Origin of the sequence: Plantactinospora sp. CA-294935, assembly GCF_050936445.1 — a bacterium.
Taxonomy (GTDB): domain Bacteria; phylum Actinomycetota; class Actinomycetes; order Mycobacteriales; family Micromonosporaceae; genus Plantactinospora.
Map to the genome: position 1 here is coordinate 3808066 of NZ_JBNJMU010000001.1, position 56603 is coordinate 3864668.

At 73.8% G+C, this 56603-nt stretch carries 50 protein-coding genes and 1 pseudogene (2 of these 51 only partly in view); 21 read left to right on the forward strand and 30 right to left on the reverse strand.

The window, feature by feature from the left end; genetic code table 11:
• A protein-coding gene (locus ACQEVC_RS17115) for a PH domain-containing protein (RefSeq protein ID WP_432878401.1) crosses the window boundary here: on the reverse strand, nucleotides 1–1161 show its 5' portion. The gene continues 549 nt to the left of window position 1, outside the view; only the first 1161 of its 1710 coding nucleotides appear in the window; its start codon is at nucleotides 1159–1161; the stop codon falls past the left edge of the window.
• Nucleotides 1158–1835 carry a PH domain-containing protein gene (locus ACQEVC_RS17120; protein WP_432878404.1) on the reverse strand — a complete coding sequence of 226 codons (678 nt, stop codon included), beginning with the start codon at nucleotides 1833–1835 and terminating at the stop codon, nucleotides 1158–1160. The genes ACQEVC_RS17115 and ACQEVC_RS17120 overlap by 4 nt, the downstream gene beginning before the upstream one ends.
• 242 nt (nucleotides 1836–2077) lie before the next feature.
• Here ACQEVC_RS17120 and ACQEVC_RS17125 point away from each other — a divergent pair, with 242 nt between their 5' ends.
• From ACQEVC_RS17125 to ACQEVC_RS17165, 9 genes are all read left to right on the forward strand, one after another.
• Nucleotides 2078–3319 (forward strand): sensor histidine kinase, encoded by a 1242-nt coding sequence (locus ACQEVC_RS17125; RefSeq protein WP_432878407.1) that lies wholly within the window; start codon nucleotides 2078–2080, stop codon nucleotides 3317–3319.
• Nucleotides 3316–4077 carry a response regulator gene (locus ACQEVC_RS17130; protein ID WP_432878410.1) on the forward strand — a complete coding sequence of 254 codons (762 nt, stop codon included), beginning with the start codon at nucleotides 3316–3318 and terminating at the stop codon, nucleotides 4075–4077. The genes ACQEVC_RS17125 and ACQEVC_RS17130 overlap by 4 nt, the downstream gene beginning before the upstream one ends.
• A gap of 41 nt (nucleotides 4078–4118) precedes the next feature.
• Nucleotides 4119–4790 carry a HEAT repeat domain-containing protein gene (locus ACQEVC_RS17135; RefSeq protein WP_432878412.1) on the forward strand — a complete coding sequence of 224 codons (672 nt, stop codon included), beginning with the start codon at nucleotides 4119–4121 and terminating at the stop codon, nucleotides 4788–4790.
• Nucleotides 4791–4879: 89 nt separating this feature from the next.
• Nucleotides 4880–5833, forward strand: a complete 954-nt coding sequence (locus ACQEVC_RS17140) for an SMP-30/gluconolactonase/LRE family protein (protein ID WP_432878415.1) — start codon at nucleotides 4880–4882, stop codon at nucleotides 5831–5833.
• 253 nt (nucleotides 5834–6086) lie between these two features.
• Nucleotides 6087–7394 carry an ABC transporter substrate-binding protein gene (locus ACQEVC_RS17145; protein ID WP_432878418.1) on the forward strand — a complete coding sequence of 436 codons (1308 nt, stop codon included), beginning with the start codon at nucleotides 6087–6089 and terminating at the stop codon, nucleotides 7392–7394.
• A complete protein-coding gene (locus ACQEVC_RS17150; protein WP_432878420.1) occupies nucleotides 7387–8340 on the forward strand; it encodes a carbohydrate ABC transporter permease in 954 nt (317 codons plus the stop codon). Before ACQEVC_RS17145 ends, ACQEVC_RS17150 begins: the two co-directional genes overlap by 8 nt.
• Nucleotides 8330–9172 carry a carbohydrate ABC transporter permease gene (locus ACQEVC_RS17155; protein WP_432878423.1) on the forward strand — a complete coding sequence of 281 codons (843 nt, stop codon included), beginning with the start codon at nucleotides 8330–8332 and terminating at the stop codon, nucleotides 9170–9172. The genes ACQEVC_RS17150 and ACQEVC_RS17155 overlap by 11 nt, the downstream gene beginning before the upstream one ends.
• Nucleotides 9173–9702: 530 nt before the next feature.
• Nucleotides 9703–11802: an elongation factor G gene (fusA, locus tag ACQEVC_RS17160; RefSeq protein WP_432878426.1), complete on the forward strand. Its 2100-nt coding sequence runs from the start codon at nucleotides 9703–9705 to the stop codon at nucleotides 11800–11802.
• 367 nt (nucleotides 11803–12169) lie between these two features.
• Nucleotides 12170–13030, forward strand: a complete 861-nt coding sequence (locus ACQEVC_RS17165) for a phosphatidylinositol-specific phospholipase C/glycerophosphodiester phosphodiesterase family protein (RefSeq protein WP_432891474.1) — start codon at nucleotides 12170–12172, stop codon at nucleotides 13028–13030.
• A gap of 128 nt (nucleotides 13031–13158) precedes the next feature.
• Here the strand turns inward: ACQEVC_RS17165 and ACQEVC_RS17170 are convergent, their stop codons facing one another.
• From ACQEVC_RS17170 to ACQEVC_RS17195, 6 genes and pseudogenes are all read right to left on the reverse strand, one after another.
• Nucleotides 13159–14412: a phosphodiester glycosidase family protein gene (locus ACQEVC_RS17170; RefSeq protein ID WP_432878429.1), complete on the reverse strand. Its 1254-nt coding sequence runs from the start codon at nucleotides 14410–14412 to the stop codon at nucleotides 13159–13161.
• Between the two features lie 227 nt (nucleotides 14413–14639).
• A pseudogene (locus ACQEVC_RS17175) lies at nucleotides 14640–15056 on the reverse strand (ATP-binding protein); the annotation flags it as partial.
• Nucleotides 15057–15198: 142 nt separating this feature from the next.
• Nucleotides 15199–16479, reverse strand: coding sequence for a hypothetical protein (locus tag ACQEVC_RS17180; protein WP_432878432.1), 1281 nt, complete (start codon nucleotides 16477–16479; stop codon nucleotides 15199–15201).
• A gap of 27 nt (nucleotides 16480–16506) precedes the next feature.
• Nucleotides 16507–18144 carry a S8 family peptidase gene (locus ACQEVC_RS17185; protein ID WP_432878434.1) on the reverse strand — a complete coding sequence of 546 codons (1638 nt, stop codon included), beginning with the start codon at nucleotides 18142–18144 and terminating at the stop codon, nucleotides 16507–16509.
• Nucleotides 18145–18428: 284 nt separating this feature from the next.
• Complete coding sequence (locus ACQEVC_RS17190) at nucleotides 18429–19151, reverse strand: hypothetical protein (RefSeq protein ID WP_432878437.1); 723 nt, start codon at nucleotides 19149–19151, stop codon at nucleotides 18429–18431.
• Nucleotides 19144–20124 (reverse strand): acetylxylan esterase, encoded by a 981-nt coding sequence (locus ACQEVC_RS17195; RefSeq protein WP_432878440.1) that lies wholly within the window; start codon nucleotides 20122–20124, stop codon nucleotides 19144–19146. The genes ACQEVC_RS17190 and ACQEVC_RS17195 overlap by 8 nt, the downstream gene beginning before the upstream one ends.
• A 319-nt stretch (nucleotides 20125–20443) precedes the next feature.
• Here ACQEVC_RS17195 and ACQEVC_RS17200 point away from each other — a divergent pair, with 319 nt between their 5' ends.
• Genes ACQEVC_RS17200 through ACQEVC_RS17220 form a run of 5 tightly spaced genes read left to right on the forward strand, consistent with a single transcriptional unit; the run spans nucleotide 20444 to nucleotide 22710 of the window.
• Nucleotides 20444–20863 (forward strand): YbaB/EbfC family nucleoid-associated protein, encoded by a 420-nt coding sequence (locus ACQEVC_RS17200; protein ID WP_432878443.1) that lies wholly within the window; start codon nucleotides 20444–20446, stop codon nucleotides 20861–20863.
• Nucleotides 20860–21195 (forward strand): hypothetical protein, encoded by a 336-nt coding sequence (locus ACQEVC_RS17205; RefSeq protein WP_318395020.1) that lies wholly within the window; start codon nucleotides 20860–20862, stop codon nucleotides 21193–21195. The genes ACQEVC_RS17200 and ACQEVC_RS17205 overlap by 4 nt, the downstream gene beginning before the upstream one ends.
• Nucleotides 21196–21205: 10 nt before the next feature.
• Nucleotides 21206–21688: a hypothetical protein gene (locus ACQEVC_RS17210; RefSeq protein ID WP_318395021.1), complete on the forward strand. Its 483-nt coding sequence runs from the start codon at nucleotides 21206–21208 to the stop codon at nucleotides 21686–21688.
• Nucleotides 21681–22127, forward strand: a complete 447-nt coding sequence (locus ACQEVC_RS17215; RefSeq protein WP_432878447.1) for an HNH/ENDO VII family nuclease — start codon at nucleotides 21681–21683, stop codon at nucleotides 22125–22127. Before ACQEVC_RS17210 ends, ACQEVC_RS17215 begins: the two co-directional genes overlap by 8 nt.
• A gap of 1 nt (nucleotide 22128) precedes the next feature.
• Nucleotides 22129–22710: a suppressor of fused domain protein gene (locus tag ACQEVC_RS17220; RefSeq protein WP_432878451.1), complete on the forward strand. Its 582-nt coding sequence runs from the start codon at nucleotides 22129–22131 to the stop codon at nucleotides 22708–22710.
• A gap of 197 nt (nucleotides 22711–22907) precedes the next feature.
• Here ACQEVC_RS17220 and ACQEVC_RS17225 read toward each other — a convergent pair whose 3' ends face one another.
• Entirely contained in the window at nucleotides 22908–23615 is a 708-nt protein-coding gene (locus ACQEVC_RS17225; RefSeq protein WP_432878454.1) for a GTP cyclohydrolase II, read from the reverse strand.
• 227 nt (nucleotides 23616–23842) lie between these two features.
• On the opposite strand from ACQEVC_RS17225, the gene ACQEVC_RS17230 reads away from it, so the two are divergent.
• The gene (locus ACQEVC_RS17230) at nucleotides 23843–24535 is read left to right on the forward strand and encodes a RibD family protein (protein WP_318395024.1); all 693 of its coding nucleotides are present in this window, start codon (nucleotides 23843–23845) and stop codon (nucleotides 24533–24535) included.
• 95 nt (nucleotides 24536–24630) lie between these two features.
• Here the strand turns inward: ACQEVC_RS17230 and ACQEVC_RS17235 are convergent, their stop codons facing one another.
• The 5 genes from ACQEVC_RS17235 to ACQEVC_RS17255 form a co-directional block, all read right to left on the reverse strand.
• Nucleotides 24631–25791 carry a lysylphosphatidylglycerol synthase transmembrane domain-containing protein gene (locus ACQEVC_RS17235; RefSeq protein ID WP_432891477.1) on the reverse strand — a complete coding sequence of 387 codons (1161 nt, stop codon included), beginning with the start codon at nucleotides 25789–25791 and terminating at the stop codon, nucleotides 24631–24633.
• Nucleotides 25792–25966: 175 nt separating this feature from the next.
• Nucleotides 25967–26827 carry a methyltransferase domain-containing protein gene (locus tag ACQEVC_RS17240; protein WP_432878456.1) on the reverse strand — a complete coding sequence of 287 codons (861 nt, stop codon included), beginning with the start codon at nucleotides 26825–26827 and terminating at the stop codon, nucleotides 25967–25969.
• Entirely contained in the window at nucleotides 26820–28007 is a 1188-nt protein-coding gene (locus ACQEVC_RS17245; RefSeq protein WP_432891480.1) for a glycosyltransferase family 4 protein, read from the reverse strand. The genes ACQEVC_RS17240 and ACQEVC_RS17245 overlap by 8 nt, the downstream gene beginning before the upstream one ends.
• Nucleotides 28008–28045: 38 nt before the next feature.
• Nucleotides 28046–28444 carry a 6-pyruvoyl trahydropterin synthase family protein gene (locus ACQEVC_RS17250; RefSeq protein ID WP_432878459.1) on the reverse strand — a complete coding sequence of 133 codons (399 nt, stop codon included), beginning with the start codon at nucleotides 28442–28444 and terminating at the stop codon, nucleotides 28046–28048.
• 44 nt (nucleotides 28445–28488) lie between these two features.
• Nucleotides 28489–29481: a zinc-dependent alcohol dehydrogenase gene (locus tag ACQEVC_RS17255; protein ID WP_432878462.1), complete on the reverse strand. Its 993-nt coding sequence runs from the start codon at nucleotides 29479–29481 to the stop codon at nucleotides 28489–28491.
• Nucleotides 29482–29594: 113 nt separating this feature from the next.
• Here ACQEVC_RS17255 and ACQEVC_RS17260 point away from each other — a divergent pair, with 113 nt between their 5' ends.
• Nucleotides 29595–30425, forward strand: a complete 831-nt coding sequence (locus ACQEVC_RS17260) for a CDP-alcohol phosphatidyltransferase family protein (protein ID WP_432878465.1) — start codon at nucleotides 29595–29597, stop codon at nucleotides 30423–30425.
• A 241-nt stretch (nucleotides 30426–30666) separates the two neighbouring features.
• Here the strand turns inward: ACQEVC_RS17260 and ACQEVC_RS17265 are convergent, their stop codons facing one another.
• Nucleotides 30667–31455, reverse strand: coding sequence for a hypothetical protein (locus ACQEVC_RS17265; protein WP_432878468.1), 789 nt, complete (start codon nucleotides 31453–31455; stop codon nucleotides 30667–30669).
• A gap of 93 nt (nucleotides 31456–31548) precedes the next feature.
• Entirely contained in the window at nucleotides 31549–33723 is a 2175-nt protein-coding gene (locus ACQEVC_RS17270) for an Hsp70 family protein (RefSeq protein WP_432878471.1), read from the reverse strand.
• Between the two features lie 192 nt (nucleotides 33724–33915).
• Between ACQEVC_RS17270 and ACQEVC_RS17275 the strand changes: the two genes are divergently transcribed.
• Complete coding sequence (locus tag ACQEVC_RS17275) at nucleotides 33916–34236, forward strand: VOC family protein (protein WP_432878473.1); 321 nt, start codon at nucleotides 33916–33918, stop codon at nucleotides 34234–34236.
• 161 nt (nucleotides 34237–34397) lie between these two features.
• On the opposite strand, the gene ACQEVC_RS17280 is transcribed toward ACQEVC_RS17275, so the two are convergent.
• Together ACQEVC_RS17280 and ACQEVC_RS17285 are read right to left on the reverse strand one after the other, a co-directional pair.
• Nucleotides 34398–34958 (reverse strand): N-acetyltransferase family protein, encoded by a 561-nt coding sequence (locus ACQEVC_RS17280; RefSeq protein WP_432878476.1) that lies wholly within the window; start codon nucleotides 34956–34958, stop codon nucleotides 34398–34400.
• A gap of 215 nt (nucleotides 34959–35173) precedes the next feature.
• Nucleotides 35174–38194, reverse strand: coding sequence for a BTAD domain-containing putative transcriptional regulator (locus ACQEVC_RS17285; protein ID WP_432878478.1), 3021 nt, complete (start codon nucleotides 38192–38194; stop codon nucleotides 35174–35176).
• A gap of 730 nt (nucleotides 38195–38924) precedes the next feature.
• On the opposite strand from ACQEVC_RS17285, the gene ACQEVC_RS17290 reads away from it, so the two are divergent.
• Nucleotides 38925–40106 carry an alanine racemase gene (locus tag ACQEVC_RS17290; RefSeq protein ID WP_432878481.1) on the forward strand — a complete coding sequence of 394 codons (1182 nt, stop codon included), beginning with the start codon at nucleotides 38925–38927 and terminating at the stop codon, nucleotides 40104–40106.
• A 206-nt stretch (nucleotides 40107–40312) separates the two neighbouring features.
• Here the strand turns inward: ACQEVC_RS17290 and ACQEVC_RS17295 are convergent, their stop codons facing one another.
• A complete protein-coding gene (locus ACQEVC_RS17295) occupies nucleotides 40313–40885 on the reverse strand; it encodes a hypothetical protein (RefSeq protein WP_432878483.1) in 573 nt (190 codons plus the stop codon).
• Between the two features lie 331 nt (nucleotides 40886–41216).
• Here ACQEVC_RS17295 and ACQEVC_RS17300 point away from each other — a divergent pair, with 331 nt between their 5' ends.
• On the forward strand, nucleotides 41217–42122 hold the full coding sequence (locus tag ACQEVC_RS17300) for a hypothetical protein (RefSeq protein WP_432878486.1): 906 nt from the start codon (nucleotides 41217–41219) through the stop codon (nucleotides 42120–42122).
• Between the two features lie 223 nt (nucleotides 42123–42345).
• Here the strand turns inward: ACQEVC_RS17300 and ACQEVC_RS17305 are convergent, their stop codons facing one another.
• The 9 genes from ACQEVC_RS17305 to ACQEVC_RS17345 all read right to left on the reverse strand — a co-directional run bounded on the left by ACQEVC_RS17305 (nucleotide 42346) and on the right by ACQEVC_RS17345 (nucleotide 53172).
• Nucleotides 42346–45294 (reverse strand): AfsR/SARP family transcriptional regulator, encoded by a 2949-nt coding sequence (locus tag ACQEVC_RS17305; protein ID WP_432878489.1) that lies wholly within the window; start codon nucleotides 45292–45294, stop codon nucleotides 42346–42348.
• Nucleotides 45295–45552: 258 nt separating this feature from the next.
• Nucleotides 45553–46749 (reverse strand): YcaO-like family protein, encoded by a 1197-nt coding sequence (locus tag ACQEVC_RS17310; protein ID WP_432878492.1) that lies wholly within the window; start codon nucleotides 46747–46749, stop codon nucleotides 45553–45555.
• Between the two features lie 12 nt (nucleotides 46750–46761).
• Nucleotides 46762–47973, reverse strand: a complete 1212-nt coding sequence (locus ACQEVC_RS17315; protein WP_432878494.1) for a nitroreductase family protein — start codon at nucleotides 47971–47973, stop codon at nucleotides 46762–46764.
• The gene (locus ACQEVC_RS17320; protein WP_432878497.1) at nucleotides 47970–50162 is read right to left on the reverse strand and encodes a hypothetical protein; all 2193 of its coding nucleotides are present in this window, start codon (nucleotides 50160–50162) and stop codon (nucleotides 47970–47972) included. Before ACQEVC_RS17320 ends, ACQEVC_RS17315 begins: the two co-directional genes overlap by 4 nt.
• Nucleotides 50159–50401, reverse strand: coding sequence for a hypothetical protein (locus tag ACQEVC_RS17325; protein WP_432878499.1), 243 nt, complete (start codon nucleotides 50399–50401; stop codon nucleotides 50159–50161). The genes ACQEVC_RS17320 and ACQEVC_RS17325 overlap by 4 nt, the downstream gene beginning before the upstream one ends.
• A gap of 6 nt (nucleotides 50402–50407) precedes the next feature.
• Nucleotides 50408–50893 (reverse strand): hypothetical protein, encoded by a 486-nt coding sequence (locus ACQEVC_RS17330; RefSeq protein WP_432878502.1) that lies wholly within the window; start codon nucleotides 50891–50893, stop codon nucleotides 50408–50410.
• A 39-nt stretch (nucleotides 50894–50932) separates the two neighbouring features.
• Nucleotides 50933–51574, reverse strand: a complete 642-nt coding sequence (locus tag ACQEVC_RS17335) for a hypothetical protein (protein WP_432878505.1) — start codon at nucleotides 51572–51574, stop codon at nucleotides 50933–50935.
• 118 nt (nucleotides 51575–51692) lie between these two features.
• Nucleotides 51693–52598: a glycosyltransferase gene (locus ACQEVC_RS17340; RefSeq protein ID WP_432878508.1), complete on the reverse strand. Its 906-nt coding sequence runs from the start codon at nucleotides 52596–52598 to the stop codon at nucleotides 51693–51695.
• A 100-nt stretch (nucleotides 52599–52698) separates the two neighbouring features.
• Nucleotides 52699–53172, reverse strand: coding sequence for an Lrp/AsnC family transcriptional regulator (locus ACQEVC_RS17345; protein WP_432878510.1), 474 nt, complete (start codon nucleotides 53170–53172; stop codon nucleotides 52699–52701).
• A gap of 112 nt (nucleotides 53173–53284) precedes the next feature.
• On the opposite strand from ACQEVC_RS17345, the gene ACQEVC_RS17350 reads away from it, so the two are divergent.
• Both ACQEVC_RS17350 and ACQEVC_RS17355 read left to right on the forward strand, forming a co-directional pair.
• Nucleotides 53285–54913 carry an amino acid permease gene (locus ACQEVC_RS17350; protein WP_432878513.1) on the forward strand — a complete coding sequence of 543 codons (1629 nt, stop codon included), beginning with the start codon at nucleotides 53285–53287 and terminating at the stop codon, nucleotides 54911–54913.
• Nucleotides 54906–55457 carry a GNAT family N-acetyltransferase gene (locus tag ACQEVC_RS17355; protein WP_432878516.1) on the forward strand — a complete coding sequence of 184 codons (552 nt, stop codon included), beginning with the start codon at nucleotides 54906–54908 and terminating at the stop codon, nucleotides 55455–55457. Before ACQEVC_RS17350 ends, ACQEVC_RS17355 begins: the two co-directional genes overlap by 8 nt.
• 66 nt (nucleotides 55458–55523) lie before the next feature.
• Here the strand turns inward: ACQEVC_RS17355 and ACQEVC_RS17360 are convergent, their stop codons facing one another.
• Together ACQEVC_RS17360 and ACQEVC_RS17365 are read right to left on the reverse strand one after the other, a co-directional pair.
• Nucleotides 55524–56054, reverse strand: a complete 531-nt coding sequence (locus tag ACQEVC_RS17360) for an RDD family protein (RefSeq protein WP_432878519.1) — start codon at nucleotides 56052–56054, stop codon at nucleotides 55524–55526.
• Between the two features lie 289 nt (nucleotides 56055–56343).
• Nucleotides 56344–56603 carry the 3' portion of a BTAD domain-containing putative transcriptional regulator gene (locus ACQEVC_RS17365; RefSeq protein ID WP_432878521.1) on the reverse strand. It continues 2977 nt past the right edge of the window, so only the last 260 of its 3237 coding nucleotides appear in the window; its start codon lies off the right edge, out of view; the stop codon is at nucleotides 56344–56346.

The window sequence follows — 56603 nt, forward strand, 5'->3', positions numbered from 1 at the left end:
CCCGGCATCGAGGTCGAGCATCCGGGCGGCCACCGACCGCGCCACGCCGACCGGGCCGCGCGGCAGGATCGTGGTGGCCGGCGTCATGCTCCAGATCGAGAGCCCCGTCGAGATCACGTTGGTGTCCGCCATCCCCATCCACCGCCAGAGCAGCGGCTCGGAGATCTCGACTCCACGCAGCCGGCTGACGTCCCGGTTCACCTCCCGGGTCCGGAACAGCCCCTGCGACGTACGCAGCACGGCGCCGGTCGGCGTGTCGAGGCGTACCAGCCGGAAGGACCAGTTCTCGGCCACGAACGCGACCGCCATGCCCAGCGCCCCGAGCGCGCCGACGCCGACGAACGCGATCGCACCGGTACGCCACGGGCCGAGGGCCCGCCAGTCGAGCAGCCCGGCGACGAATCCTGCCCCGTCGAACCCGAACGACTGCGCCAGCCAGTAGCCGCCCCAGAGCAGCCCGGCCGCCGTGACCAGCGCCCACACACTGAACACGTTGTAGCAGATCCACGACCAGCGGATCCGGGCGAAGACCCGCTCACCGGGCGCCTCGACGACGACACCATCCTCACCACCACCGGACGCTACCTCCGCCGAGCCACCGGCCAGCAGCTCCCGGCGGAGTTCCTCGGCGGCCGTCCGGGTGACGGCGTCGAGCTGCAACGCCTCGTACCCGGCCGCGCCCGGCTGGCCGACCCCAACCGTCAGCACCCGCAGCCCGGCGAGCCGGTGCCGCAGCCGCGCGGTCGTACTGACGGTGCGGATCCGCTCGCGCCGCAGCGCGCGATTCCGCCGGACCAGCAGGCCGGTGCGAAGTTCCACCAGCTCCTCGGTGAGCCGGTACCGGGTCTTGGCCCAGCGCAGCGTGTCCCGGGCCGCGCCGACAACCCCACCCACGGCCACCGCGAGCACCGGGACCAGCGTCGAGGCGTGCGGCTCGTCGGTGACGAGCAGAGCCAACCCGGCGGGTACGAGCGACAGCAGCGCATACAGCCCGTCGACCCAGATGATCCGGGCGTCGAGCCGCCGCCACGGGATCTCCGCCGCCGGGGTCGTGTCGCCCGCCGAAGCCGTCTCGGACGGTGGAGCCGTCTCGGCCGTCTCGGACGGTGGAGCCGTCTCGGCCGTCTCGGACGGTGGAGCCGTCTCGGGAGCCGGGCTCATGTCGCGTCCCCTGCCGTCTGCCGGACGATCTCGGTGAGCCGTCCGGCGGTCCGCGCGGCGAGGTCCGCATCGAGTCCCACCAGTACGACCGGGCCGCTCGCCGAGGCCGTCGTCACGGTCACCGTGGCCAGTCCGAAGAGCTGTTCCAGTGGTCCCCGGACCGTGTCGACGGTCTGGATCCGGGAGATCGGGGCGGCCCGCCACTCCCGGACGAACCACCCCGACACCGCGTACACGGCCTCCGGAGTGACCTCCCAACCGTGTACGGCGTACCGCCAGGACGGCACCACAACCAGGTACGCCAGCCAGGCCGGTACCAGCACCAGCAGGATCGGGCCGAGCCAGCTCCGCGCGGCGGCGGGCAGCACGGCGTACCCGATGGACAGGAGCGTGACCAGCGGCGCGACGCCGAGGATCACCCGGGTGCTCCACCAGCCGACGGCCCGGCGGTCGACCCGGTGCCGCAGCGGGCGCAACCCCATCGGCCCGGCCACCCCCCCCGGGCCTGGCTCGGCGGGCTCCACCGGACACGGCGGTGCTGCGGTCGAGGCGGTCGGGCTGGTCGGTGCGGTCGGACCGGCCGGGCCGGCGGTGGTCGGGTCGTCCGGGTCGTCTGCCGGGTCCGGGTCCGGGGCGGCCGGCGGTCGGTCGGTACGCGGTTGTTGCTGTCCCATCCCCAGACGTTGCGGTACGGGCCCGGCCGGGCGCCGCTGCCGGTCGGCCATCGGTTCTGGTCGGCTGGCCAGGGCTGTTGGCCGGTCGACCAGACCGGCGGCGGGCCGACCGTTTGTAGTCTCGGCACATGGAGCTGGCCCGACGCCTTCGGTGGCCCGGTCGGGGCCGGACCGCCGCGCCATCCGGGACCGCCTACGCCGTCCCCGGTGATAAGACGCGGCGCACCGTCCGGGACTGGGTCGTGGATGTCGTGCTGTTCGGCCTGGCGGTGCTTGCCTGGGCGTGGACCTGGCGCAGCGCACCGCTGCACTACGTCGACGCGATCCCCGGCTGGATGGTCACGATCGACCCCTGGGTCGGTGCCGTCGGCTGCCTGGCCCTGTGGTGGCGGCGGCGCTTTCCGATCCTCCTCGGCGTCGCGATGGTGCTGGTACTGGCGCTGGCGTCGACCGGGCTGGGCGCGGCCCTGGTCGCGGTGCTCACCGTCGCGGTGCACCGCAACTGGCTGCCGGCGACCCTGGTCACCGTGCTGCACCTGGTGCCCTCGCTGTTGTTCGGCTACGAGAATCCGCCGCCCGGCGTCACCCGGTGGGCGTACCTCACGCTGATCCTGCTGATGTACCTGGTCCCGCTCGGCTGGGGGATCGCGGTCCGGGCCCGTCGGGAACTCATCGCCAACCTGCGTCGCGAGGTCGACCGGGCGCGCGACGAACACCGGCAACGGCTGGCCGGGGCGCGCCGGGCGGAGCGGGAGCGGATCGCCCGGGAGATGCACGACGTACTGGCGCACCGGATCTCGCTGATCTCGGTGCACGCGGGCGCGTTGGCGTACCGGACTACCCAGGCCGACGCAGGGGCGGGTGCCCCGCTCAAGCCGGGAGAGGTCGGCGGGGCGATCGAGGTCATCCGGGACAACGCCCGGCAGGCCCTGGTCGAGCTGGGCGACGTGCTCGCCGTACTGCGGCCGGAGCGGGGTGACCGCAACGACGTCGAGCAGCCGGACCCGGAAGCCGGCACGGCCGAACAGTCGGCGCCGCACCGGTCGGCGCCGCAGCCGAGGCTGGCCGACATCTTCCGGCTGGTCCAGGAGGCACAGGCGGCCGGTCAGCGGGTGGCGTTCGAGATGGTGTGCGCGCCCGGTGCCGCCGAGTCACTCCGGCCGGCGGTGCAGCGTACGGTCTACCGCACCGTCCAGGAAGGACTGACCAACGCCCGGAAACACGCCGGCCAGACCGAGGTGACGGTACGGGTCGAGGTCGATCCCGGCAGCGGTGTCGTCGCCACGATCAGCAATCCGCTGCCGCCTGCGGATGCTCGCCGACGGCTGGCCGATTCCTCCCCGCGTTCGGCCGCCGACCTGCCCGGGGCGGGTGCCGGGCTGACCGGGCTCGCCGAGCGGCTGGCCCTGGACGGCGGGACCATCGAGCACGGCGTGGTCGGCGGGACGTTCCGGCTCTGCACCCGGCTACCCTGGCCGGCATGACTCCGGGCGACGCACCGGGCCGTCAGCCGGCCGCCACGGATGCCGACCTGGCCGCGACAGGTGTCGACTCGCCCGCGCCGGGTGCCGAACCGGCCATCCGGGTACTGCTGGTGGACGACGACGCGCTGGTCCGGACCGGGCTGCGGCTGATGCTCGGCGGGGCGCCCGACATCGAGGTCGTCGGCGAGGCGGCGGACGGTGCCGACGTCGCCGACGCGGTGACCCGGCTGCGCCCGGACGTGGTGCTGATGGACGTCCGGATGCCGCTGCTGGACGGCATCGCGGCCACCCGGGCGATCACCGCCCGATCCGGGCAGCGTCCGGAGGTCATCGTGCTGACCACCTTCGACGCCGACGCGACGATCCTCGACGCGCTCCGCAACGGCGCGGCCGGATTCCTGGTCAAGCACACCGCGCCGGAGCAGATCGTCGACGCGGTACGCCGGGCCGCCGCCGGTGAGCCGGTGTTGTCCCCGACGGTTGCCCGTACCCTGATCGACCACGTGGCGGGCGTCGCCCCGCACCGCCGTCCCGACCAGCGCCGCCAACGGGCCCGGGAGCGGTTCGGGCTGCTCTCCGAGCGGGAACGGGCGGTCGCCGTCGCGGTGGCGGAGGGGCTGTCGAACGGCGAGATCGCCGACCGGCTGTTCCTGTCCGTCGGCACGGTCAAGGCGTACGTCTCCAGCGCGCTGGCCAAGCTCGACCTGGACAACCGGATCCAGCTCGCGCTGCTCGCCCACGACGCAAGCGACGAGTAGGCGGCCCGCGTCCGAGTGCTGACGCGCGGAGAGACAGGCAGGTGACGGTGGGCAGGGGCGAGAAGTGGCCGGACTGGCGGCGGGACGTTTTCGGCGATCCGTACCTGGTCTGGCACGACGGTCCGGACTTCGCCCGGCTGCTGAGCGTCGCCCGGGACGAGCCGGAGGTCGTGGCTCGGATGCTCGGCGTCGGCGTTGCCGCCGCCGACTCGCTGGCGGCCGAGTCGATCGCCGCGCTGGCCGGTGCCGGACTGGCCCCGTCCGGCGCCGAGGCGCTGCTCCGGGCCGCGCTGCCGGCCGCCTCCGGCACGTTCCAGGTCCGGGTGGCCCAGGCCCTGCACGTACTGACCGGCGACGAGTCGTGGGCCGAGCCGGTCGCGTCGGTGCTGGCCGAGGGGGCGCACTGGGGGGAGCGGATCGACGCGGCCACCGCGCTCGCCGGGTTCGCCCCGACCCCGCGACTGGTCGAGGCGCTGGCCCGGGCGGTACGGGACCGGCACTACCTGGTCCGCTACCACGCCGCGAACACCCTGCTTCGGTACGCCGGTCGCCGCACCGACGTCTCCACCCACCCGGCTCTCTTCGCGCTGATCCGCTCGGGCGACGACGACACGGAGCCCGACGCCGAGGTGACGGCGCAGCGCGCCGAGGCCGCCCGCCGACTCTCCGCCGCCGCGCTGTCCCGGCAGTCGGTAGATCCCGACCGGAGTTGAACCCGTCGATCCGTTCGTGCGTGTCTTCTCGCGCGACCAGTGCCCTCCGGCACTGCGACAGACTCAGGAGTACGGATGGAGACACCCGCATGATCCGACGTAATGTCCTGACCGGCTTCGCCGCGCTGGGGATAGCCGCCGCGGTCGGCACTCCGGAGAAGGCGAGCGCACACTCCCCGAGCGCACAGTCACCGGGCGGACATCCCCGGAAGCGGTTCCCCGACACCTTCGACCTGCCCGACGGTTGGATGCCGGAGGGGATCGCGATCGGCGCGCTGCCGTACGCGTACTTCGGCTCCCGGGCCGACGGTTCGATCTACCGGGTCAACCTGGCGACCGGCGAGGGCCGGGTGCTCAGTCAGGGGCCGGGGGAGGGTTTCCCGTCGATCGGGCTGAAGCTGGACGGTCGGGGCCGGCTCTTCGTCGCCGGCGGTACGGCCGGCACCGGGCGCATCGTGGACGCCTGGAGCGGCCGGCTGCTCGGCGACCTCACCTTCACCACCGGTACCAGCTTCGTCAACGACGTGGTGCTGACCCCGCGGTCGGCGTACTTCACCGACTCGCAGAACCCGGTGCTCTACGTCGTGCCGACCGGCCGGCGCGGCGGCGTACGCGGGCTGCCGCTGACCGGGGACATCGTCTACACCACCGGCAACAACGCGAACGGCATCTGCCGGACGCCGGACGGTCGGGCACTGCTGGTGGTGCAGTCCAACACCGGCCTGCTGTTCCGGGTGGACCCGTCCTCCGGGGTGGCCCGGCAGGTGGACCTGGGCGGGGAACTCCTCACCAACGGCGACGGGCTGCTGCTGGAGGGTCGGACCCTGTACGCCGTGCTCAACCGGCTCAACACGGTGGCCGTACTGCGGCTGGCCTCCGACGGCCGCTCGGGGCGGGTCGTCGCGCGGTTGACCGATCCCCGGTTCGACATCCCGACCACGGTCGCCTCGTACGGCAATCGGCTCTACCTGCCGAACGCGCGGTTCAGCACCCCGCCGACGCCGGAGACCACCTACACGGCGGTGGCCATCCCGAAGCCGTAGCGATCGGCCGTACCCGGATTCATCTCCGACGCCGCCGGTGAGCACCCGCTCGCCGGCGGCGTCGCCGTTCGTGCGGCGGCCGTCGGTGGCGGCGCTATCCCGTGCGGCGCCCGTCGGTGTGCCGCCGCGGCGCGGCCGGTTCCGGGGCCCGATCCGGAGGGGTTTGACAGACATCATTAGATGGATTTCTATTGATCGATGGTGATCGGGCCCATCCGCCGGTCGCTTCGTCGATGGTGTCCTGGGGGTAGACATGCGGTTTCGGAAGGTCGGCGCGACCGCGGCGGCGGTGTTGTTGCTGCTGCCGCTGGCCGCCTGCGGAGACGACGGCGGCGGTGGTGACGGGAAGACCCTCACCTACTGGGCCAGCAACCAGGGGCCCAGCCTGGACGAAGACCGGAAGATCCTGCAACCCGAACTCGACAAGTTCACCCAGCAGACCGGCATCAAGGTCGAACTCGAGGTGATCGGCTGGCCGGACCTGCTCAACCGGATCCTGGCCGCCACCACCTCCGGGCAGGGCCCCGACGTGCTCAACATCGGCAACACCTGGTCCGCCTCGTTGCAGGCCACCGGCGCCTTCCTGCCGTTCGAGTCGGCCGAGTTGGAACCGCTCGGCGGCCCGACCCGGTTCCTCGGGCCGAGTTTCGCGGCGACCGGCGCGGCCGGTCAGCCGCCGACCTCGGTGCCGCTCTACGGCCTGGCGTACGGGCTCTTCTACCACAAGCGGCTCTTCGCCGAGGCCGACATCACCAGCCCGCCGAAGAACTGGACCGAGTTCGTCGACGCCGGCAAGAAGCTGACCAAGGGCGACCAGTGGGGGCTGGCGGTCGAGGGGGCGAGCTACACCGAGAACGCGCACCACGCCTTCATCTTCGGCCAGCAGCACGGCGCGGAATTCTTCGACAGCGCCGGCAAGCCGCAGTTCACCGGGCATCACCACGTGATGGCGGTGAAGCAGTACATCGACTTCATGGCGACCGACAAGATCGTCAACCCCAGCAACGCCGAGTACAGCACCCCGACCCAGCCGATCGGCGACTTCGCCAAGGGCAAGGCCGCGATGCTGCTCTGGCAGAGCAACGCCGTCAGCGTGCTCGCCGCCGCCGGAATGAAGCCCGACGAGTACGGCGTCGCGCCGATCCCGATCGCCGACCCGCTGCCGCCGGGCGGCAAGCGGGTGAACAGTCACGTGGCCGGGATCAACGTCTCGATCTTCAAGAACACCGACAACAAGGCCGGCGCGCTGGAACTGGTGAAGTTCCTGACCAGCAGCGCGGAGCAGCAGATTCTCAACAAGGCGTTCGGGTCGCTGCCGGTGGTCAAGGACGCCTACTCCGACCCGGCCTTCCAGACCCCGCTGATCAAGGTCTTCCAGGACGTGCTCGCCAACACCGCCGGGCCGCTGCCACAGGTCCCCGAGGAGAGCAAGTTCGAGACCACGGTGGGCAGTGGGATGCGGGACCTGTTCGCCAAGGTCGCCAGTGGGCAACCGGTCGGCGAGCCGGAGGTCGCGGCGGCGCTGGAAAAGGCCCAGCAGGAGATGGGTACCGGTGGCTGACCGCCCCGGGGCGACCGGGGCAGCGCGCCGGGCCGGTGCCGGTTGGCACCGGCCCGGCCTGGCGTACCTGCTGCTGCTGCCCGCACTCGCCCTGGAGTTGCTGGTCCACCTGGTGCCGATGGCCGTCGGCGTCTGGATGAGCTTCCGGGAGCTGACCCAGTTCTACATCCGGAACTGGGCGGCGGCACCCTGGGCGGGGCTGCGCAACTTCCGGGTGGCGCTGGACGTCGACTCCGCGATCGGCGCCTCGCTGCTGCGCTCGCTCTGGATCACCCTGGCGTACGCCCTGCTGGTGGTCGCCGGCTCGTGGCTGCTCGGCTTCGTGGCCGCCCTGCTGCTCCAGCGCCCGATGCGCAGCCGGGGACTGCTGCGCACCCTCTTCCTCGTCCCGTACGCGCTGCCCGCGTACGCGGCGGTGATCGCCTGGAACTTCCTGCTCCAGCGGGACAACGGGATGCTCAACCACCTGCTGGTGGAGAACCTGCACGTCACCGACGACCGGGCGTTCTGGCTGCTCGGCGACCGCAGTTTCGTCGCCGTCGTGTTGGTCTCGGTGTGGCGGCACTGGCCGTTCGCCTTCCTGATCATCATGGCCGGGATGCAGAACATCCCGACCGACCTCTACGAGGCGGCGGCGATCGACGGTGCCGGGCCGGGCCAGCAGATCCGCCGGGTGACCCTGCCGATGCTCCGACCGGTCAACCTGGTGCTGGTCCTGGTGCTGTTCCTCTGGACCTTCAACGACTTCACCACCCCGTTCGTGCTGTTCGGCGCGGCGACGCCGGACCAGGCCGACCTGATCTCGGTGCACATCTACCAGAGTTCCTTCGTGACCTGGAACTTCGGGCTCGGCTCGGCGATGTCCGTGCTGCTGCTGCTCTTCCTGCTCCTGCTCACCACCGGATATCTGCTGCTGACCGCCCGGAGGCGCCGCCGTGCTGTTTGAGCCCCGCTGGTTCCGCTGGGTCCGCTGGGTGGGCCTGGCCTTCTTCGCCGCCATCGTGCTGCTGCCGCTGTATGTGATGGCGACCTCGGCGGCGAAGCCGCTGCGGGACGTGCAGGGCGAGTTCCACTGGTGGCCGACCGAGCTGACGCTGAGCCCGTTCGCCGACATCTGGCGGACCATCCCGCTCGGCCGGTACTTCCTGAACAGCGTGCTGGTCTCCACCGCCGCCGCGGTCTGCTCGGTGCTGGTCGCGGTCTTCGCCGCGTACGCGATCAGCCGGTTCCGGTTTCCCGGCCGGGCCCTCTTCTCGGTGACCGTGCTCTCCACCCAGATGTTCCCGGGCATCCTCTTCCTGCTGCCGCTCTTCCTGATCTACGTCAACATCGACCAGTTCACCGGCATCACCCTGTACGGCTCCCGGCTCGGCCTGGTCATCACCTACCTGACCTTCTCGCTGCCGTTCTCGATCTGGATGCTGGTCGGCTATTTCAACTCGATCCCCCGGGAACTCGACGAGGCCGCCCTGGTCGACGGTGCCGGGCCGGTCGGCGCGCTGCTCCGGGTGGTGGTGCCGGTCGCCACCCCGGGGATCGTGGCGGTCGCCATCTACGCCTTCGTGACGGCGTGGAGCGAGGTGCTCTTCGCCTCGATCATGACCAGCGAGCAGAGCCGTACCCTGCCGGTCGGGCTACAGCTCTACTCCACCCAGGCCGGCGTCTACTGGAACCAGGTGATGGCCGCCTCGTTGGTGGTCAGCGTCCCGGTCGCGGCCGGATTCCTGATGCTGCAACGCTTCCTGGTCCAGGGCCTGACCGCCGGCGCGGTGAAGTGACCCAGCCGTCCGGCCGCTCCGTCCCGGTCGGTCCGTCCAGCATCGTGATCAGAAACCCCGGAAAACCGGGCTGTGCGCCGAGGGTCCGTTCAGTACACTCGTGACCAGCCCAGCGCGATCTTGGCCTGACCGGGCCGGACGCGTGCGACGACGAGTGAGGGGAGCCGGCCGTGCGCTACCGCACCGCTGTCGTCATTCCCCAGTCGCTGCACCGGGTGATCCTGGCGTCTTCCTGACGTCCGGTGCCGGCCCGCGCGGCCGCACCGGAGATCCGTGACGCACCCCTGAGCCGCTTCGCCGACCCTGGCCGTCGCCGGGGTCGGCCGGCAGGTCCTGGCGCACGTCGATACCGGCTTCCGGCATCCCGTTGCGTCCCGATCCGGTCCCGCGACGCCGTCCCGAGCGGTCGCGTCGACCGGTCGGTCCAGGCTGCCGGCTCGGGGAGTACCCGCCTGGCCACATCCTGCCGGGCGCGTCCGGAGCAATCGCGCCGTCCGAGACGAACAGACCACCCAGAAAGGCCGTCGGCCGTGCGTACCGAGCTGCACCGTCCCGTTTCCCACCCCCTGACCCGGCTGCGTAACCTGGGCATCCTCGCCCACGTCGACGCCGGCAAGACCACCACCACCGAGCGGATCCTCTACGCCACCGGAGCCACCTACAAGCGCGGCGAGGTGCACGACGGGACGACCGTCACCGACTTCGACGCCCAGGAGCGCAGCCGGGGCATCACCATCTTCGCCGCCGCGGTGAGCTGCGACTGGGCCGGTCACCGGATCAACCTGATCGACACCCCCGGACACGTCGACTTCGCCGACGAGGTCGAGCGGGCCCTGCGGGTGCTCGACGGCGCGATCGCGGTCTTCGACGGTGTCGCCGGAGTGGAGCCGCAGAGCGAGTCGGTGTGGCGGCAGGCCGACCGGCACGGCGTACCACGGATCGCCTTCGTCAACAAGCTGGACCGGGCCGGCGCCGACCTGGACACGGCGGTCCGGTCGATCCGCGACCGGCTCCGGGTCACCCCGCTGGTGGTGCAGCTACCGATCGGTCGGGAAGAGAACTTCACCGGCGTGGTGGACCTGGTGAAGATGCGCTCGCTGGTCTGGGCCGACGGGGAAGCGCCCGTCGAGGGCCCGGTCCCGGACGACCTGCGGGAGGAGGCGGAGCGGCGTCGTCGGGTACTCGCGGAGACGGTCGCCGAGCGGCATCCGGCCGCGCTGGAGGAGTACTGCGAACGGTCGACGCTGGCCGCCGAGACGCTCCGGAACGCGCTGCGGGACCTGACCCGTACCGGGGACGGACTGGTGGTGCTCTGCGGCTCGGCGTACCGGAACCGGGGCATCGAGCCGCTGCTCGACGCGGCCGTCGGCTACCTGCCGTCGCCGCTGGACATCCCGGCGGTGCGCGGCAGCACCTCCGGCGGCGAGCTGCGGGAGCGGCCCGCCGACCCGGCGGCGCCGTTCACCGCGCTGGTGTTCAAGGTCAACTCGACCGGCACCGGTCGGCTCAGCTACCTGCGGGTCTACGCGGGCAGCGTCGAAAAGGGAGGCGTGGTGCTGGACGCCGGCGCCGGGCGTACCGAGCGGATCAGCCGGATCCTGCGGGTGCAGGCCGACCGGCACACCGAGGTGGACCGGGCGGTGGCCGGCGACATCGTCGCGGTGGTGGGGCTGAAGTCGGCGCGGGTCGGTGCGACGCTCTGCGCCCCGGACGCGCCACTGCTGCTCGAACCGCCGACCGCCGCCGACCCGGTGGTCTCGGTCGCCGTCGAGGCGCGCCGGAGTACCGACACCGGACGGTTGGCCTCGGCATTCGCCCGGCTGGTCGAGGAGGACCCGTCGCTGGCCGTCCGGACCGATCCGGAGACCGGCCAGACCGTGCTCTCCGGGATGGGAGAGCTGCACCTGGAGGTGGCAGTGGAGAAGATCCGCCAGGACGTCGGGCTGGAGGTCAGCGTCGGCCGGCCGCAGGTGGCGTACCGGGAGACGGTCGTGCGTGGCGTGACCGGACTGGTGTACCGGCACGTCAAGCAGGACGGTGGCGCGGGCCAGTGGGCGCACGTCGTCCTCGACGTGACGCCGCTGGACGGTGACCCGATGGCGGGCGGCGGCGACGTACCGGACTTCGAGTTCGCCTCGACGGTCGTCGGCGGCCGGGTCCCGAAGGAGTACGTCCGGGCGGTCGAGGCCGGCTGCCGGGACGCGCTCGCCGACGGGCCCCTCGGCGGACACCCGGTGATCGGGCTGCGGGTCACCCTGACCGACGGTGCCACCCACGTGAAGGACTCTTCCGAGCTGGCCTTCCGGACGGCCGGCCGGCTCGGGCTGCGGGCGGCGCTTCAGGCCAGCGAGCTGGTCCTGCTGGAACCGGTGGTCGAGGTGACGGTGACCGTGCCGGACGACGCGGTCGGTGCGGTGCTGGGCGACCTGGCCGCCCGGCGAGGCCGGGTCGTCGGCTCGACCGCCCGGGCCGGCACGGTGGTGGTCACCGCGACCGTGCCGCTGGCCGAACTGTTCGGCTACGCGACCCGGTTGCGCAGCCGTAGCCAGGGCCGGGGCACGTTCAGCACCCGGGCCGCCGGCTACGGCCCGGTGCCGAGCGCGATCCACGGCCCGTCGTCACCCCGGTGACGCCGACCGTCGTCGACTCGACGGCACCTGTGGGTGACGCCGACCGTCGACGGCTCGACGGCACCTGAGGGATTACCGGTGGCTCGACGCCGGCCCCGTCCGTACCTCGGGCGGGGCCGGTGCCGGTGCCGTCCCGCCCGGGTGCCGTCCCGTGCCGTCTCGTCCCGCCTGGGTGCCGTCCCGTGCCGTCTCGTCCCGCCCGGGTGCCGTCCCGTCCCGTGCCGTCCCGCCCGGTGTCGTCCCGCCCGGTGTCGGAGGCTCTTCATCCGGGGTTCACCACGGGGCCGTGGCGGCGCAGACCGGCCCGGTTACGGTGCGGATCGATCCATGATCGACTACACAGGAGGCGAACGCGATGAAGCGTCGCATGCTGGGCTCCCTGGTGCTGGCCGGCGCCGTCGTGGGCCTCGGCGCGCCGGCCGCCCAGGCGGCCGGCCCGGCCCACGGCCACGCCCCGGACGCCGTCCGAAGTGGACGGGCCGGTGGGAGGGTCCGTCCACTGCCGCAGGCCCACGCGCACAACGACTACGAGCACGAGCGCCCGTTGTTCGACGCGCTCGACCACGGCTTCACCAGCGTCGAGGCCGACATCTACCTGGTCGACGGCGAACTGCTGGTCGGCCACGATCCGGAGGACGTGGTACCGGGCCGTACCCTGAGCAGCCTCTACCTCGAACCGCTGGCCCGGCGGGTGCGGGCCAACCACGGCGGCGTCTTCGCACACAGCCACCAGCAGCTACAACTGCTGGTCGACCTCAAGAACACCGGTGCGGACACCTACACCGAGCTGCACCGGGTGCTGCGGGGCTACCAGCGGATGCTGACCACGTACTCCGGCGGACGGGTCCGGCAGGGCGCGGTGACCGTGGTGGTCAGCGGGGACCGGCCGCGCGACCTGATGGCCGCCCAGCGGGTCAGGTACGCCTTCTACGACGGCCGGGCCGCCGACCTCGGCTCCGGGGCGCCGGCCTCGTTCGTCCCGCTGATCAGTGACAACTGGACCAACCTCTTCACCTGGCGGGGTGTCGGGGCGATGCCGGCGGCGGAGCGGACCAGGCTGCGTTCGTTCGTCCGGACCGCGCACCGCGACGGCCAGCGGGTACGGTTCTGGGCCACGCCGGACCTGCCCGGTCCGGAGCGGGACGCGATCTGGCGGGAACTCCGGGCCGCCGACGTCGACCACATCAACACCGACGACCTCGCGGGCCTGGCCGACTTCCTCCGCTAGTCCCCGCATTCCCGGTGTACGAGCACGGGAGAGGGGCTGCACCGGCAGCGGCGGTGCAGCCCCTCTCCCGGTCACCCGGATATGGCCACGGAACGGGCGGGCGGGTGACGGCCGGGAACGACCGTCGCCTACCGGGGGTCCAGCCGGGAGAAGACGCCGATGCCGTTGGGCACCGGCCGTTCCGCACCGCCGGACGGATGGTTGCGCACCTCGACGGCGGGCTCGGCGACGGTCCGGGTGACCAGGGTGCTCGACCCGCCGCCGTCGAGGTTGACCGCGCCGGCCGCGCCCAGCTCGCGCAGGGTCAGGGCAAGGTCGAGGATGGTCAGGCCGGGCCCGGCGCCGTCCACGGCCAGCAGGTAGAGGCGGCGGCCGTCGGCGCTGACCCCGGCGGCGGTACGGATGGCGGCCGTCCGCCCGTCCAGTCCGGCCAGCGGCTCGCCGTCCCGGAGGATCGGGAAGCCGCCGACCGCGAACCGGAACGGCAACCGGGTGTCCGGCACCAGGTCGTAGTCGACGCGTACCCGGTCGCCGACCTCGAACCGGCGCAGCGCCTGGGCGCCCTGCTCCCGGCCGACCAGCACCACGGTGTCCCGGGCGATCGCCCCGGTACCCGGCTCGGTGCCGGTCCGGACCACCCGGCCGTGCCGGACGCTCAACTCGTACGTGTCGGTGCTGCACGGCGCGGCGCGGTCGGTGTCGGTGCCGCAGGTGGACCGCTTGCGGGAGACACCGCCCCAGTCGCTGTCGAACACCCCGACCCCACCCACCGGCAGGGCGTACTGGTTGAAGCCGGTGACCGGGAACCGTTCCCGGCCGGCCGAGACCGTGCCCTTCAGGCTGACCCGGGCGAGCCGGCCGACCCGGTCCACCCCGACTCCGAGGACGTCGGAGGTGGCCGTACCCGGCGGCAGCCCCGGGCCGAACCGCTGCCCGTTCGGTACGGCCGCCTTCAGTTCGTCCCCACCGGAGATCGCCGGGCCGACCGCTGATCCGGTCACCTCGACCCCGGGCTGGGTGTTGCTGATGTTGAAGAAGTCGCCGTTGACCGCGGCGATCGCCCGCCGGCTGTCGGCCTGCGCGGAGATCGGAGCCCGGGCCGCGACCGCACCTGCCGTGATCAGATCCACCGTGACCAGGGGATTGCGCAGGTCCACCTCGACCAGATGCAGCGGCACCTCGACTCCGGCAGTGGGCCGGGTGAACTCCCGGTAGGTCACCCCGGGTGCGAGGGTGCCCGGCGCCGCCGAGATCGCCGGTACGGTGCCGGCGGCCGGACCGGCGACGGCCGGGGTGGCGCCGCCGACCAGGGCCAGCGCGAGGCCGAGGGCCGACGCGGCCAGCAGCTTACGAGGATGGCGGGAACGGTCGGGCGGGAGCAACGCCGGTGGGTGGGAACGGTCGGCTGAGAGCAACGCCGGTGCCTCCGAATCGTGACGGGGAAACACCAGCCAGACTTCCGGCCGAGGTGATCGAGGTCAAACGAACATCAACTGGACGACCGGTTACCCCGCCTGGTCGAGCTGGGGGCCTGGCCCGGGCCGCCGGAGCCGGCCACGCCGTCTAGCCCGGGGGGCGGCGGTATCTCGGCCGAGTCGGTGACGGCCATGGTCAGCCGTACCCGGACGCCGTTGGTGCCGCTCTGCACCTCGATCGAGTCGGCGAGTTCCTGGGCCAGCCACAGCCCCATCCCACCGTTCGCGGACGGCCGGGGACGGCGGGTCGGGATGGTCGGTAGCGGGTCGGCGAAGCCCCTCCCGTGGTCCCGGATCTCACAGACCAGGTGCCGCCGCTGCCAGATCCGCAGCTCGCCTCGCCCGCCGCCGTGCCGGACCGCGTTGGTCATCGCCTCGTTGACCGCGGTCACGAAGTCGTCCAGCCGCTCCCCGGCCAGACCGGCCGCGAGGAGGCGCTCGGTGAGCGTCCGCCGCACGTCGGCGACCTGCTCCGCGTCGAAGTCGGCCTGGAGCAACAGGGGGCCATGCTGTGTCTCCGTCCGTTGATCGTGCAACGGACCGTCCGTCATGGCGCCTCCAAGGTCACCGGACCCGTCAGGGTACAGCGCGGACCGTACCCACCGGTGGCCGAGTCAATCAACGACGAGCGGGATTTCCGGCCCCGGCCGGGCGTGACGCCGTCGCTCCGGGAGGCTCACGCACCTGTCATCACTAACTGCTGATGGCACAGTACAGAGCGTAGGCGACCTGTTGACCGCTGACGTCGCCGTGCGACCTGATGAACCTGTCCGCTTTCAGGTTGAACACCCGACCCGGCCGGAACTGGTAGCCGCCGCCCACCTCCAGCAGCTCGACGCCGGGCTGGACCGCCTCGGGCGTCTTCAGCGCCCCGTTGCGGCCGATCCCGCCGTACGGGTCGTCGGCGTCGCCCAGCCCGGCACCGGCCTGCCGGGCGAGCCGGGACGCCGCCGCGTACGCCAGGCCGACCGCCCGGTCGTTGACGGTGTGCGTGACCAGCATCGGCCCGGTCAACCGCCGATCGGCCAGCAACGGCCGGAACAGCCCGTTCTCGCCCCGGCCGTTGAAGTCCACGGCGAACGCGTGGTGGCTGAACGCACCCTGCATCAGCGTGTAGGAGTGCAGCCGGGGTTGCCGTACGGCGGCGGCGGCCAGTGCCCGGGCGCCGAACGAGTGGCCGGCCAGGTGCAGTCGTACGCCCGACGCCGACGCCCCGGCCAGCTCGGGCAGCAGCGCGGCGATGCCACCGGAGCCGACCTTCCCGGCCCGGTCCTTCATCGTGTAATAGGTGGTCACGTTCAACACCCCGCGCGCCTTGGCCAGCACGCTGTCGAGGTCGAAGCCGAACCCGGCCGCCCCACCGGCAGCGGTGTCGGCGGCTCCGCCGGCCCGCTCGGGCAACCCGAAGTCGACCTCGGGACCACCCACTGCCTGGAAGACCGTCTCCGCGTCGCCGTGCAGCAGCGCCGCCGGCGGCGGATCCTCGTCCACCTCCGTGACGCCCGGGGACGGCTGGGCCGGGATCTGCTCCCGCAGCGCGTCGAGGAACTGCTGCCGGGCCTCGGCCGAATCCGTCAGCCTCGGCACCAGCCGGGTCAGCAGCGCCGCCCGGGCCGGATCCTCGACCCGGGTCGCGATCGCCCCGATCAGTGCGGCGGCCTCGTCGCCGACCGCGACCCCGCCGCCGGCCACCTCGTCCTCGTCCGACCAGCGGATCGACGGCCAGAGCGCGCCGACCACGGCCAGGGTCCGGGACGCCGCCCCGGGCACCGCCGGGCGCACCGCCGCCAGGCTGTCGGTGAGCCGCTGGTAGAGGCGGCGGGCCTGCGGGATGTCGTTGTTCCAGCCGTGGCAGAGCACCAGTACGTCGGTGGCGCCCGAGGAGGCGACCAGCTCCACCGCGGCCCGCCGCTGGGCGTCGTCGTGGATCGCGCCGGTGGACCGGATCTCCACCTCCGCGTACGGGAACTGCATCTCAACACCTCACCGGAAGGCGACGGGTCAGACCGACTGGAGGGCCCGCATCGCGTCGACGAGCCCACGACCCTGGAACGAACGGTCCCGACCGAGGTCGGTGGCGGAGTCGAGCAGCGCCCGCTTGACCCGGTGCGGGCGGCCGATGAACTCCTGGTGCACCGACATGAACGCCGCCGCCACGCCGGAGACGTGCGGTGCCGCCATCGAGGTGCCGGAGTTCTCCACGTAGGTCGCGCCGGGCACGCTGGTGAGCGCCTGCTCCAGCAGCCGGCCGGTGCCGGCGCTGATCACCCGCTCGCCCGGCGCCACCAGGTCCGGCTTGGCCCGGCCGTCCCCGGTGGGGCCCTTGGAGGAGAAGTAGGAGATCCCGGAGGCGTGCGGCCGGCACGAGGTGGCGCCGACCGTGATGGCCAGTTCGGCGTTGCCCGGGTCGTTGATGGTCAGGTCGAACGCCGTGCGCATCCGCCGGCCACCCGCGTCGATGACGTAGCCGTACCCGGTGTTGCCGGCCGCCGCCACCACGACCACGCCGGACTGCACCAGCCGGTCGACCTCCCGGCAGATCGGGCTGAGCCCGGTGGCGAACCAGGTCGGGTCGAACGGGTAGCCGACCGAGAGGTTGACCCCGTGCACCAGCAGTTCCCGGCCGTAGTCGTTGAGTTCCTGGATGTATTCCAGTGCGGCCAGCACCGCCGCCATGTCACCGGAGCCGTCGTCTCGGAGGATCTTGCAGGAGAGCAGCCGGCAGCGCGGCGCCATCCCGCTGATCGACCGCAGGCGCAGCCGCTCGGTACGCACGTCGCCCGCGTCCGGCTGGTAGAAGGTAGCGGCGGTCAGCGGGTTCTCGTCGTCTCCGACGATCTGCTCGCCGGCCAGGATCCCGGCCACGTGCGTACCGTGTCCGGCCAGGTCCTTCGTCGCGTCGGCGTCGCTGTCGCCGACGAAGGAGCGGTGCGCCAGCGGCGGGGTCAGCGCCAGATTGGCGTGCCGTTGGAAGTGCGCGTGCCCCTCGTCGATGCCGGAGTCGAGCACCGCCCAGACGATGTCCTGACCGTACGCGTTGAAGGCGCGGTGCGCCGCCTGGCACTTGGTGGTCACCACGGAGCGGTGGATGAGCGGCTGGACCTCGAAGTTGGGCCAGATCCGGTGGATCGCCGAGCGCGGGGCGGGACCGGCGCCGACCGTCGACGTCGACGGCTCCTCGGTGGCCGGGCCGGACCGGGCCGCCTGCTCCGCCAGCCCGGCCTCCAGCTCCGCCTGCTCCTGGGCGACCTCCTCGGCCTCCTCGGTGTCGGCGGCCACTATGGCGCGGATCTGCGCGGCGGTGAGGGCGCTGCTGACGTACGAGCCGATCGGCCAGACCGGCGTCTCGGCGTCGGCGACCTGCCGGATCAGCTCCCGGACCCGGGCCTGTGCCCGGCGCACCCCGCCCAGATAGCGGGTACGCAGCTCGATCACCACGCCGATCGGCTCGTCGCCGGAGGACCGCATCCGCTCCTGCAACGGCCGGGCGATGACCGAGTCGGTGACCAGGCTCGGGGAGGTGGGCACCGGCGACAGCGGGCTGGCCCGGTCGCCGCCGTCGGCGTTCTGCTCGGCCGAGCCGAACTCGGCGGGCAGTGGTTCCGCCGGGCGGCCCGGGTCGGCGCTGTCGGAGTCCATTGATTCCTCCCGTGACTTCCGGACCATCGTTTCCGCACGGGCGGCCGGAGGAGAAGCGGCGGACGTGGATCTGACAGTCGTCGTCGACCGTGCTACCGACGGGTCGGCGACGACCGGTCGGGGAGCCGGGTAATCATACGGCCACGATGGGTCGGGCGGGGGGACCCTCCGGCGCGCCCGGACGGTCACCGCCGGCCCCGGCCGGCAGGGTCGCGGTGGGCCGGGACCATCCGGTACCGGTGCCGGTGCCGGTGGAGTGCTGGCCAGCGGCACCCGTGACGGGGCTATCCGGTACCGGTGCCGAACGGCGCGCCGGCCAGCGGCACCCGTACCGGCTGGCGCCCGTTGAACCGGAAGCGCAGCAGCTCGGCCGCAGCGACGACCGCGTCGCCGAGGTCGGCGCCACGGCGGGCGGCCACCCAGTCGACCAGTGCGGCCGGATCGCGCAGCGGCCCGGTGAAGTGGACCAGGGTGGCGTACCAGATGTCCCGGGAGAAGCCGGCCTCGAACCAGGCGTCGTCGCCGAGTTCGACGGCGAGCCGCGCGGCGAACTCGTCCGGCGCCGCGTCGACCGGGTACGCGCAGGCCATCACGCCGGACGGGGTGAGCGTCAGGCCGCGCAGGGCCAGGCGTACCGGCCGGCACGCCGCGGCGGCCCGGCGCAGCGCCGAGCCGGCCCGGACCACCAGCGGGTCGCCGTCCGGCACGCTGCTCCGGTGCGCCTCGAGTGCCCGTACCGTGAAGTGCGCGGCCTCCGGCGCGCCGGTCGGCCAGTGGTCCGGGCCGGCCACGGCGAGCGCCTCGGCGGTCACCGCCGCCAGCCGGCCGGCGCACGGCGGATCCGGCGGCAGCACCACCGAGAGCCCCCACCGGCCGCCGTCGACCGGCGGGGAGTCGCGGTAGTGGGTACCGGCCAGCACGGCGTCGCGGCCCCGGGCGAAGAGCCGGTCGAAGGCGGCGCCGTAGCCGGCGGCCGGCCCGGCGACCCTGCGTTCCGGGCTACCCACGGTCGCCGAACAGCCGGCGGAGCAGTTCGGCCTGGTGGGGGAACTGGAAACCCGCCCCGCCCTCGTGCCCGTTGTACGGCCACACCGTGATGTCCTTCCGCTCGCCCGCGTAGTGGTTGAAGGCGGCGTAGACCGTCGACGGCGGGCAGACCGCGTCCATCAGGGCGACGGAGAAGAGCGCCGGAGCGTCGGCCCGGCTGGCGAAGTTGACCCCGTCGAAGTAGCTGAGGGTCCGGAACGCCTGCTCGACGTCGCCCCGGTGGGTCCGCAGGTACGTCACCAGTTCGTGGTACGGCAGGGCGTCGGTGATCTCGGTGGCCCGGCGGTAGTGGCAGAGGAACGGCACGTTCGGCAGCACCGCCGCGAGCCCGTCGACCAGGCCGGAGACGGCGATGCTGATCCCGCCGCCCTGGCTGGTGCCGGCCACCACCACCCGGTCCGGGTCGACCCGGGGGTGTGCCCGGGCGGTCTCCACGGCGCGGACGGCGTCGGTGAAGACCCGGCGGTAGTAGTAGGCCGACGGATCGGTGAGGCCGCGGGTCATGAAGCCGGGGGTCTGCGGCAGGCCGACCGGGTCCGGGTCCGGGGTGTCGCCGACCAGGTAACCGTTGCTGCCCTGGCCCCGGGTGTCCATCACCAGGTGGGCGTAGCCGGCGGCGCTCCAGGTCAGCCACTCGTGCGGCAGCCCGCGCCCGCCGCCGTACCCGATGTACTCGACGACGCAGGGGAGCCGGCCGGTGCGGTGCCGGGGGAGCAGGAACCAGCCGCGTACCGGCTGGCCGGCGAAGCCGGAGAAGGTGACGTCGAAGACCTCCACCGTGGACAGACCGGCGTCGTACGGCTCGAACCGTGCCGGGGTGCCAGCGTCCCGCGCCTGACCCAGGGTCTTCGCCCAGAAGGTATCGAAGTCTGCCGGTTCGTCGCGCTCCGGCAGGTAGTCGCGCAACCGGTCCAGCGGCCAGTCGACAAGCATGGCCCGTCTCCTCTCGTCGTCGCGGGCCGGGGGTGCGGCCCGGCGGGCGGCCCCGGCCGCGAGCCGGGGCGTCCCGAAGCCGGAGGGTAGCGTCCGGGCCGTGGCCGGCGACCGGCTGGTCGGCCGTGTCCCGAGCGGCGTACCCAGGAGCGCCCCGCCCGCCGCCCGCGTCCGTCGCCTGGTACGGGCCCGGGCGCCGCCTCCGGGCGAAGCACCGGTATTGACGATTGCCCTGATATCGATGGCCCGTTAGGTTCTAGGTCCCGGCGGAGGCAGCACGCGCCTTGCCTCCACCGCCGGCACGGTGGGGAGGCGTGGCTTGTCTGATCTGTGGCAGGTGTTGGGTGACCTCGACCGGTTGATGGAGTCCGTCCAGCGCGAGGCGGACGCGGCCCGGGACCGGCAGCAGGCGGACCGGGAGCCGACCACCGGCAGCGCGCTGGACGGCCGGGTACGCGTACGGCTCGCCGCCGACGGGCGGGTGGACGAGATCCGGCTGACCGACGACGCCATGGGACTGCGGGCCGATCAGTTGGCCGAGGGCATCGCGCGGGCGTTCAACCAGGCCTGGCTCGCCGCACGTTCCGACGACGAGACGGCCGCCGCGGCCCTCGCGGTGGATCCGGCGGCGCTGGCGGAACAGCTCCGCGAGGTCCGCGAGGAGGGCATGCGGAGCATGCGGGCGATAACCGACTCGCTGAGCGACGCCATGGCCCGGATCGAGCGGCGGACCCGGTGACGACGACTGAGGTCTCGCCGGAGGGGCTGCGCAACTCCGCCGACGAACTCGCCGGGGTCGTGGAGCGGACCGACGCCCTGCTCCAGACGTTTCAGCAGCGGCTGGACTCCATCGGCGCGCCGTGGGGCAACGACGAGCTGGGCGCCACCATCGCCGACGTCTACCAGGGCGCGCACGCGATGGTGATGAACTGCTACACCTCCAACCTCGACACCATCGACGGGTACGTCGAGCGGCTGGACATCGTGGCGTTCCTCTTCGAAGAGGCCGATCAGGACAGTAAGGCAGAAGCCCGTGCCCTCCTGGACAGCCAGGGGTGGCCCCAGCCCTAGGGAGCCCGCGATGGGGATCCAGTTGCCGCCCAGTCTGGTGGAGCTCCTCGCCACCATCGGCTTCCACTGGCCGGAGAGCGACGAGACCAAGCTGTTCGAGTTGGGCCGGACCTGGGGCGACCTGTCGAGCCAGCTCGACACCGAGGTGAAGGCCGCCAACAGCGCGGCGGCCGGCGTCTGGACGGCGACCCAGGCCGAGGCGGCGGACGTGTTCCGGACCAGTTGGACCAGGGACGCCGCGCCGGCCCAGCGGCTGGCCGGCGGTGCCACCGGCGCGGACATCGTCGGCACCGGGCTGCTGACCTGCGCCGCCATCGTCCTGGCGCTCAAGCTCAACATCATCGCCCAGGCCGCCCTGACGGCGCTGGCGATCGCCGCGGCGATCGCCAGCGGCGGTCTGGCGGCCGCCGGGGTCGCCCTGCTGCGCGAGGCGTTGCGGCGAGCCCTGGACTGGCTGCTCAACGAGGCGATCATGAAGATCGCCAATGGTTAGACGCCGGGTACGCCGGCGACTCGCCGGTGCCGCCGCCAAGGGCGTGATGCGGTCGCTCCGGTCGGTCGTCCGGGACGGTGAGAAGCTGCCGCCCGTCGCCAAGAGCGTCCGTGCCAAGCTGCGCCGGGATCCCTACCGCCGGCCGAAGACCTTCCGTCGGGGCGTACGCGACAAGGTGTGGCAGGCGAACAAGGGCCCGGACGGCAAGGTCCGGGACCCGTTGACCGGCAAGGTCATCCGCCGGTGGACCCGCTGGGACATGGGGCACAAGCCCGGGTACGAGTTCCGCAAGCACCAGGCCAGCGCACGCCGGCGGCGGATCGGCCGCGAGAAGTTCCTCGACGAGCACAACGACCCGTCGCACTATCGGCCGGAGCTACCATCGTCGAACCGGGGTCACGCAGGTGAGGACCATACCGACGACTACCTGGGGCCGTGACATGCCGAACGTCAGCAACGAGAACAAGGTGATCGCGAAGACCGTCGCGGCGGTCTTCGGCGGCAGCCCACGGGTCGTCGAGTACCTCGACGCCGACGGGGCGAGCAAGGTGGCGATCTTGCACTCCACCGACCACCCCTGGCCGGACGTCACGGCCTACTGCACGATCGGCCTCTCCGAGGTCGCCATCCCCCGGGACGTCGCCCCGCCGCTCGGCGTCGAACTGCTCGCCGTCGCCGACTCGACGCTGCATCCGCGGTTTGCCGAGGCGCTGAGCACCGCCGCGTTCTTCTGGATCAACGACGGCTGGGAGCCGGAGCCGGGCGCCTGCTTCCGGGAGGTGCTGCGCATGCACCTGCCGGACACCCGGTTACCGCACTTCTTCCTCACCGATCCCTACCTCTGGGATCGGGAGTTCGGCTCGATGGTGGTCGGCAGCAGGACGGTGGCCTGGCTGCTCGCCGTACCGGTCAGCGAGAGCGAGGCCGACTACGCCGAGGAGAACGGCCCCGAGGCACTGGAGGAACTCTTCGAACGGCACGAGGTCGACATCACCGACCTCGACCGGGCCCCGGTGGTCTGATCCGCCGGACCGGTCGGTGCCGAACCCCCCGCCACCGGGGTCAGGTCGCGGGGCCCCGTTCGTCAGATTCGGTACGCCGACCATCCGCGACCGGGTCCACCGAGGCGAGGATCGGATCCTCCGGGCCCCGGCCGGGGCGGACCCGTGCTCGGCAGGCGGCCGGACGGGAACTGCCCCGGCCAGCCCGGGACCGCCGCTCAGTCGGCGAGCGGCAGGTCGATGGTGTGCGCGGTGTGGTTGGCCTTCGTCTTCAGATATCGGGCGTTGGCGGCGGACAGGTGCACCCCGGTGGGAACCCGCTCGGCGACCTGCACGCCGAGCCGGCCGAGTTGTTCTGCCTTGTCCGGGTTGTTGCTCAGCAGCGCGATCCGGTCCGCGCCGAGGGTACGGAGCATCTGCGCCGCCACCGTGTAGTCGCGCTCGTCCTCGCCGTGTCCGAGTGCCACGTTGGCCTCGTAGGTGTCCAGCCCCACGTCCTGCAGGGCGTACGCGTCGAGCTTCGCGTACAGCCCGATGCCCCGGCCCTCCTGCCGCAGGTAGAGCAGGAACCCGCCATGGTCGCTGATCCGCTCGACCGCCTCCCGCAGTTGCGGGCCGCAGTCGCACCGCTGGCTGCCGAACACGTCACCGGTCATGCACTCGCTGTGCGGCCGCACCAGCGGCGCGGGCGCGCCGTCGACGGACTGGCCGAGCCTGCCCCGCCAGTCGCCCAGGCCGAGCGCGAGATGCTCCCGGCCGTCCACCAGCCCGTCGAAGGTGAAGACGCGCGCGGTGGCGGTGTAGCCGTCGGCGAAGCGGAGCGGTACGGTCACCTGCCGGCGCACGGCGGCGGCCGGAAGCGGCCCGGGCGCGGTGAGCGTTTCGGGCGCCTCAGCGGTGGTTACCTGGGGCGGTGTGTGCGGCATCAGTTCTCCCTCTTGGGGTCGGTGCGTACGCCCTGACGATCTAGGGTGCCTCCGTCGGAGTTCCGCCCGCGAACGCATCGAAAGAGCGTGGAGGCTGGTACCCGGTGCGCGGTCATCCGATGCGGGCCACCCGACCGGCATCGGGGCGAGGTCGGCGGGGACGGGCGCCGACGATGCGGAAGACTGGTCCACCGCGCGGGCTGTTCATCGACGGAGAGGTGCGATCAGTGGGCGACCGGCCGTACGTACTGCTGAGCTGCGGCATGTCAATCGACGGCTACCTGGACAATGCCACCGGGTCGCGGCTGCTGCTCTCCAACGACGCCGACTTCGACCGGGTCGACGCGGTACGGGCGGAATGCGACGCGATCCTGGTCGGTGCGGGTACGGTCCGGCAGGACAATCCGCGCCTGCTGGTCCGGTCGCCGCAACGCCGGGCCGAGCGGGTGGCCCGGGGGCTGCGGCCGACACCGGTGAAGGTGACCGTGACCGGCCGGGCCGACCTGGACCCGACCGCCCGGTTCTTCGTCACCGGCGACATCGACAAGCTCGTCTACTGCGCGAGCGCCAGCCTGGACGAGGCCCGCAAGCGTCTCGGCGAGGTGGCGACCGTGGTGGACAGCGGTGACCCCGTCGACCTCGAACTGGTGCTGGCCGACCTGCACGCCCGGGGGGTGGCTCGGCTGATGGTCGAGGGTGGCGGGACGATACATACCCAGTTCCTCACCGCCGGCCTCGCCGACGAGTTGCAGTTGGTGGTCGCGCCCTTCTTCGTCGGTGACTCCCGGGCGCCGCGCTTCGTCGGCGACGGCCGGTTCCCGTGGGGACCAGACCGCCGGGCGGAGCTGGCCGAGGTCTGCCAGATCGGCGACGTGGTGCTGTTGCGCTACGCCCTCTCGGAACGGTTCGCCGCGACGTGACCGGTCAGCGCGGCGCGCAGCGACCCGGCCGCGAGCGGGCACGGCCGCCTGGCCGGCCGGGGCGGCGCAGGGCGTGCGGCAGGTGGTACCGCCGGTCACGCGACCGCTCGGGGTAGCCGGAGCGCCGCCGCCCGGTTGGCAGACGTCCCCGTGGGGACGGGCGTCCCGGTGGCGGCCGGCGTCCCGGTCGTGCGGAGCCCGCCGATCCAGCGCGCGACCAGTACCGCCGCCCCGGGCAGGCTCGCGACGAAGGCGAGTACCCCGTACACCACGGCGACGGTGAGGCCGAGCGAGGCGCCCAGCCCGGCGGCGCCGAAGGCCCAGGCGGTGACGCCCTCCCGGGGCCCCCAGCCGCCGACGTTCAGCGGCAGCGCCATCGCGATCAGGGCCAGCAGCATCAGGGGTACGAGCCGGGTGAGCGGCGCCGACGAGCCGGCGGCCCGGGCCGCGACGACGAACGTGCCGAGATGGCCGGCCAGCACCACGGCGGACGAGAGCGCGATCCCCGGCCAACTGTGCCGGGCGAGCAGCCCGAGCCGTACGTCGGAGACGGCGGTGCGGCACGCCCGAACCCACCGCGAGCCAACCGGCCGGTCCGGGTCCGGGTCGGTGCCGTCCGGAGCGGGACCGCCCCGCCCGGCGACGAGAGTCTGCCCGTCCCGGCGGCGGGGCCGGTCGAGCCGCCGTCGCGACCGCCGGACGAGCCAGCCGGCGAGACCGAGCACTCCGGCCACTGCCAGGACGGCGGCCACCAGCGGTCCGGTCCGGCCGAGCCCGGCCCGGGCCAGCAGCGGGGCGGGATAGGCGAGCAGCAGCACCACCAGCCCGACGGTGACCAGCACGATCTGCCCGGCGGAGCGTTCCAGCACCACGGCCCGGACACCCCGGCCGACGTCGTCCACGTCCTTGCCGTGCCGCACCGCCCGGTGCACGTCCCCGAGTACGCCGCCCGGCAGGGCCGCGTTGAGGAAGAGCCCCCGGTAGTAGTCGGCGATCGCCCTGCCCAGCGGCAACCGGATGCCGAGACCCCGGGCCACCAGGCACCAGCGCCAGGCGCTGAACACCGTGGTCAGCAGCCCGATCCCGAGCGCGGCGAGCAGGGTGCCGGCGTCGATCACCCGCAGCCCGTCCAGGAACGCACCGGTGCCGAGCCGCCACAGCAGGAAGCCGAGGATGGCGGCACCGCCGAGCAGGCGGGCCCAGGCCCAGAACGTACGCCTCACGACGCCGCCCGGTCCGCCGGAACTGCCCGCCATGCCGTCCTCGCCCCGCACATCCGCCAGCCTCCTTCACTCGGTTCTCGCAGTTATACGAGGCAACCGGGGCTGCGGTTCATCCGTTCGCGGCGAGCGGCCCGGCGCGGGGTCATCGGTACGCGGCGAGCGGCTCGGCGCGGGGTCATCGGTACGCGGCGAGCGGTCCGGCGCGGGGTCATCGGTACGTGGCGAGCAGGTCGGCATGCCCGACCACCACCCGCAGCTCACCGGCGGTCGCGGCGGCGAGCCGACGTTCCAGGTAGCCGGCGGCCGGGGTGGCCAGCTCCGGCCGCTGCTCGACGGCGGCGGCCACCCAGCCGCGCAGCCACTGCGCGGTCAGCTCCGCCTCCGCCGGGCCGAGCCGCCACGGGCTGGGCCGGACCCGCACCTCCGCCCCGAGCCGGCGGAACGCCTCGGCGGTCGCCTGCACGGCGTCCGGACCGAGCAGCCGCTGGCCGCCGGTGCTGCGCCGCTGGTGCGCGTTGAACGCGGCGGCGATCTCGGCGTCGAGCGGATCGGCCGGGGAGAACTCCACCTCGCCCAGCACGGAGAGGGTCAGCAGCGCCGGGCAGCCGGCGTCGACGCAGGCCGTGACGAGCCGCTCCACCTCGGCGAGGCTGAGCAGGTCGAGCAGGGCGGACGCGGTGACCAGCGACGCCCCGGCGAGGTCGTCGGCGGTCAGCCGGGTCAGGTCGCACTCCCGGGTCCGCACGCTGACCGGCGAGCCGTCGGCGGCGGTGGCCGGCAGGTGGTCCCGGGCGTGGTCGAGCAGCCCGGCTTCCCGGTCGTACAGCACCCAGTGCTGCGGACCGGGCAGCCGGCCGGCGAGCCAGCGCCCCATCGAACCGCTGCCGCAGCCCAGGTCCCGGATCACCGTCGGACCGGTGCCGGCCGGCAGGCCCCGCAGCGGCTCGACCAGCTCACTGGCCCGGGCCCGCGCGTCGGCCGGCTCCCGCAGGCCGAGCCAGGCCAGGCTGTACGGAGAATCGTCGTCCCCGCCGTCGGGTTGCCCGGTTCGCTCGCCGCGTTCAGTCATGGTTTCCCTTCACGTCTGCGTCCCACGGATCGTCGCCGGTCCGTGGTGACGGATCGTCGCCGGCCGGTGGCCGCCGAGGCGGTCCCGGTTGCCGGGCCAGCGCGCTCAGCACCTCGCCGAGGCGGGCGGCGGTGACCTCCCAGCCGGGCAGGTCGGCCCGGCGGTCCTGGGCGGCGGCCCGGAGCCGGTGGCGCAGCTCCGGCTCGTCGAACCAGCGGCGCAGCGCCCCGGCCAGCGCCGCCGGGTCACCGGGCGGCACCAGTAGCCCGGGTACGGCACCGTCCGGCGTTCGCCCGACCGCCTCCGGCAGCCCGTCCACCGCGCTGCCCAGCACCGGGATGCCCCGGGCCAGCGCCTCGGTGACGACCATGCCGTACGGCTCGGCCCGGGACGCCAGCACCAGCAGGTCGGCGGCGGCGTAGTCGGCGGCCAGCTCGGTGCCGGTACGCGGCCCGACGAACCGTATCCGGTCGGCCAGCCCGGCCGCCCCGGCGAGCCGGCGCAGCCGGTCGACGTGGCCCGGATCGCGGTCGACGGGGCCGACGCAGCGGCAGATCCAGGGCCGGTCCGGCATCGTCGCCAGCGCCTCGACCAGTACGTCGTGCCCCTTGCGCGGGATGACCGAGGCGACGCAGAGCAGGCTCGCGGCGCCCTCCGTACCCGTTGCCAGCGGTGCGGCCGCGACCCCGGGCGGCACGATGTGCACCCGCGCGGCGGGCAGCCCGTGCCGCTCCACCAGCCGGCGCCCGGTGTCGGCGCTGGTCGCCACGATCGCCGGGGCGGCCCGCAGGGTCTGCCGTTCCCACTCGTCGAGCCGGGCCGCCACCTCGGGCGGCAGCCCGGTCTCGTCACCCAGCGGCAGGTGTACCAGCACCGCCACCCGGAGCCGAACGGCAGCCGGGCCGACGACCTCCGGTACCCCGCAGGCGACCAGCCCGTCCAGCAGCACCACCGCGCCGTCCGGTACGCCGGCGAGCGCGCCGGCCAGCGCCACCCGCCCGGCCTCGGCGGGCCGGGGCCAACTACCCGGTACGGCGAGTTCGCGCACCCGCCAGCCGAGCCCGGTCAGCCCGGTGATGACCTGGCGGTCGTAGTGGTTGCCGCCGCTCGGGGTGGCCGGATCGTCGATGTCACCGGGCAGCACCACGTACGCGGTCCCGGCGCTCACCGTGCCGGCCATGTCCCCGGACGCACCCGGCCAGCCGGGATCCGGTCCGGTCACAGGGTCCGCTCGTAGCTGGCCCAGGCGATGTGCGACTCGTGCAGGGTGACGGTGATCCCGGTCAGCCCGCGCGCTCCCGCACCCAGCGAGCCCGCGTGCACCCGCTCGGCCAGCCGGTCGGCGATGATCTGGGCGAGCGCCTCGGTCGAGGTGTTGATCCCGGTCAGCGACGGCTCGTCGTCCAGGTTGCGGTAGTTGAGTTCGCCCAGCACCTCGGCCAACTGCGCGGAGGCCAGCCCGATGTCCACGACGATGTTGTCCGCGTCGAGTTCGGGACGGCGGAACGTGGCGTCCACCACGAAGGTCGCCCCGTGCAGCTTCTGCGCGGGGCCGAAGACCTCGCCCCGGAAGCTGTGCGCGATCATGATGTGGTCACGAACGGTGATGCTGAACAAGGATTCTCCTCCTGGTGTTTCCCGCTCGGGATGCGTGGTGACGGCTACCGGTCGGTGGTTGCGTCACCGTAGTCGACCCGGTGGCACAGGGCGGGCAGCTCGCCGCTGACCAGCCGGGGGAGTGTCTCCGGTAGCTCCTCGAAGTCGCACGCGCCGGTGATCAGGGCATCGAACGCCGGGTCGGCGAGCAGCTCCAGGGCGAGCCCGAGCCGGTCCGCGAAGGTACGCCGTCCGCGTACGTTCGGTGACACCGTGCCCACCTGACTGCTCCGGACGACCAGTCGGCGGGAGTGGAAGTTCTCGCCGAGCGGCACGCTCACCTGGCGGTCGCCGTACCAGCTCAGTTCGACCACGGTGCCTTCCGGGGCGAGCAGCTCCAGCGACCGGGTGAGCCCGGCCGAGGTGGCGCTGGCGTGCACCACCAGGTCACGGTCGCCGGCCGCCTCGGCGGGCAGTGCGAAGTCGACGCCGAGCGCGGCGGCGACGTCCGCCCGGCTGGGGTCCGCGTCGACCAGCTGCACCCGGGCGCCGGGGAACCGGGCGAGGACCCCGGCCACGGCGCTGCCGACCATCCCGGCCCCGACGACCGCGATCCGGTCGCCGACCAGGGGCCTGGCGTCCCAGAGCGCGTTCACCGCGGTCTCCACGGTGCCGGCGAGCACCGCCCGGGCCGCCGGCACCCCGTCCGGTACGACGGTGACCGCCGAGGCCGGCACGACGTACCGGGTCTGGTGCGGGTAGAGGCAGAAGACGGTACGGCCGACCAGGCGCTCCGGCCCCGCCTCGACGAGGCCGACGTTGAGGTAGCCGTACTTCACCGGGCCGGGAAAGTCGCCGTCCTGGAACGGGGCGCGCATCGTCGCGTACTGGCTGGGTGGCACCTTGCCGGCGAAGACCAGCGTCTCGGTGCCCCGGCTCAGCCCGGAGTGGAGGGTGCGGACCAGTACCTCGTCGGCACCGGGCGGCGCCAGCGGAACCGGCCGGATCTCGCCCCTGCCGGGTGCGGCAAGCCAGAAGGCCCGGGCACGCACTGTCATCAACTCCTTTCCCGGCGCGATGAACCGAACGCGGATGTTTTCCGTTTCCACGGGGGTGGGCAGCGGCAACGATACGCGGCGCGCTGATCGTGCCAAACCGTAACGGAGGAACGTTGACTGTCAGTGATCATCCGATCGCAACATCCCTGGTCCGGCTGCGTCCCGTGCGGCACCGGACAGTGTCCGCGCCGCTCGTCGACGGCCGCCCCGTACCGGTCCAGGTGGGCTCGGCGGCCGAGGTGGACGGGCCGGCGGTGGGGCTGGCCGTCCAGTTCGTCCTGCTGGCGGCGCTCTCCGCCACGGTCGGGCTGGGCCCCGCCGGCTGGTTGGCCGGTTCGGCGTACGCGGTGGTCACCTGGCTGCTGCTCGGTCGTGGAATGCGCCGGTCCGGCGCCCGGATGCTCGGCGCGGCCAACCAGGTGACCCTGGCCCGGGCCACCCTGGTCGGCGCGGTGACCGCGCTGGTGGCGGCCTCCTTCTGGTCGCCGGCCCCGGTCGGGCTGCTGGTCGCCGTGGCGGGGGTGGCGCTGGCGCTGGACTGGGTCGACGGTCAGGTCGCCCGGCGTACCGGCACGACCTCCGCGCTCGGCGCCCGGTTCGACATGGAGGTCGACGCCTTCCTCATCCTGGTGCTGAGCGCCTATCTCGCGCAGTCCCTCGGCGCCTGGGTACTCGCGATCGGCGCCCTGCGGTACGTCTTCGTCGCGGCCGCCTGGGCGCTGCCGTGGCTCAGGGCGGCCCTGCCGCACCGGTTCTCCCGGAAGACCGTCGCCGCGATGCAGGGCATCGTGCTCGCGGTGGCGAGTTCCGGCCTGCTGCCCGGTTCGCTGGCGTACGCCTCGGTCGGGCTGGCGCTGGCGCTGCTCTGCTGGTCTTTCGGCCGGGACGTCGGCTGGTTGTGGCGGGCCCGCCACCGGGACCCGGTGCCGACCGGCTTCCGCTGAACCTCTCCCACTCCTCCTCGCGGTCCGTGCTGGCCGCAGGTGACGGGCGGGGCGAACGCGTGGCGCCGTTCGGGTTGACGGGCTGCACCGATCCGGCGGGGGTCGGGCGGTGCGCGGCCGGTTGACGGGCTGCACCGATCCGGCGGTGCGCGGCCGGGCCTGCGCCGCGGTGCCGGCTGGTCCGCACCGCCCTTGAACGACTGTCAGCCGGGCGGCACCTGCCGCGTCCCGGCACGGTCGGTCAGCGGAAGCGCTCGATCGTCACCGGGATCAGCCCCGCCATCCTGGCCGCCGTGGTCAGCTCGCGCAGCAGCGGACCGATGGCGTCGTCGCGGCTGCCGGCCAGGTCGGCCGTCAGGTCCAGGCACCAGGCGGCGCCGGCACCGATCCGGCGTAGCTCCCAGGTGAAGGCGTCGGCGCCGATCCGGCGCCGAGCGGTGCCGACGACTCCGGCCAGGACGCCGGTGCTGTCGTGGCCGGGCGTCATCCGCCAGGTGGCGAGCAGTCCGGTCAGCTCGTCCGGGTCGAGCCCGGCGGTGAAGAGGACCCGGTAGACCCGGGTCTCGGCGAAGCCGGCGGTGGCCCGGGCGGGGTTCAGCCGCAGCGGCGCCGAGGTGGGCAGCCGGATGCCGGCGTCGAAGTATCCGCGCAGCACCTCCTCGCCCGGTAGTTCGCCCCCGCCGAGATGGCGGTAGACGAACTCGACCTCCTGCCGGTTGGCGCCGACGACCCGGTCGCGCAGTGCGGCGTCGGTACGTATGCCCCGGCTGAACGCCGAGGCGCCCCGCCAGCGGGAGCCGCCGGCCGTCCACCCGGTGCTGTCGAGCCGGACTGCCGAATGGTCTTCGCCCAACCCGAACTCCTCGACGAGGATCCCCGCCGGCCCGGCGAAGTCCCGGTTGTCGGGCCGGACCAGGTAGTAGTCCAGGTTCGATGCGGCGACGAGGGGTCTCGCCGCCGACCCCGGCCGGGATACGGCTCGGGACGGCCACCGGGCCGCACCGTCCGGTCTCGCGGATAGCGTCGACATGTCATGCATTCTCGGCCGGGGATCCGCTCCGGCGGCTGCGGCTCGCCCGGAGCGGTCGCCGGAAATGTTCCGAGTGGGTGGGCCTCGGAAAACTCAGCGGACCTCGGGCACGGTCGGCTCCTGCGCGTCGTAGCGGCCGAGGGTGCGCTGCCAGGCGGCCTGCCAGCGATCGTCGGCGATGATCCGCCGCAACGTCTCGGCGAGCCAGGCCCGGAACGGCTCGTCGTCCCGGCGCAGGCCGATCCCGTACGGCTGCGGGGCGAATGCCTGGCCCACCAGCCGGAATCCCGCGTCGCTGCCGGCGATCAGGCCCACCAGGGCCGGCCCGTCCCCGGTGATCGCGTCGACCCTGGCGCTCAGGAGCGCCTCCGCGCACTCCTGATAGCTGCCGAGCGACGTCATTGCCAACGACCGGCCGAGCTGCTCTGCGAGCCGGCTGCCGTGTGGAGTACCGGTGACGGTGCAGATCCGGCGGCCGGCCGGTATCGACTCCGGGCCGGTGATCGCGGTCTCGTCGGCGCGTACCAGCAGTCGCTGCCCCGGTAGGTGGTACGGACCGGCGAAGGCGACCCGTTGGGCGTGGGTCTCGGTGATGGTGTAGGTGGCGATGACGAGGTCGACCCGGCCCTGCTCGACGAGCTGCTCCCGGGCCGCCGACGGAGCCTCCGTCCACTGCACGTCGGCGGGGTCGAGGCCGAGTTCGACGGCGACCAGCCGGCCGATCTCCACGTCGAACCCCGTCATGGTCCCGTCGGGTTCGCGGTAACCGGTGCCGGGCAGGTCGAACCTGCTGCCGATCGTGATCCGCCCCGCTGCCTGCAACCGTCGCATGGTGGTGCCCTCGGCGAAGGTCGGCGACGCCTGCGCGCCGGGCGTGGGGCCGGCGGCGCCGTCGTCGGGCCAGTTCCACGGGCGCAGCACCACGGTGCCGACCAGGATGACCAGCAGCAACATTCCGGTGAGCAGGACCCGGCCGCGTTCCCGGGACGGCGCCGACCGGCCCGCAACGCCGGCCGACGGGTGGCTCCTCGACGCGGGGGCGGGCGTGCCGGGTACCGGCGCCGCGGGGCCGGCCGGTCGTGCCGCAGGCCCGGGCGGTGGCGCTGGAGCGGCGGCCGGTCGTGCCGTAGGCCCGGGCGGTGGCGTCGGAGCGGCGGGCGGTGCGGGGGCCGGGCCGGCCGGCAGCATGTCGTCCGGCGGCACCGCGAGGGCGCCCTCGGCCACCACGAGTTCCGGCTGCTCGGTGACGACCGGCGCCACCCCGAGGGCCCGGTGCAGCAGGGTGGCCGCCAGCGGGATCCGGCTCGCGCCCCCGACCAGGACGACCGTGGTCGGTCCCGCTCCGGGGCCGGCCGAGCGGACCGCCGCCACCGTCACCTCGACGGTGCGGTCCAGCACCACCCGGGCCAGTTGTTCGAACTCCTCCCGGCCGACCGGCACCGACTCGTCGAAGAGCGGGACGTGCAGGTAACCGACCGAGGTACGGCTCAGGCTCTCCTTCGCCCGGCGGGCCTCGTCCCAGAGACTCTGCGCGGCGCGGCGGTCGGCGTCGTCGTCCGGTGCGGTCAGCCGCCGCCACCGGACCGGATCGCGGTCCGCCAGCAGTCGGCCGACGTGCCCGACGAGCGCCGCGTCGAGATCCAGCCCGCCGGTCTGCGGCAGCCCGCTGGTGGCCAGCACGGTGAAGCCGCTCGTCGCGGTACGGCGGACCACGGTCGCGTCGAAGGTGCCCGCGCCGAGGTCGTAGATGGCGACGTGACCACCGGCCGGTACGGCCAGTTCACCGGCCCCCACCAGGTAGCTCGCGGCGGCGACCGGCTCGGCGGCGAGCCGGGGCTCGGGCAGGCCGGCCTCGACGGCGGCGGCCACCAGCAGCGACCGCCGGGTCGGCCCCCAGGTGGCGGGCACGGTGAGCAGCACGGACCCGAGTTCGCCCGGCCCCGCGACCCGGGCGGCCTCGTCGGCGACCCGGGCCAGCGTGGCGGCCACCAGCGAGGTGGCGGAGACCTCCCGGTCACCGAGCCAGAGAGTGCCGTCGCCGATGCGCCGCTTCGGGTGCGGCTCGAAGCCCTGTGGCCGCCGCCGGGCGGCGCCGGTGGCGTCCTGACCGGACAGGACCGTGCCGCCGTCCTCCACACAGGTGGCCGAGGAGAGCAGCGGCGAACCGTCGAACAGCAGCGGACGGGTACGCCCGTCCGGCCAGCGCAGCACGGCCACCGTGTGCGACGTGCCGTAGTCCACACTCAACCGGAACCCACCGTCCGCCACCCCGGCAGCCTAGTCGGCCGTCGGCGATGCCTGATGCCCTGGCGCGGTCGTGGCGCCGTCGGCGAGGGCCGGTGCGGGCGACAGAGGTCGAGAACGGGACGGCGGCTCCGACCTCTGCTGCGTGGTGCCCCGCCGGGGTGCCGCCGCGCCCCGTCGACGAGGGCGCGACATCGTGACCTGGAAAGGAAGATCATGGGACAGCAGGTGGTGCACTTCGAGATCATCGGCACCGATCCGGCGGCGCTCCGCAGCTACTACGGTGAACTCTTCGGCTGGCGGTTCGGCGTCGGCGACGCCGCCACCGAGGCGGTCTCCGCGCCGGGCGAGTACGGCTTCGTCGACGCAAGCGCGACCGGCGACGGCACCGGGATCAACGGCGGTGTCGGCGGCGGCGCCGGATACCAGCGCCGGGTCCTGGTCTACGTGGGTGTCCCCGACGTCGAGGTGGCCCTGCGCAAGGCCGAGAGCCTCGGCGGTACCCGGGTGCTGGGTCCGGCCCCGGCCAGCGGCTGACCGCTCGCGGTCGGGCACTTCACCGATCCCGAGGGCAGCCTGATCGGGGTTGCCGGCCCGCCGCGCTGACCGGCGACCTCTGACGGCGCCGTCCGACGTCCGCCGGACGGCGCCTACGGCGTGCGGCCGCGTCCGGTGCCGCCGCTGCCGGGCCGCCTGGGCTACCCCGGCGGCAGCAGGGCGGCCGCGTCCGGCCAGACGCAGCGCAGCTTGGCCGGCCTGCCGTTGAGCCGGCCCGGCACGTCGCCCGGCGGCCGGGTGTACGACCGCTCGGCGAACCGGCCGCCGAGCGCGGAGTAGAAGCCCCGGGCGGCGGTGTTCTGCTCCAGCACCCACAGGTACATCGCGTCCGTGGCGCCGCGCTCCAGCACCGTGCCGGCCGCCCGGCGCATCAGCGCGGCGCCGACGCCGTGCCGGTGGTGTGCCCGGGCCACGTGCAGGTTGTCCACCAGGGAGCCCCACCGGGCGTCGTCGTCGAGGACGACGTGGACGAAGCCGGCGAACTCGGCGGCGATCTCGGCGAGCACCGTGACCGCCTGCGGTGCCGGGTCCGCCAGCCGGGCCGACCAGACCGCCAGCCGGTCGGCGAACACGTCACCGTCCAGGTAGGAGTCCGTGTACGCGCCCCGGTAGTGCCGGCGCCAGCTCTCGGCGTGCAGCCCCGCGACCAGCTCGGCGTCGCCGGCTGTCGCATCCCGGAACGACACGGCCGCCACGCTCATCCGCCACCCTCCGTCGCGCCGGCCGCCCGCACGCCCGACCTTGCCCCGTCGACCACCGGACGCTACCAGCCGGCCTCACGCGGCTCCCGCGCATTCTGCCCCGGCCGGGGACAGGCCGGGGCGGGTGCCTGCCCGGAACCTTCGTCAGGTCCGGTGGGACGACTGTCCGGCTGGGACGCCCGGCCCGCCGGGCGGGTGCCCGTCCGGAACCTTCGTCAGGTTCGGTGGGACGGCTGTCCGGTAGGGACGCCCGGCCCGCCGGGAGGGCCCAGGCCGGCGATCCGGGCGCGTACCCGCGCCGCGTCGGGGTGGCCGATGTCGGTGAGGATGGCCAGCGCCGCCCGCCACGCGCTCAGTGCCGCTCTCGGGTCGCCGGCGTCGAGTTGGGTGTCGCCGAGACTGGTCAGCGCGTCGGTCTCGCCGTACCGGTCGTCGGCGGCCCGGAAGAACTCGACCGCCCGTTGATAGCAGGCGATGGCGTCCGGGTGGTTGCCCAGCCCGTGGTACGCGTACCCGAGGCTGTCCCAGGCGTTGGCCAGTCCACTGACGTCCTTCTGTTCCTCGTGCAGCCGGACCGCCTCCCGGCACCGCTCGAGCGCGACGTGGTAGTCGCCGAGCTGCGCGTGGTACCACCCGGTGGCGTTCAGTGCGCTCGCCGTGCCCACCCGGTTACCGGCGGCCCGGAACAGTTCGAGTGCCTTCTCGGTGTGCGCCAACGCCCGGTCGTGCCGGCCCTGCCGGGCGTACGCGCGCCCGATGCCGCGCTCAGTACTCGCCTCGCCGGCCGGGTCACCGAGCTGACGGAACAGGGCGAGGGCCTGCCGGAGCTGCTCGTGCGCCTCGTCGGCCCGGGACATCCGCAGGTAGACCAGGCCCAGGAAGCGGTGTGCCTGCGCCTGCCCGAGGTCGTCGCGGTCCGCGTTCGACTCCAGGGCCCGCTGCTGCACGTGCACCCAGTCCTGCCAGTGCACCCGGCGGTTGAGGAACATGCTGACCGACCAGGCGAGCTGCCAGGTGTGGGTGGACCGGCCGGCGTCCGCGGCCAGGTCGATCACCCGGAGCAGGACCAGCCGTTCGGCGTCGAACCAGGCGAGTGCCGACTTCTCGTCGGCGAACCGCTCCGGCTCGGCCCCGGGCGCCGGCTCGGCCGGCGTGATGGAATCGCTGCGGACGTAGAGCCGCCGGTCGGCCTCGTACGCGGCGTGCAGGTAGTGGTCGAGGATGCGGTCCAGCGCCTCCGCGCGCTCGGCCGGCGGGGCGTCGGCCTCGGCGAGTTCTCCGGCGTAGGCCCGCAGCAGGTCGTGCAGGGTGTACCGGCCGGGCTCGTCGGTGGCGACGAGGTGCGCCCGGTGCAGTTCGTCGAGCAGGCGCCGGACGGTCCGGCGGGTGGTACCGAGCAGGCTGGCCGCGGCCGGCACGGTGATAGTCGGCCCCGGGTGCAGCCCGAGGTGCCGGAAGAGTCGCGCCCCCTCGACGCTCAGCGTCCGGTACGAGCAGAAGAAGACCGCCCGCAGGTCGGTGGCCGGGTCACCGGCGCTGAGGGTGTCGAGGTCGCCGGCCTCCGCCAGCTCGGCGGCGAGCGAGGCCAGCGACCGTCCCGGGTGTGACACCGCCAGCGCGGCGGTGACGGCGAGCGCGAGCGGCAGCCGGGCGCACCAGCCGATGAGCTGCTCGACCGCCTCCGGCTCGGTGCCGGTCCGGTCGTCGCTGATCCGGTCGGCGAGGAAGTCCCGGGCCTCGTCGAGGGTGAACAGGCCGAGCGGGACGGGGTGCGCGCGGTCGGTGGCGACCAGTCCGCGCAGGCTGTCCCGGCTGGTGATCAGGGCCATGCTGCCGGTGGCGGTGGGCAGCAGCGGCCGGACCTGCTCGGCATCCCGGGCGTTGTCCAGCAGCACCAGCAGCCGGCGGTCGGCGATCAGGCTGCGGTAGAGGCCCTGCTGCCCGAGGTAGCTCTCCGGGATCCGCTCGGGGCGTACCCCGAGGGCCTCCAGGAAGGCGCGGATCGCCGCCGCCGGATCGAGTACGGCGCCGGCCCGGTCGTATCCCCGGAGGTTGAGGTGGAGCTGCCCGTCCGGGAAGTGCGACGCCACCCGGTGCGCCCAGTGCACGGCGAGGGTGGTCTTGCCCACCCCGGCCGTACCGTGGATGAGCGCGACCGTCGCGCCCGGCTCGTCGGCGGAGAGCAGCTTGTCCAGCGCGGCCAGCTCGCCGGTGCGTCCGACGAACGCCGCCACCCGGGTCGGCAGTTGCGCGGGCGGCGGTGCCGGGGGCGGGGCGTCCCGCTGGTCGTCCCGGAGCGCGTGGTCGAGGGCCGCCGCCAGCTCGGCACCCGGATAGAGCCCCAGCTCGTCGTCGAGTCGGGCGCGGATCCGGTGGAACGCGTCGACCGCGGCGGCCCGCTGGCCGGATCCGGCGAGCGCGCGGACCAGTCGCGCGTGCAGCGGCTCGTGCACCGGTTCCAGCTCCACGAGTACGCCGAGCCGGCGCACCACCGCCGCCGCCTCCCCCTCGGCCAGGGCCAGGTCGGCGTAGTCCAGCGCGGCGGTGATCCGGCGCTGGTGCAGGGCGACCGCCGCCGGGTGCTGTCCGAGCTGGTCCGGCAGGTCGGCGCCGACGGGGCCACGCCAGCAGTCCAGCGCCTCGGCCAGCCGCTCGACGTCCGGCCGGCCAGTGCCGGTGTCCTCGGTGAGCTGTCGGAACCGGAGTACGTCGAGCTGCCGGGCGTCGGCGGAGAGCCGGTAGCCGACGGCCGTGCTGTCGATCCGCGGCATCCCCGGCCCGGCCGGCAGCAGCCTGCGCAGCCGGGCCGCGTACGTGTGCAGCAGGTTCTGCCAGGTCGCCGGTGGGGTGTCGGGCCACAGCACGTCGGCGATCTCGTCGCGGCCGACGTCGCTGCCGGGCTGGACGGCGAGCAGGGCGAGCATGCAGCGCGGTTTCGCCGCGGTCAGCGGCACCGGCTGGCCGCCCCGGCTCAACCGCAGCGGACCGAGCACGGCGAGCCGTACCGAGCCGGCCGGCTCATCCGGTTCCGGCTGGCCGAGGTCGTCGTCTCCGCGCAACCCCAGGGCCCTGGCGAGTTGATGGACCGAGGCGCCCCGGTCGGCGCCGGGGCGCTCGCCCTCGACGTTGCGTACCGTCCGCACGCTCAGCCCGGCACGCCGGGCCAGCTCCTCCTGGGTCCAGCCCAGTTCCTTGCGCCGGCTCCGCACGTACTGTCCCCAGGCCACGTCCCGCACTGACCCTGCCCCCCACCGACCGGCACCGATAACGCCGGCTGCGTCGCCGATGCCGGATACGCTCCATTCTGCCTGGTCATCGACGAGCCGCACTGCCGGTTCCGCTCCTGATCCGCTCCACGACGCCTCGATACGTTTTCCGTGTCCACATTGGTTCGGGCCACGACCGGGCGGCGGGGGCGTTCGGTGACGGACGGAACGACTGGTGGTCGGCTCGCTCAACGGGGGGTGGCGCCGGCCGGTTCACCGCCCGGTCGTCGGTCCGGACCAGCCGCCCTGTCACGCATCCGACTCCGTTCCCGGGCGTGGCCCGCGCAGGAGCGCCAACCTGAGCCCGTGCCCGGCGCGCGCCGTGACAGGGCGCCGTCGGACCGACGACCGGAGGGCGGACGACCGGAGGGCGGACCGATCCGACGAACGAAGGAGCGGCGATGACAGCCGGAGCAGACCAGCGGGTGTCCGGGAGCCGCTCGTGGGTCGGGGCGATCAGTCGATCCGGGCAGGGAACTCCGGTCGACGGGTTGGCGGCGACCCGCTGACGTGAGGTTGCCCGGGACGGGTGCGGGCGGGGCACCCGGGCAGTGGGCGGGGCACCCGGGCAGTGGGCGGGGCACCCGGGCAGTGGGCGGGGCACCCGGGCAGTGGGCGGGGCACCCGGGCAGTGGGCGGGTCCGGCCCGGACCGCGGCGGTCCGCCTAGACTTGGCCGCGCAACGCGGAGGAGAGTCGTCGTGCCCCTGACCAGTGACACCCGTCCGGCGCCGACCGGCGAGGCCCGGCCCGCCGAGGGCCAGCCCGAGACCCCGTTCCTGGTGGTCGACCCGGAGCGGGTGGGCCGGAACATCGTGCGGCTCCGCTCCCGGCTGGTCGGGTTGGGCACCCCGCTGCGGCCGCACGTCAAGACGGCGAAGTCGCTGGCGGTCGCCCGGCTGCTCTTCGACGGCGAGCCGGGGCCGATCACCGTGTCGACGCTGCGCGAGGCGGAGGTCTTCGCCGCGCAGGGCTACACCGACATCCTGTACGCCGTCGGGCTCGCCCCGCAGAAGCTGGACCGGGTGGTGGCGCTGCACCGCGCCGGGGTGCAGCTCCAGGTGCTGCTCGACAGCGTCGCCCAGGCCGAGGCGGTGGCCGCCGTCTCGACCCGGACCGGGGTACGCGTCCCGGCGCTGATCGAGATCGACTGCGACGGGCACCGGGGCGGGTTGCGCCCGGACGACCCGACGGCGGTGCGGATCGCCGAGACGCTGGAGCGGGGCGGAGCCGAAACCCGAGGTGTGCTGCTGCACGCGGGCGGGTCCTACCACAGCCGCTCCCGGGCGGAACTGGTCGCGGCGGCGGAGAACGAGCGGGCCAGCGGTGTCCGGGCCGCCGCCGGGCTCCGGGCCGCCGGCTTCGCCGCGCCGGTGGTGAGCGTCGGCTCGACCCCGACCGCGCACTTCGCGGCCGACCTCACCGGGGTCACCGAGGTCCGGGCCGGAAACTTCGTCTTCTTCGACCTGGTGATGGCCGGGATCGGCGTCTGCACCGTCGACGACCTGGCGATGTCCGTCGTGGTGACGGTCATCGGGCACCAGCCGGAGAAGGGCTGGATCGTCACCGACGGCGGCTGGATGGCCACCTCGCGCGACCGGGGCACCTCCGCGCAGCCGGTCGACCAGGGTTACGGCCTGGTCGCCCGGCTCGACGGGCCGCTCTATCCGGACCTGGTGATGACCGACGCCAGCCAGGAACACGGCATCCTCACCGTCCGCCCGGGCAGCCCCGCCGCGCTGCCCGACCTTCCGGTCGGTACCCGGGTTCGGATCTTGCCGATCCATGCCTGCGCGACCGCCGCCCAGCACGACGAGTACCTGGTGCTCGACCCGGCCACCGGCACCGTCACGGAGATCTGGCCCCGGCTGCGCGGCTGGTAGCCGAGGCGGTCGTCACCCGCGTCAGCACGGCCCGGCAGGCCGGCTCCCCGCCGCCGACCGGGGTAGATGAATATCGGTGCAACTGGCCGGTGCGCCACCGGTGCCGGCCCGAGCCACGGGGTGGGGTCGGCTGACCCGGATTCCTGACCCGGATTCCTGACCCGGCTGCCGGGAGTTGCCGGCCCCGACCGCCGCCCGGTGGCCGATCAGTCGAGGAAGGCGAGGACGACGACTCCGAGCCCCAACGGCACGTCCAGCAGCATGCAGAACTCTGCCAGCGACCGGGGTACGACCTGGTTGCGTCGGTAGTGGACGAGGTCCCACACCGCGTGGCTCGCCAGTAGCAGGCCGGCCAGTACGAGTCCGGCGCGGGGCGCGACGGCGAGCGTGGCCACGGCGAGGCCGCCGTACCCGATCAGGGCCCCGACCTGCGCGGTGAACGCGGGACGGGGTGCCCGGCCGAGCAGGCCGACCAGGACCAGCGCGACCGCCGCGATGCCGAGACCGGCCCACCAGGCCAGTCCGGTGATCTTGCTGACCGCGATCACCAGGCTCCCGCCCGGAATTCCCGCCCAGGCCACCCACGGTCGGTCGAACGCGGCGGCGCCGAGGTAGCAGAGCGTGGCCACACCGACCACGATGGCCACCGACTCGTGATCCGCGCCGAGCACCAGTTGCGGTACGGCGACCGCCAGTCCGAGCAGGCTCGGCCAGCGGTGCAGGACGGCGTGCCAGCGCGGCCCCCCGGCCCGGGCGGTACCTACCGACGAGCGATCCACGCCCTGGCCTCCTTACCGCCGGCAGTTCTCCGGTCCGTCCCTCCGACCGGGGTAGCGGTCCGGTTTCGCCGCCGACCGGCTCCGTCCGTGTCCCCGGTTTCGCCGCCGACCGGCTACCTCCGCCCGCTGAGTCTGACGGTCGGCGGCTTCAGATCGGCTTCATGCCGTCCCGGGACGATCAGCGCGGTCTTCGGTTCGTCGGCTCCGCTCCGAAACAGGCCAGTGACCTGCCACTTCATCGTCACCGAAGAGTTGCCGAAACCTCGCCGGCCACCGTTGTCGGCAGTTGCCCGGGCCGACCGTCGACCCGGAACGAGAAGGGAACAAGGCGATGACTCGCACGAACCGCTGGTTCGCCCTGGCCGGTGCCGCCGCGATGGCGGTGGCCGCCCAGGCCGGGATCCAGCTTGCCGGCGCCGGCCCGGCCGCGGCGGTGACCGGCATCGAGAAGGTGACGTCGCCGCTGTCGGCGATCGACTCGCAGCAGACCCACACCGCCCGGGCCCAGTGCCCGGCCGGCAAGTGGGTGATCGGCGGCGGAGGATGGGCCTTCGCGGTGGCCGCCGCAGACAGCGCCAAGGTGACCCTGGTGCAGCTCTTCCCGGAGCACCGCACCGACGGTACCCGGGACAGCTACGTGGTGACCGGCTCGGAGACCACGGCCGCGATGACCGGCGACTGGTGGGTGCAGGCGTACGCCATCTGCGCCAGCCCGTCCGGACTCTCCGGCTACGGCGTCGTGGGTACCCAGAACTCGGCGACCTCGTCTCCGGTCGAGTTGGAGGCGCGGGCGGTCTGCGGCACGAGGCGGGCCCTCGGCGGGGGCGCCCGGATCGTCAACCCGGGGCGTGACGTGGCACTCCAGGTGTCCCGGGCCTCGGCCAGCGGCGACATCTTCCGGGCGACCGCGCACGAGGACGCGGACGGTTACGCCGGCAACTGGACCGTGGACGCGTACGCGGTCTGCGTGAACCAGCCGGCCGGCTACCAGGTGGTCACCACCGCCTCGGCGCAGAGCGACTCGGAGTCGGAGAAGATCGCGTTCGCGCACTGCCCGAGCGGTACCCGGGTGCACGGTGCGGGTGCGGCGATCTCCGACACCGCCCCCGGTGGCGTGTCCCTCCAGGTGGTCTACCCGGCCAACGCGCTCGACGACGTCGAGGCGTTCGCGGTGGAGAACACTCCGGTCAGCCAGGACTGGGACTTCATCGTCAGCCAGGCGATCTGTGCCTCCTGACCCGAGCGGGCCGTCGCCGACCAGGGCGGCGGCCCGCGCAGCGGCTTCCGGTCCGGGCGCAGCGGCTTCCGGTCCGGGCGCAGCGGCTTCCGGTCCGGGCGCAGCGGCTTCCGGTCCGGGCGGAGCGGCTTCCGGTACGGCCGGTCGGCAGGCACGGGCGCCGGCTGGCCGCCGTCAGCTCCGGTACGGCCGGTCGGCAGCCATGGGCGCCGGCTGGCCGCCGTCAGCTTCCCGGAGGCCGGCCCGGCCCGGCGGCGTCCGGCCGTCCGGCGGCACGGACGGCGGTACCCGCGGAGAGTACGCTCTGCACCCGGCCGGCCTCCTGCACCCCGAGCAGGAGCCGGCGGACCCGGTCGGCGTCCGGATGGCCCATCTCGTCGTACAGCACCAGGGCACGTGTCCACGCCTGCACGGCGGCGGGGATCTCGCCGCCGCCGTCCAGCGCCTCGCCGAGGCAGGTCAGCGTCTCGGCGGCGCCGGCCCGGTCGCCGACCTCGGCGAAGAGGTCGAGCGCGCGACGGCAGCCGGCGACGGCCGCCCCGAACGCCCCGGCGGCGCATTCGAGATAGCCGAGGCTCTGCCAGTTCGTTGCCGCCCCGTGCCGGTTGCCGATCTCCTCGTTGAGCCGGAGCGCCTGCCGGCACAGCTCCCGGGCCTGGTCGTACTCGCCGAGCCGGGTCAGCATGCAGGCGATGTTGTTCAGCGACCGGGCCTGTCCGGTCAGGTGACCGGCCTCGCGATAGAGGTCGAGCGAGCGCCGGTCGTGGTGCAGCGCAGCCAGGTCACGACCCTGCTGTTCCAGGATCCGCGCGATGTTCACCTGCGTCTGCGCCTGGTTGGCGCGGTCGCCGACCGCGACGAACAGCCGCGCCGCCTCGGCGAGGTGGGTCCGGGCCTGGTCGAGGCGGCCGAGCTGGGTCTGGGCCCGGCCCAGATTCCGGTGTACGTGCGCCTGCGCCGCCTCGTCGCCGATCCGGCCCGCCGCCTCCAGCGCGGTACTCTGCACGGCGACCTGGTCGTGCCAGTACCCGCTGAGGTTGAAGAAGCTGGTCAGGCTCCAGGCCAGCTCCCAGCAGTGCCGGTCGAACCCGGTCCGGCCCGCCCAGTCGACCAGGGCGTGCAGGGTCGGGTGCTCGGCGCGCAGCCACGCTCTCGCCCCGGCCTGGTCGGCGAAGGACTCGGGCCCGGCACCCGGCACCGGCTCGGCCAGCACGATCGGATCCCGGTGCGGATAGAGCAGCCGGTCGGCCGCGTACGCGGTGTGCAGGTAGTGGTCGAGCAGCCGGTTGGCCGCCGTACGCCGGTCGGTGGCGGTCTCCTCCACCTCGGCCCGTTCGGCGGCGTACGCCCGCAGCAGGTCGTGCCTGGCGTACCGGCCCGGCGACCGTTCGTCGAGCAGGTGCGCCTGGGCCAGTTCGGTCAGCGACCGGCGTGCCGCCCCCACCGGCAGGCCGGCGAGGCTGGCCACGGCCGGCGCGGTCAACTCCGCTCCGGGGTGCAGCCCGACCAGCCGGAACAGTCGTGCGGCGGTGGGGTGCAGCGCCCGGTACGACCAGGAGAAGACCGCCCGGACGTCCGCCGCCGGTTCGCCGCCGTCGAACGGGTCGAGGCTGCCGCCGGCGGTCCGCAGCTCGGCGGAGAGGTCGGCGAGGCGGAAGCCCTGGTGGGCGGCGGCCCGGGCGGCCACCACGGCCAGCGCCAGCGGCAGTCGCGCACACCTGGCCACGATCTCGTCCACCGCGGCCGGCTCGTCGGCCACCCGGTCGGCGCCGAGTCGCCGGGCCAGGAAGCGGCGGGCCTCGGCCGGCCGGAACAGGTCGACGGTGACCGGCCTGGCACCGTCGATCGCGACCAGGCCGGCGAGCCGGTTCCGGCTGGTCACCACGGTGGCGCAGCCGGGTGCGCCGGGCAGCAGCGGGCGCACCTGCGCGGCGTCCCGGGCGTTGTCGAGGACGACCAGCATCCGCCGGCCGGCAACCAGGCTGCGGTAGAGCGCGGTCTGCGCGGCGAGCCCGACCGGTATCCGCCGGGCGGCGACGCCGAACGCGTCGAGGAAGCCGCGCACCGCCTCCGCCGGGTCCACCACCACGCCGTCCGGGTCGAAACCGCGCAGGTTGACGTAGAGCTGCCCGCCGGGGAAGCGGCCGGCGCTGCGGTGTGCCCAGTGCACCGCGAGCGCGCTCTTGCCCACCCCGGCGGAGCCGGAGACCACGGCCGTGGCGCCGATGCCCGGGCCCGGGTCGACGAGCCCGTCCAGCTCGGTCAGCTCGTACTCCCGGCCGGTGAACGCGGCCGGCGGCGCCGGCAGTTGCCGCGGCACGGACGGCGCTCCAGTCGCGGCGGTGCCGGCCGGTGCCGGTTCCGGGGCCGGCACCGGCGGGCTCTCCAGCGCCGGGTCGCTGGTCAGGATCCGCTGGTGGAGCCGTTGCAGCGTCGGCGCCGGGTCCATGCCCAGCTCCTCGGCCAGCCGGGACCGGACGTCCTGGTAGTGCCGGAGCGCGTCGGCCTGCCGGCCACAGCGGTACAGCGCGGTCATCACCTGCCCGGCGATCCGCTCGTCGAACGGGTACGCGGCGGCGCGGGCGGCCAGCCCACCGAGGAGTTCGGCATGCCGGCCGGCGGCCAGGGCGAGATCGGCCAGGTCGAGTTCGGCGGCCAGCCGCTCGGCCGCGAGCGCGGTACGGATCCCGGCCAGCCAGGGCGTGTCGAGGCTGCCGAAGGGTTCGCCCCGGCACAGCGACAGCGCCGTTTCGAACAGTGCCGCCGCGGTTTCCCCGCCGGTGTGCGCCGCCGGCGTTCCGCCGCTGGTGCGCGGCCCCTCGGGCCGGGCGAGGGCGCGGGCCCGGGCGAGCAGCCGGTGGAACCGGTGCAGGTCGACCGCGTCCGGGTCGACAGTCAACAGGTACCCGTCGGACCGGCGGGTGATCGCGAGCCCGCCGCTGCCGCCGAGCAGGGTACGCAACCGGGACACGTACCCGGACAGGGCGTTGCGGGCGTGCCGGGGCCGCTGCTCGCCCCACACCCGGTCCAGCAGCCGGTCGGCCGGCACGATCCGGTTGGCGTCGACCAGCAGCGCCGCCAGTACGCACCGCTGCCGCGCGTGCCCGAGATCGACCTGCCGCCCGTCGACCCGGGCCCGCACGTCGCCGAAGAGCAGCAGCTCCACCGCCATTGCCGGCCGTACCTCCTGACCCGGGCCACGTTCCGTGACGCCGTGACAGCAGGATGCCGCACCGTACCCGCACCCAGCAGCCTATTTCGCGACTGCCGCCCGGTCACCGTCCCCGCCCGGTCACCGTCCCCGCCCGGTCACCGTCCCCGCCCGGTCACCGTCCCCGGCCGGTCACCGGGACGCGCCGGCCTCGCCGGCCGGTGGCTTGGCCGGCGGGTGGCGTGGCCGGCGGCCGGCGGCCGGCGGCGCTGGGCACGGTCAGCACATGAAGTGCGGCAGCAGGGTGCTGAACCGACCCGGGGCGGTGTCGCCGACCAGGCGTGCGCAGCCGAGCCGGAGGCGCCGGTAGCCGAAGGAGAGCGGGATGAGGCCGGGGACGAGGACCCGCACCACGGAGATGCCGCAGTCGGCCAGCTCCGGCGGGGTCAGGTCGCAGGAGTAGCCGGACAGCCCATTCCCGCCGAGGACCCCGAGCACTGTGTCGAGCGCGTGGCCCGGACTTGGGCCGGGCCGGCTGCGGCCGGTGCCGGAGACGAGGGTGTCCGCGAGGAACGCCCGGAGCACGTCGTGCAGCGGCCCGTCGTCGTAGAGCGCCGCATGCTGCTCGGCCCGGCGTACCTGGTCGAGCGGCAGGTGCGGATAGCGGCCCGTCCGCGCCCCGGGACGCAGCGCGGAGCCCAGTTCGACGACGGCGTGCTCCGCCGCCGCGTCTGGATCCGGATGGGTCCCCAACCCGTACCGGAAGGCCCGGCCGCGCAGCGCGATCGCCAGGAAGGTGGGGACGGCGATGTCCCGGTCGACCCGGGCCACCCGGCCGACGTAACCGGTCCGGGCCAGTTCGGCCATGGCCCGGGCCGCGGCCTCCGGCAGCTCCCCGAGGGGTACGACGGGTGCGGCCGGGCGGCGGTGCCAGAGCAGCATCGCCGCGTCCCGCTCCACCACCTCGCAGAGTGCCGCCAGGCGGGCCCGGCCCGGCTCGGTGTGCGCGGCCGATCCGCTCGACGTCTCGGCGACGAGTGCGGGCCGGCCGAGCGGGGCGCGCGGATGGACGAACTCCACCGGCACCAGCCGCCGGGCCCCGGTGACCAGGTCGGCGACCGGCAGCCACTCCAGCGGCGCCCGCGCGTCGAAGGCGGCGAGCCCGAAGCCGGGCTGCCGGTACTGGGCCGGGGCGTAGAGGCCGAGGTCGGGCGGGTACAGCGCCACGTCGCCCAGCCCCGCGTAGCTGTCCCGGGTCACCGAGGCAGCGCAGCGGCCGAACTGTGCCCAGCGTTCGGCGCACTCCAGCGCGGCCACCAGCCGGGCGTGCGCCGGGGTGGGCGCGGCGCCGAAACCGTCGACGACCTGCCCGCCGACGGCGATCCTGGCGTGCGCCGTGGCGGCCGCCGGGCGTACCGGGCCGGTGCGGGTACCGTCGCTGACCACCATGCCGAGCCGCCGGACCAGCTCCGCCACCCGCCCGTCCACTCAGGACCGCCCGTCTGGCGGCACCGGCTCGGCGGTCCGCCCGCCGTCAGGGGTGTCCGGGGCGGGGCCGAACGCGATGGCGTACACCACGGTCTCGGTCGGGTACGCCAGCCCGGCCGCTCCGGCCGCCGCCTTCTCGTCGTACCCGCAGTACGGCCGCCCGGCGACGCCGAGCACGGTGCCGAGCAGCAGCAGGTTCTGTGCGATCTGCCCGGCCTCCAGCAGCGCGAGCCGGTACGCCCTGCCGCCGTACCGGGCCAGGCTCGGCCGGGCGAAGTCGACGGTGAGCAGTACGACCGCGGCGGTGTCGCCCGGTGGCAGGTCCGGCAGCCATCGGGCCGGTTCCGTCATCGGGGTCGCCGCCGCCCGGCGGGACAGCGCGTGCGCGAGTGGCAGGTACCGGTATCCGGCGGCTGGCAGCCCCGCGACCCGGACCGCCACCACGTGCGTCTCGACCGGGTAGAGCCGGCCACCGGACGGATATGTCCGGCCCGGCCCCGCCCATTCGCTCCCGGCCGCCCCGCCGACCCGCTCCACCACCCCGCCCGCCCCACCGCCCGGTGTCGTCGGCCCACCCGGATCGGCGCCGGCGGTGGCGTTCGGCGCGGCGTGCGTGTCGGCGGTGGCGTTCGGTGCGGCGTGCGTGTTTGCGGTGCCGTTCGGTGCGGCAGGCAGGCCGGCGGTGCCGTTCGTTTCCGGGCCGGTGTCGGCGGTGCCGGTCGTCCCCGCGCCGGCGCCGAGGAGGGTGCCGAGCATCGCCAGCGGGACCGGTCCGGTGCCGAAACGCCCGGCGGAGCGCCGGTCCCGCAGCGCCCGGCCGAGCGGCGCGGCACCCGGTGCGGGCGGCGGCAGCCGGACGATCGGCCCGGTACCGGCCTCCCGGGCCAGGAAGGCGCTGTCGGCGCCAGGCACCGCAGGCAGCTCCAGGTGACCTCCGACGGTCCGGCCGTGCAGGTCCAGCAGGTGTCCGGTCAGCGGGTCGGCGAGCACCGCACCGTGCCGCTCCAGCAGTGCCAGCAGGTGCCGTACCGCCGTCGGTGCCCCGGCCAGCTCCCGCCGTGGCCACGGTCTGGTCGACCATCCGGCCAGCCACTCGGCGGCCGGACCCGCACCGGGTACGTGCAGCACCTCGGCACCGTCCCGCAGCAGCACCGCGTCGCCGTCCCGGACCAGTACCGCCATGTCGTCGGCGAGCCGGGCCAGCGCGGTCACGGCGGCACCGCCGCGGTCCCGCCCGCCCGGGCCGCCGCCAGCAACGCCTGGAGGCAGAACGCGGCGGTGGCCGTCGGGCTCCGGTACGACACCCTGCCGTCCCGGGTCGGGAACTCGATCCACGGCCCGGCCGGCCAGCCGCCGTCGACCCGCTGACCGGCCCGTAACCACCCGGCTCCGCCGGCGATCGCGTCCCGGCATCCGTGCGGGTCGAGGGCGCAGAGCCCGAGTACGGCGAACGCGGTGGACAGGCTCGCCCGGTCACCGTCGTCCCAGCCGCCGTCGGGGTGTTGCCGCGCCAGCAGGAAGTCCCGGGCCCGGCCGCACTGCTCCGGCCAGCCGGGCACCGCCGCCAGCACCGTCGAGGCGCGGAACGTGCCGTAGTACGGACCGGCGTACCAGGCGCTGGTCCAGGAGCCGTCGGGCTGCTGGGCACCGGCCAGGTAGCGGGCACCGGCGGCGACGACCCGGCCGTACCGGATCGGATCGGTGCGGTGCAGCGCGACGAGCAGGTTGGCGACCACCTCGGGATGCGCGCCGCCACCGCCGACGACCTCGACGTACCGGGCCATCTCGACGTCCCGCGCACCGCCCCGGCGGTGGTCGACGATCCAGGTCGGTACCGCCCCGCTGCCGTCGCCGCCGTCCAGGGCGACCCGGACCGCCTCGTCGCAGGCGGCGGCGAGCGGCCGGCCGCCCAGCCGGGCGAGGGCCTGCATCACCTGGGCCAGGTCGTCGGTGTCCGGTGGCAACTCGGGGAGGCTGCGCAGGTAGTTCCAGCCGCCCCGCACGTCGGGGTGCTTGCCGAGCAGCAGTCCGACGGCCTCGGCGCAGAGCACGCCGTGCGGGACCGGCAGCCCCGCGTCGTACGCGTCGACCAGCGCGTCGAGGGCGACCGCCCGGGCGAAGACCAGGTCGGAGTGGGTCTCGGTCCGCTCGGCGCCGACCCGGCCGCGCGGCAGGGTGAGCGCGTGCCGTGCCCCGGGGTGGCCGCCGGCCCGGTCGACCAGCAGCCGGGTCACCGCCGCCCGGGCCGCCCGGCCGTCGGCGCCGGCCAACTCGACCGGCGGTGCGGCCCGGCGTTCGTCCTCGTCCCAGCGCAGCCACCGGGTTGCCACCTCGGCGGCGAACTCGTCGTCGGTCCCGCCGGTCGGCCGGACGATCGCGCCGAGTTCGGCGGCGGCCCGGTCGATGGTGGCGTAGACGGCCGGGTCGGAGAGCCAGCCACCGTCCGGCCAGCCGCGCAGCAGGTGCAGGTTGGGCCGACCCGCGCGGGCATCGTCCACCAGGTCGGCCAGGTCGTCGGCGAGGCAGAAGACCAGGCCGAGCCGCCGGGCGGCCCGGTGCAGGATCTGCGGCGGCGGGTCGTCGGCACGGTGGGCCAGGGCCACCATCTGGGCGATCGCCGTCGAGGGCCCCGCCGACTTGAGCCAGGTGGCGGCCAGCAGTCCGGGTACGTCCCGTGCGGTGCCGCCCGGACCGCCCTGAGCGCCCGCACCGGTCACCGCGCGCTGCGCCTCCAGCAGCGAGTGCAGCGTGCCGCGCAGCCTGGTCCAGGCCGGCGTGTTTCCGGACCGCCCCAACACCCGGCCGGCGAGCGCCGTCCAGGCCCCCATCAACTCTACGGCGGTACGCGCCGACGGGTGCCCGTACGTCCGGCGGCGGAACGCGTCGAGCGTCGCCGTACGCCCGTTCCCGCCGCCGAGCAGCGACCGCAGCGCCGGTGGGGTCAGCGCCGCGAGAAGGCGCCGGTCACCGGCGTCGCCGACCGTGTCGATGGTGGCGATGGTGGCGTTGAACAGCCCACCGAGCAGTCCCACCTCGCTCGCGGTGTCGTCGTCGGCACCACCGGCGATCCGGTGCAGCAGCCGGGCGTGCCGTTCGCCGATCGCCAGCATCGCGGGGAGCCGTTCGGTCACCGGGCCGGTGGTCTGCCGCCACGCCGCGTCCAGTTCGGGCCAGCGGGCCGGCAGCACGCTGCCGACGAGTTCGTCCCGGCGGACCACCTCGGCCGCGACGCTGCGGCCGAGCGTGGCCAGGTCGGGGCGGAAGCCCCGGGCCGACAGCGCGGTCCGGGCCACCGCGGCGACGTGCCGGGTCGACAGTGCCCCGCCGTAGCGGCTCGGGACCCAGCCCGGGGCAGCCACGGCGGAGCCGCCGCCCGACACCGCGGACGGGACGGTGGTCATGACCAGCAGTTGCCGTAGGTCGGTGGCGGTGGGGGCTGCGGGCAGAGGCTCGCCCACATCGACTCGTAGTAGTCGGTGTTGCCGTAGAGGGTGTAGTAGCCGGGTGCGCCGACGCCGAAGTTCTGGCCGTAGCCGATGTACATGTCGTACCAGCCGTTACCGGCGTTGGCGGCGGCCACGCTGAACCAGGCGTTCAGGATCGGTGCCTGGGTGTTGCAGTCGAAGACGTGGATCCACATGTCGACTCACCTCCGCTCTCGACCGCGCTTGGCCAGTCCGCCGACGCTGGGCGAGGCCGGCTGGGCCTCGTCCGGCCGGAATCCGGCGAGTTGGAGGATCTGTTTCCTGTCGATCTGCGGTGGGTCGCCGCGCCGTTCCGCCTTGGCCTCCATCAGGGTGACCGCCGGCATGTTCGGCCCGTACGGCTCGCGCTGCCGGGCGCAGGCGTCGGCGACCTTCGCCACGAAGTCCTCTTCGGACTCGATCGGGAAGTAGAACTCGGGCATCAGTTGCGGGAGGTGTTCGACGGGGATGTCCTGGCTGCCGAGCCGGACACCGCTGCTGTCGATCGCCGCCTGGAGCGTGCTGGCCTCCTCGACCGGGAACCGGAGCCGGCTGGCCACGTCGACGACGGCGCGCAGCCCCTGCGCGACCCCCGGAAACGCACGTAGGGCCAGGTTCAGGTACCGGAGATCGTCCGGGGTGAAGTCCTCGAAGTCGTTGGGCGTCACGAGTGGCCTCCTTGGGGTCACCGGATCGGATGACGGTGGTCAGGCAGGCGGCGCGGCGCGCCGGATGCCTCCGACGTGCACCCGGGGGGTGCCCGGGTGGTAGAGGTCGAACAGGCAGTCGCAGACCGCGGTGACCGCATCCCAGTCGCCGCGGTCGATCGCCTGCTTCATGTGCCGGAGCATCGTGCCGACGGTGGCCCTGGTCGCGGCCGGAAAGCGGCCGGCGACGGCCTCGCGCCACAGGTCGAGTGCCCGAGGGTGGCCGACGAACTCGAAGGCGTGCGTGACCACGTCGAGGGCGTCGATCCGGTGGCGGTCCGTCTCGTCGACGGTGGGGTCGGTGATGGTGGCCTCGAGGTCGGCCAGGATCTCCTCGATCGACCTGCCCGGGCCGGTGGGGCGGCCGCCGGCCCGCCGGTTCGCTCCGGTGCTCGGCGGCGACGGCGCCCGCAGGCCCCGGGTGGCGAGTAGTTCGGTCGTCTTCCGGACCAGATCCTCCGCGGAGCTGATCGGAAAGAAGAACCCGGGGATCAGCGCTGCGGCGAACCGCGTCTCGTAGGCCACGCCGCGGAATGTGACCTGCGGGGCGCGGGACATCTGCTCGACGAACTCGGACTTGGTCGCTATCGGATATTCGAGCTGAGATTCTCTCGCGATTCTCGCCAAGTCACTGTCGGGCATTCGGATCACCGTCCAGACGTTTCGCTGGCCGACGGCCGGCGACGCCCTGAAGCTATTTTTCGCCGAATGTCAAATCAATACTCAATCGCGTCCGTGTCCCTGATCCGACGAAGGACCGTCAACGATGTTGGAGCGGCATCGTCACGCCGGGCATAATCCGCGCGAAGAGTTCCCGGTCGGTCAGCCGGCGGGCCCGCTGCACGACCGTCCGCCACTGCCCGATCCCGGCCTCCGCCAGCCAGGTACGCACCGGGTCCGACAACGGCTCGAACGGCCGTTGCAACACCTCGACCGTACGGTGCTCGAAGACGCTGCGCAGAAACGCGAGCTGGTTGAACTCGACGTGGTCGTAGTAGACCGGATAAGGGAAAGTCTTTCGGGAAAGGTGCCCCACCCGGGCGTCGGCGACACAGCGGGCGCCCAGTCCGGCGAGCCAGGCCCGGGCCGAAAGGTCCTGCTCGTCGGCGCCCCAGACCCGGAAGAGCGGCGAGAAGCCGCCGAGGGTGTGATAGCCGCTGCGCAGGATCATGTAGCAGGCGCCGAGCACCATCGGCACCTCGGCGGCGCCCGGCCCCGGGTGGCGCACCCGGTGGCGGGGCCGAAAACCCGGGCTGCGCCCGGCGGCGTAGTCGCGCTCGCCGCACCACTCGAAGTCGGCGCCGTAGAAGCCGCCGACCGTACGCTCGTAGTCCCAGAACGACGCGCACAGCAGGGCACCGGAATCCACGTGGTCCAGCATGAGCGACAACCAGTTCCGGTCGAAGGTCATATGCGCGTCCAGACAGACCAGCACGTCTCCACCGGCGAGTGCGAACCCCTGCCGCCGGGCCCGGGAGACACCGGCCGGCACGGTATTGCGAACAATTTCCACGCCCGGCCCCAGTGAACCGACCGGCTCGACACTGCCGTCGTCGACGACCACGATCTCGCGTTCCCGGCCCGGGCTGGTCGCCCGGAGCCCGTCGACGGTACGCCGGAGCACGTCCGGTCGTTCGTCCCGGGCACAGATCACGAAAGAGATCACCCGAGAATTGTCCCGCGAATTCGCCGGCCGGAAAATGGCCGGGCCGGCCGGAAAATGGCCGGGCCGGCGGAAAACAGCCGGACGGGTCAGCGCAACTGGGTTAGTGCAACTGGGCCAGCGGCAGCGGTCCACGGGTCTTCACCGTGCGGATGGCGAAGGTGCTGCGGGTATCCACGACCGCCGGGATGGCCAGGATCTGGTCGATCAGCAGCCGCTCGTACGCGGCGAGGTTGGCCACCGCCACCTCGACCAGGAAGTCGGCGGAGCCGGAGATGACGTGGCAGGCGACGACCTCGGGAATGCCGGTCAGCACCGACTCGATCCGGGCGGCGGTCTCCCGGGAGTGCTGCCCGACCTTCAGTTCGATGAAGACCGTCAGGTCCAGCCCGAGCCGGGCCCGATCGAGTTCGGCCCGGTAACCGGCGATCAGCCCGTCCTGTTCGAGGGCGCGTACCCGGCGCAGGCAGGCCGACGGCGACAGCGCGACCGCCTCGGCGAGGTCGACGTTGGCGATCCGCCCGTCGGTCTGGAGGCGGTCCAGGATCGCCCGGTCCGTGGAGTCGTACGCAGCCATCGGCACATGCTGCCGCAAATCGCTTCTCCAGCGCAACTATCTTGCGTGCCGGGCCGGGCCAGCGCGCACATTTGCCATCGTGTGCCGCGCCCGCGCTGCCAGACTGCACCGCATGACCAGCCTGACCCGCCAGCGCGATCCCGTCGTACCCGATCTTGGTGTGCCGCGCGGCGCCGCGCTCTACGTCGGGGCCCTGCTCGGGCCGGGCCTGCTACTGCTGCCCGGCCTGGCCGTGACCCTGGCCGGACCGGCGTCGATCCTGGCCTGGGCCGGCCTACTGGTCGCGTCCGGCCTGTTCGCGGTCGTCTTCGCCGCCCTCGGCGTACGCAACCCGTCGGCCGGCGGAGTCCGGGCGTACGCCGAGGCGGGCCTCGGCCCCCGGGCCGGACGCGCGGTCGCCTGGTGCTTCCTGGCCGGAGTGGTCAGCGGCGCGCCGATCGTCTGCGTCACCTGCGGCAACTACGTCGCCGACCTGCTCGGTGGTGACGTCCGGCTCGCCTCCGCCACCGCGGCACTGCTGCTGCTCGGCACCCTCGCGGTGACCCTGCGCGGCGTCCGTACCTCGGCCACCGTCCAGTTCGGCCTGGTCGTGCTGCTCGTCGCGATCGTCGTCGGCGCGGTCGCCGGGGCCGCACCGGCCAGCAGAGCCGCCAACTGGACGCCGTTCGCACCGCACGGCTGGACGGCGATCGGCCCGGCGGCCTCGACCCTGATGCTGGCCTTCGTCGGCTGGGAGGCGATCGCACCGCTGACCAACCGGTTCGCCCGGCCCGGCCGGCAACTCCCGGTCGTCATCGGCATCGCCTTCGGCACCACCACCGTGATCTACCTGGCGCTCGGCACCGTCACCGTGGCCGCGCTCGGCCCGCAGGCGAACACGTCGGTGCCGCTGGCCGCGCTGCTCACCCTCGCGGTCGGTCCGGCCGGGCAGGCCATCGCCGTCGTCGGCGCGGTCGTGCTCACCGTCGGCGCGATTCTGGCGTACCTCGCCGGCGCCGGCAGCCTGGCACGCTCGCTGACCCTCGGCTCCGGGACCGCGCCGACCCTTGGCTCCGCGGCCGCGCCGACCCTTGGCTCCGGGACCGCGCCGACCCTTGGCTCCGGGACCGCGCCGACCCTTGGCTCCGGGACCGCGCCGACCCTTGGCTCCGGGACCGCGCCGACCCTTGGCTCCGGGACCGCGCCGACCCTTGGCTCCGGGACCGCGCCGACCCTTGGCTCCGGGACCGCGCCGACCCTTGGCTCCGGGACCGCGCCGACCCTTGGCTCCGGGACCGCGCCGACCCTCGGCTCCCGGATCGGCCTCCCCGGCTCCGGGCCGGGAGGCGACTCGAAGCGCGCGGCGGCCGCCCGGGACACCATGCCACCGTGGCTGCTCGCCGCCCTTCTCAGCTCGGGGGCAGTGCTGATCGGGCTGCTCGGTGCCGGCGTGGTCGACCTGACCACCCTGGTCAACGTGCCGACCACGTTCTTCCTGGTGGTCTACCTCGGCTGCACCGCCGCCGCCTGTCGGGTGCTGACCGGGCCGCTGCGGGCGGTCGCCGCCGTCGCGTTCGTCGCGGTCGTCGTGGTGCTGGCCTTCAGCGGGTACGCCCTGATTCCCGCCGCCGCCGTGACCGCGTTGGCGATGTCCGTCCGGCGACGCCGCCCGGCCGCTTTCGACGAGCGCGTCAGCGGCTCCGTCGCACCCGGCGATGCTGCTGTCGGCAGCCGTCGGTCTGATACTGGGGGACATGTCTGACCTGGCCCTGCCGATCCGTACCGAGCGCCTGCTGCTCCGCCAGTACCGAGCCGACGACGTCGACGCGCTGCACGCGTACTACAGCGACCCGGTGGTCGCCCGCTACATCCCCTGGGAGCCGTGGACGCGTGAGTTCACGGCCGAGATGGTCGGCAAGCGGATCCACCACACGAGCATCACGGGAATCGGCTCCCGCCTGGCGGTGGTGGTGGAGCACCGGGGCGAGGTCGTCGGCGACCTGATCCTGTGGCCGGCCGACGAGACGCTGTCCCGGGGCGAGCTGGGCTGGGCCTTCCACCCGTCGGCCTCCGGCCATGGCTTCGCCACCGAGGCGGTACGCGCGTTCCTCGGTGTCGCCTTCGAGCACTGCGGGATGCACCGGGTGATCGCGCAGCTCAACGCGTTGAACGGGGCGTCGGCCCGGCTGTGCGAGCGGGTCGGCATGGTCAAGGAGGCCCACCTGCGCCGGGACTACTGGACGAAGGGCGTCTGGGCGGACAACGTGATCTACGGACTGCTGGCGGAGGAGTGGCAGGGCCGGTAAGCCGGATTGGGCGGCGGTGGGCCTGTCGGCTGGCCGTGCCCGGATGAGGCGGCGTGGGAATCGGGCTCAGTACCGCGTGGGTTGCGCGGCCGGATCGACCTTGACGACCACCGTCTTCGCTGGCTTGTCGTGCAGGCATTGCCGGTAAGGCTTGTCCCACAGGCACCACAGCGGGTCCAGTAGCCCGATGTAGCAGTTCGACAGCAGGTTGAAACCCAGCATCACCAGGTACCGGTAGGTCAGTTGTCCGCGGCGGAGCGGAGTACCCGCCTCCAGCGGCGTGACTGCGACCTTCAGCATTCGCTTGCCTGGGGTCTGTCCGTTCCAGCGCAGCGGGATTTCGACCTCATATGCGTACTGGAGGCCGAGGACAATCGCGATGATGCCGACAACCGCCGTGATCGGCAGGATCGGCGAGTCCTCGCCGATGGCGGTGGAGAGAAGCGCGACGCCGCCACCGATGACGAGCCCGGCCACCACCAGCAGGGCCAGCATGACGATGATCGAATCGATGATTCGGGCGCCGAGCCGCTGACCCAGACCGGCCAGCGGTCGTCCATCCGGGGCGACCGGCACCGGGTGGGCCGGCTGGGACATCTGGTACTCCGCGGACGGCTGGGGGTATTGCCGAAGCTGCTGGTATGACGGCTCGGGCTGCTGCGACGGGTATGGAGGCTGCTGCGACGGGTATGGAGGTTGGTCGGTCACGTTGACACTATTAGCAGGGCACCCGCCACAGAAGAACTCCGGCCCCCGCCGGGTTCACCACTGCACCTTTTCAACCTCCCCTTGCGATCCGTCGGAGCGCAAGCTCGGACGTGGGGTGTGAGCGCCGCGCGGTTCAGGTTGAAGAGGTTCACCGCACGCCAGCCGCCGACTGGTGCGTTCACCGTGTCGACGCGTGCAGTGCCGCCAACGCCCGTCTCTCCAGCAGCCGGAAACCGCAGGAGCCGGCGATTGCCACGGCCTGCTCGGCGGTGTAGCTCGCCGAGGTCGGGTCATCCGCCGAGAGCCGGGCGGTGGCGAGGCCGACCAGTGCCCGTGCCGCCACGAACGGGTAGGTGTGGTGCGCGATCGTCACGCAGCGCTCGAACCACTGGGCCGCCGTTATGGTGTTGCCGAGCGCGAGGTATGCCTCCGCCACAG

What these genes read in the sequence shown, in the direction of transcription:
- ACQEVC_RS17120 (WP_432878404.1), bottom strand. Translation starts at nt 1,835, where the DNA reads ATGGGACAGCAACAACCGCGTACCGACCGACCGCCGGCCGCCCCGGAC.
- ACQEVC_RS17130 (WP_432878410.1), top strand. Translation starts at nt 3,316, where the DNA reads ATGACTCCGGGCGACGCACCGGGCCGTCAGCCGGCCGCCACGGATGCC.
- ACQEVC_RS17140 (WP_432878415.1), top strand. Translation starts at nt 4,880, where the DNA reads ATGATCCGACGTAATGTCCTGACCGGCTTCGCCGCGCTGGGGATAGCC.
- ACQEVC_RS17145 (WP_432878418.1), top strand. Translation starts at nt 6,087, where the DNA reads ATGCGGTTTCGGAAGGTCGGCGCGACCGCGGCGGCGGTGTTGTTGCTG.
- ACQEVC_RS17165 (WP_432891474.1), top strand. Translation starts at nt 12,170, where the DNA reads ATGCTGGGCTCCCTGGTGCTGGCCGGCGCCGTCGTGGGCCTCGGCGCG.
- ACQEVC_RS17180 (WP_432878432.1), bottom strand. Translation starts at nt 16,479, where the DNA reads ATGCAGTTCCCGTACGCGGAGGTGGAGATCCGGTCCACCGGCGCGATC.
- ACQEVC_RS17185 (WP_432878434.1), bottom strand. Translation starts at nt 18,144, where the DNA reads ATGGACTCCGACAGCGCCGACCCGGGCCGCCCGGCGGAACCACTGCCC.
- ACQEVC_RS17195 (WP_432878440.1), bottom strand. Translation starts at nt 20,124, where the DNA reads ATGCTTGTCGACTGGCCGCTGGACCGGTTGCGCGACTACCTGCCGGAG.
- ACQEVC_RS17210 (WP_318395021.1), top strand. Translation starts at nt 21,206, where the DNA reads ATGGGGATCCAGTTGCCGCCCAGTCTGGTGGAGCTCCTCGCCACCATC.
- ACQEVC_RS17215 (WP_432878447.1), top strand. Translation starts at nt 21,681, where the DNA reads ATGGTTAGACGCCGGGTACGCCGGCGACTCGCCGGTGCCGCCGCCAAG.
- ACQEVC_RS17220 (WP_432878451.1), top strand. Translation starts at nt 22,129, where the DNA reads ATGCCGAACGTCAGCAACGAGAACAAGGTGATCGCGAAGACCGTCGCG.
- ACQEVC_RS17225 (WP_432878454.1), bottom strand. Translation starts at nt 23,615, where the DNA reads ATGCCGCACACACCGCCCCAGGTAACCACCGCTGAGGCGCCCGAAACG.
- ACQEVC_RS17235 (WP_432891477.1), bottom strand. Translation starts at nt 25,791, where the DNA reads ATGGCGGGCAGTTCCGGCGGACCGGGCGGCGTCGTGAGGCGTACGTTC.
- ACQEVC_RS17240 (WP_432878456.1), bottom strand. Translation starts at nt 26,827, where the DNA reads ATGACTGAACGCGGCGAGCGAACCGGGCAACCCGACGGCGGGGACGAC.
- ACQEVC_RS17245 (WP_432891480.1), bottom strand. Translation starts at nt 28,007, where the DNA reads ATGGCCGGCACGGTGAGCGCCGGGACCGCGTACGTGGTGCTGCCCGGT.
- ACQEVC_RS17255 (WP_432878462.1), bottom strand. Translation starts at nt 29,481, where the DNA reads ATGACAGTGCGTGCCCGGGCCTTCTGGCTTGCCGCACCCGGCAGGGGC.
- ACQEVC_RS17265 (WP_432878468.1), bottom strand. Translation starts at nt 31,455, where the DNA reads ATGTCGACGCTATCCGCGAGACCGGACGGTGCGGCCCGGTGGCCGTCC.
- ACQEVC_RS17275 (WP_432878473.1), top strand. Translation starts at nt 33,916, where the DNA reads ATGGGACAGCAGGTGGTGCACTTCGAGATCATCGGCACCGATCCGGCG.
- ACQEVC_RS17280 (WP_432878476.1), bottom strand. Translation starts at nt 34,958, where the DNA reads ATGAGCGTGGCGGCCGTGTCGTTCCGGGATGCGACAGCCGGCGACGCC.
- ACQEVC_RS17300 (WP_432878486.1), top strand. Translation starts at nt 41,217, where the DNA reads ATGACTCGCACGAACCGCTGGTTCGCCCTGGCCGGTGCCGCCGCGATG.
- ACQEVC_RS17305 (WP_432878489.1), bottom strand. Translation starts at nt 45,294, where the DNA reads ATGGCGGTGGAGCTGCTGCTCTTCGGCGACGTGCGGGCCCGGGTCGAC.
- ACQEVC_RS17320 (WP_432878497.1), bottom strand. Translation starts at nt 50,162, where the DNA reads ATGACCACCGTCCCGTCCGCGGTGTCGGGCGGCGGCTCCGCCGTGGCT.
- ACQEVC_RS17325 (WP_432878499.1), bottom strand. Translation starts at nt 50,401, where the DNA reads ATGTGGATCCACGTCTTCGACTGCAACACCCAGGCACCGATCCTGAAC.
- ACQEVC_RS17335 (WP_432878505.1), bottom strand. Translation starts at nt 51,574, where the DNA reads ATGCCCGACAGTGACTTGGCGAGAATCGCGAGAGAATCTCAGCTCGAA.
- ACQEVC_RS17345 (WP_432878510.1), bottom strand. Translation starts at nt 53,172, where the DNA reads ATGGCTGCGTACGACTCCACGGACCGGGCGATCCTGGACCGCCTCCAG.
- ACQEVC_RS17350 (WP_432878513.1), top strand. Translation starts at nt 53,285, where the DNA reads ATGACCAGCCTGACCCGCCAGCGCGATCCCGTCGTACCCGATCTTGGT.
- ACQEVC_RS17355 (WP_432878516.1), top strand. Translation starts at nt 54,906, where the DNA reads ATGTCTGACCTGGCCCTGCCGATCCGTACCGAGCGCCTGCTGCTCCGC.
- ACQEVC_RS17360 (WP_432878519.1), bottom strand. Translation starts at nt 56,054, where the DNA reads ATGTCCCAGCCGGCCCACCCGGTGCCGGTCGCCCCGGATGGACGACCG.